This is a genomic window from Flavobacterium sp. HTF, assembly GCF_003105115.1.
Lineage (GTDB): Bacteria > Bacteroidota > Bacteroidia > Flavobacteriales > Flavobacteriaceae > Flavobacterium.
Genome location: NZ_QETH01000001.1, coordinates 57,672 through 115,342, shown reverse-complemented (window position 1 = coordinate 115,342; position 57,671 = coordinate 57,672). Strand labels below are relative to the sequence as shown.

Genomic DNA, 57,671 nt, shown 5'->3' with positions numbered 1-57,671 from the left:
TTCCGTGATTTAGAATGGGAACAGCGGGTACAGAAAATCTGTCAGGAAAGTGAAATTGGTGCTCAATTTGGCGGAAAATATTTTACACATGACGTTCGTGTAATTCGTTTACCACGACATGCCGCTTCCTGTCCGGTTGGATTGGGAGTTTCCTGTTCTGCTGACAGAAACATCAAAGGAAAAATTACTAAAGACGGAATCTTCGTTGAACAGCTGGAAGTAAACCCAAAACAATTTTTACCTGAAACGGCTCCACATTTAGAAGCTCCGGTTGAAATTGACCTGGATCAGCCAATGGCAGATATTTTAGCTAAACTATCCCAGTATCCAATAAAAACACGCTTAAAACTTAACGGAACCGTTATTGTTGCCCGTGATATTGCACATGCAAAAATTAAGGAACTATTAGATGCAGGCCAGCCAATGCCGGAATACTTTAAAAATCACCCTGTATATTATGCAGGCCCTGCAAAAACTCCGGAAGGAATGGCTTCAGGAAGTTTTGGACCTACAACGGCAGGTCGTATGGATGTGTATGTTGATGAGTTCCAGAAACATGGGGGAAGTATGATTATGCTTGCCAAAGGAAACCGTACCAAACAGGTTACAGATGCCTGCAACACATATGGCGGATTCTATCTGGGTTCTATCGGTGGTCCGGCCGCTATTTTGGCTCAGGACAATATTTTAAAAGTAGAAGTGGTTGATTTTGAAGAATTAGGAATGGAAGCTGTTCGTAAAATCACCGTAAAAGACTTCCCTGCTTTTATTATTACTGATGATAAAGGAAATGATTTCTTTGAGAATTTGTAATTTTTAGGTACAAAGGTTCAGAGGTACAAAGGTGCTGAGGTGCTGAGGTGCTGAGGTGCTGAGGTGCTGAGGTGCTGAGGTGCTGAGGTGCTGAGGTGCTGAGGTGCTGAGGTGCTACGATTTAATAAATAAAAACCGCCATTAGGCGGTTTTTATTTTATGTTTTTTTCTGTAAATCTTTCTATTTCTATACTTATTGTACCTTTGTACCTCTGCAGCTTTGTTGCTTTGTTCCTAAAATCAGGCACTTAACTCTTCACTTTCAAAAGCTATAAAATGCGAAAGTTTTCCATTTAATGTAAATACCGGAGATGCGGAGATTTTGCATTTATATGTTTTACCGTTTTTCTTGTAGTTTTGAATTGTCTTTTCAAACGGAACCTGCAAATCAATTGCTTTTCTAATTTCTTTCAAAGCTATTTTGGAGGTTTTTGAACCCTGGAATATTTTTGGCGTTTTTCCCAGGATTTCATTTTCTGTGTAACCGGTCATTTTTTTTATTCCGCTTGACGCGAAAACAATTTTAAGGTCTGCATCTGTAACCATCACAACTTCTTCCTGTATACGATCTTTAATATTCAGGTTTTCTTCATCCCATGAAAATTGGGAAGAAAGTTCTTTTACTCTTTTCAAATCAGCAAAAATATGTTTTAGCTCATTAAGATATTCATAATGAAAATCCCATGCCATAATAGGCACTGAATTATGATTTGAGATTTCATCTGTTTTTGCTTTTTTCATTTTAAAAAATAATATAAACTTACTTTCTATAAATATAGAGAGAAAATTCTTAGGAAAATAATAATTGAATGCATTTAACGCTTGTCTATTTTGCTTAAAAAGCAAACTTTAACTGAACTACAACTGCCTTCTTCTCTTCTGTGTTCAGGTTATTGAGCGATATTCCGAGCAAACGCACAGAATCTTTCATCCGTTCCTGATACAGCAATTCTTCTACTGTTTCGAGTATCAGTCCTTTATCAGAAATAAAATAAGGCAGTGTTTTGCTTCGTGTTTGCTGGGTAAAATCGCTGTATTTTATTTTGAGTGTAACGGTTTTACCCGAAATTTTATGCTTTTTTAATCTTTTTTCCAGAGAAGTGGCAATCCTGTCCAGTTGTTCTAACATGAATATTTCCGAAGATAAATTCACATCAAAAGTATGTTCCGCCGCAACAGATTTGGTGATCCGAAATGGTTTTACTTCACTGTTATGAATACCGCGCACCACTTTGTAATAGAATCCGCCTGATTTCCCAAAGTGTTTTTCGAGAAACTCCAAAGATTTTCCTTTTAGGTCAAGTCCGGTAAAAATTCCCAATTGATACATTTTTTCCGTTGTGACTTTTCCAACTCCATAGAACTTTCGGATTGGTAATTCTTCCAGAAAAGATAAAATCTCATCCGGGTTTACTGTTTTTTGTCCATTTGGTTTATTAATATCACTGGCAATTTTGGCAACAAATTTATTGACAGAAATTCCCGCAGAAGCCGTAAGACCCACTTCGTTCAAAATTCTTAATCTAATTTCCTGGGCCAATAAACTGGCGCTTGGGTTTCCTTTTTTATTTTGGGTAACATCAAGATAAGCTTCGTCAAGCGAAAGAGGTTCAACCAAATCGGTATATTCGTGAAAAATGGAATGAATTTTATTTGAAATCTCTTTGTAACGATCAAAACGTGGTCGCACAAAAATGATTTCAGGACAATATTTTTTGGCCAGAAAACCGCTTATAGCACTTCTGACTCCAAACTTACGGGCTTCATAACTCGCTGCCGAAACCACTCCTCTGTTTTCTGATCCGCCAACAGCAACGGGTTTTCCTCGTAAAGCAGGATTATCCATCTGCTCTACCGATGCATAAAAAGCATCCATATCAATATGGATAATTTTTCGATATGTAGGCGTTTCTGACATGTTACAAATTTAACTAGTTTTGTGCATTGCAGAAACAAAAAAAGCCCCGTAATTACGAGGCTTTCAAATATAGTTGAACTGAACTTATTTTTTAATGAACTTTTTGGTAACTGTTTTTTGAGAACCTTTTAATTCAATTAAATAAATCCCTGTATGCAAATTACTTACGTCAATCGGATTTTCAGATAATTCACCTGAACCAACCTGTTGTCCTAACGTATTAGTGATCGTAAAAGTAGCTCCTGCTTTGTTTGCTAATGATATACTCAATTCATTACCAACAGGATTTGGATATACTGTAATTTCTGAACCTGTATTATCTGTGGCAAAAGCAAAATCGTTACTCGCAACTTCTTCAATTGTTCCGGCAGCAGTAATATTTACAGTATAGTCTTCCACTTGTCCATAAGAAAAACTTTCACAGGCAGTTGGTATTCCGTTATACTTCATAGAAACTCTCAATCGGGTTGTTCCTAAAGCAGCCGTTGCAGGAATTGTAATGGATCCTGAAACAGGGCTGGTTGTCGATGCAGATTTTGTCCAAACAGTTTCTCCTGAATCTAAGAAATCTCCGTCTTGATTGTAATCAATAAATACCGCATATCCTTCACTGTAAACAGAAGATGTCCATGATGGCGTAATGGTAATGGTATAAGAGGAACTTCTGCTGGCATTTGTAGAAATTGAGGTTAAATTTTCATAACCCGTAGTTCCGGAAGAAGTATTGTTTATTGTGCCAAATACCACTTTACCAATTCTTTCGTCTGCAGCGTTGTTTCCTTTTGAGGTACAATAGGTTACTGTTGCAGCTGTTGTGATAACATTCACGGTATTACTTGAAGCAGAAATATTTCCTGCCGCATCTTTTGCTTTTACAGAAAAAGTATAAGCTGTTGAAGCAGTAAGTCCCGTTACGGTGTAACTTGTCGTTGTAGCACTTCCTTTTAGCGTAGAACCCTGATAAATATCGTATCCTGTAACGGCTACATTATCTGTAGATGCTGTCCATGTCAAATTAGTCGTTGTTGCTGTTGTACCGGAAGCAGCCAAAGACGTTGGTGCTGACGGTGGAGTTGTATCACCAGATCCTCCTGAATAGGCTGCACCTACTCCAACTGCGTAAAAAGCATTTGTTGTGGCAATAACCTCGGCAGAACCCGCTCCATATAAATCAATTGCAGACTGAATTCCGTAAGTTCTTGCGATCGCATACGTTGAATTGGCAGACAAATACTCGCTTTCTAAACGATAAGCAATTTTTGCTGCTTTATCAATTGTAATTCCGGTAACGTTATAAGCGTTTCCGATATCGTTTGTACCTGTTTTACCAACTGAAAGGATATAAAACCAGTGATTTAATACTCCGGAATTAGTATGAACACCACATTGGTCATTGTTATTTGTTGGTGTACAATTTACGTTCACCCAATAAGTTCCACCGTAAGTATCCGGCTGGCCTTCTGAATTTGGATCACTCATAGAACGTAAAGCAGCATGTCCTGATCTTCTTTCGATATCTTCTCCAACCAACCATGTTGATTTTGTTGGTGCTGCACGATATTCTATACAAGCTCCCCAAATATCAGAGAAACCTTCATTCATAGCACCCGATTCTTTTTGATAAGCAAGATTTGCGGTATAAGTACAAACTGCATGGCCTATTTCGTGTCCTGCAACGTCCAGCGCTGTTAAGATATCAAATCCTCCTGTTCCCGTTCCGTCACCGTATGTCATAACACTTCCGTTCCAGAAAGCATTATTGTTATTTGGATAACCGGCAGCAACTAAGTTATAATGTACATAACTTTTGATTTTTGCACCGGCATCATCGTAACTGTTTCTGCCATGTACGGCTGACCAGTAATCATATGTCATTTCTGCTCCCCAGTGAGCATCCAGAGCACCGTTGTCTTTATTTGTGTTATTGTATTCAATCCAGTTGTTATCAGCATCTGTAAAATTAGTTGTCGGATATGTCGCCGTTCTTGCAGAGTTATAAGTCTGGATTCCGTTTCCACGCGTTCCGTCAAGCAGGATATAAGAAGATCCGCTTAATGTGGTCTGAATAGTCTGCGTTCCGCTGTAACGAGTTGCAGCATTTGCAGCCACAATTGCCGTTTTTGCATTCAGGCTGTTTTCTTTAGCAACTGGATTTTCAGATTTTGATTTTCCATGACTGTTTTCACCAAGATGTTTTATTGTGGCATTGTAGAATAACGCTTTTCCTGTAACAGCATCAATATACAAATCACCACGACTCAAAGGATTTGTGGCATAAATATCAAATTTATACGCCAGACGAACTTTATCAGTGGTTCTGTCTTTTCCCTGGTTATCCATGTCGGGTAAGAAAACCAATTCGCCCTTTGGTTTTTCATAATCTATTGCAGCGGCATCCTGAGGAGAATCCCATAAATATTGTTTTGCGCCAGTATGGGCAACAGCTCTGTTGAAAGCTTCCTGAGGTGAAAGAGAGGTTTTCAATTTTGCATTTTCAATTTTATAAAACTCCCCATTCATTGATTCCAGTTTTCCATTTTTAGAATGAAGGGTGTAAGTAGCAAATTCTACTTTAATTCCCTGTTCATACAATTGAAATTTTTCATGGGTATAACCCTGGCGGTCTGACTGGGTTTTAATTTTTGAAAAAGACTGATTGTCCTTCAATTCTAATTGTTCTTTAAATACTGTCTGATAATCTGAACCTTTGTAGGTTGATTTTTCATTGAAAGTAATTAAACTCGGTTGTCCGTTTTCAGATAAACTTTTTTGGTTTACTCTTTTATCTGTTTGCTGAGCAAATGCAGAAAGCGAAAATGTAAGTGCAGCAACTGTTGTCCCTACAATTTTGGGTAAAGTACTTTTCATACGCAATTTGAATTTTTAAATTAGTTAAAAGGGGTTAAAAAACTTACAAATAAAATATGTAAGTAAATACTTTATTTGTTGGATAAAAATATACAAATTTTGTTAATTAATCGGATTATTTTACCTTTTATCGATAAAATACAACATTTGGTCGTGAAAAGACATCAAAAAATAACACAAAATCTCAGCAATTGCAATGCCTTACACAATAAACAACTATTGCATTGAAAACTAATATTTTACATAAATTAATCTAGATTTACAGTCATTTTATTGTAAGAAAACCAAAATTGGATACTTTTTCGATCACTAATTTTTAAAAAAAGAGGGAATTATCACTCCGTCGCTGTTTTTTGTAAACTAAAACTTAAAATAAACTTCAAGCCAAAAACGGGATTTATTAAAGATTCGTTACTTAATGATCACATACAAATCATTTTCTTTATTTTTGTCTCATACGAAATAAAATAAAATGCGAACATTTGTTATAGGTGACATACATGGAGGATTACTTGCGCTTGAACAAGTGTTGAAAAAAGCTGAAGTTACTACAAAGGACACCCTTATATTTTTAGGCGATTATGTTGATGGATGGAGCCATTCTACAGAAGTAATTGATTTTTTGATTGATCTTAAAACCAAACAAAACTGTATCTGCATTAGGGGAAATCACGATCAGCTTGCGTTAGACTGGCTGGAAAACCGACATGAGGAATTTGACGAAGAAATGTGGTATAAACATGGCGGACAGGCTACAGTTGAAGGCTATTCTAAACTTTCAGAAGAAAAAAAGAAAATCCATATTGCTTTTTTTGAATCGTTACAGGATTATTATCTTGATGATCAGAACCGTCTATTTGTGCATGCCGGCTTTACCAATTTAAGTGGTGTCAGATATGAATTTTTTTCGAAATTATTCTATTGGGACAGAACCCTTTGGGAATCAGCACTCTCTTTAGACCCTAATTTAAAACCCGACGATTTATACTATCCAAAACGTTTTACCGTTTATAAAGAAGTTTACATCGGGCACACTCCGGTAACCAGAATTGGCCAAACGGTTCCTATAAACAAGGCATGTGTATGGAATATTGATACTGGTGCTGCCTTCAAAGGTCCGTTGACTATTATGAATGTCGACACCAAGGAATACTGGCAAAGTGATCCGCTAAACAAACTGTATTTTAACGAAAAAGGTAGGAATTAAATCATTAAAATTTCTACATTTGCCCTGCAAAATAATTAATATTTAAAATTTATGAAAAAGGTTATTACACTTTTGTTCTTAGTATCATTCGGTTTTATTAATGCACAGCAAGCCTTCAAAGGTAAGGGAGACATTAAAGTAAATGTGGGTGCTAATCTACAAGATGGTGGTTCTGGAATTCAGGGGTCAGTAGATTTTGGTTTGGGAGAAAATTTCTCTTTTGGTTTCGTAGCTAATTATTTATTAGGAGTAGACAATTTTACAGGTTTCTACCATAATGTTCCTTCGGCGTATTATGATACAAAACCGGAATTTCAGGATCGTTTTGACGCAAAAGCCAGAATCAATGCAAATTTATCAAGTGTAATTGGTGTTGAGCAATTAGATGTTTATCCTGGATTAAGTTTAGGTTTACATAACTTTGGAGGTCATGTTGGAGGTCGTTATTTCTTCACTGACGGATTTGGTGTTTTCACAGAAATCGGATTTCCAATTGCGAAATACGGAAGCAATAATGATCCATTTTATCATTTAAACAACCAGGCTACTTTTAGTTTAGGAGCTTCTTTCAATTTGTAATTCAAATCATTAGTATAAAAAAAGCGTTCATTTTGCAATGAACGCTTTTTTATTTTTAATCTGCTAAAGTTTTTATTTACTTAGTAAAATACTCCAGTTTGCTCCACTGTAAATTTTATGTTTTTCTGAAAAACTTCCCTGATTTACTGCCAGAGAAAAATTCAAAAGACTATTAAAATAACAAACATCTGTACCTACAGCTACTTCTCCAAATGTATTTACCAATTTCAATTTTCCATCGTATACCTTCTTTGCTCCGTCAAAAATCTGAATTTTAACCTGGTCACCTGCTTTTAGGTCTAAATTAGCAAAAGTCTTTTTGTCAATATTGGTCCAGACATTTCCGTACTGAATGTCCAGAATCGGAATTCCACCTTTGATCACCCCTTTATCAAAAACAGGTTTTTGGTATTCTATTTTCACTACTTCGTTTGGCAATTTTTGTCCCACTTCTTCAAAAGTGATTGTTTTAGAAGCTAAACGGGCTCCGGTAAAAGCATAGACATCACGACCATGAAAAGTATATGATTCTCCAGAATTCTGACGTCGGTTCTTTACCTCATCTATTTCACGGATTTCCTGAATCCCAAGCTGTTCTGCAATTAAAGTTAAAGTTCCGTTGTCCGGAGTTACAAAATAATGTCCCGATTTAGTAAGCAATACCACAGAATGTCTGGCCGTACCAACTCCGGGATCACAAACTGAAACAAAAACAGTTCCCGAAGGGTAATATTGTGCAGTTTGTGACAAACGATAAGCCGCTTCCCAAATATTGAATGCCGGGATTTCGTGTGTTAAGTCAAATATTTTTAAATCGGTAGAAACACCCATTGCTACACCTTTCATAGCTGAAACCGCTCCATCTTTCAAACCAAAATCTGATTGAAAAACCAATACATTATTTTGCGAAAACCCATTAAAAGTTATTGCACACAAAAAGAGTAATAATCTTAATTTCATTTTTTTTCATTTTAGAATTTAGGCAAAGGTATTTCATTAAGCTCAAAAATGAAGCTTTATGATTCTAAAAAATGAGATTATATCAATCAATTGTGAAATTTTCAAATTACATTTGCATTTAATTCTTTAGCCTATATAAATAATAGACTAAATAAATGCACTTCCAAAACAAACAATACGTTACACAAAATAAATATCTATGAGAAAAAAAATAAAAATTGTATTAACTGCAATTCTCACTTTATCAAGCACTTTGTTTTTTGCACAAAGTCATGAAATTAGTGGAACCGTTATTTCTGAAAACGGCAATCCATTAGAATTTGCAACTATTCTTGTAAAAGGGACACAAATAAGTACAACGAGTGATGCATTAGGAAAATTTAAAATATCATCTTCAGCAAATGCGCCAACTCTTATTGTTTCCTTGTTGGGCTATCACTCCAAAGAAGTAATTGCAAAAGATCATATTGTAGAAATTCAGCTTGTTCAGGAAAACAATAGTCTTGATGAAATTGTAATAGTCGGAAGCAGAAATCCAAAGAAAAGCAAACTGGAAACAGCAGTTCCTGTTGATGTCGTAAATCTTGCCAAAATCAGGAATACAACTCCTCAAACCACTACAAATGATATTCTGACTTATCTGATTCCATCATTTAATTCAAACAGACAACCTTCTGCCGACGGAACCGAACACATCGACCCGGCATCTTTAAGAGGTTTGGGTCCGGATCAGGTTTTAGTTTTAATTAATGGAAAAAGAAGACATACCACTTCATTAGTAAATTATCAAAACACGGTTGGAAACGGTTCTGTGGGAACTGACTTAAGTGCTATTCCGGCCTCAGCAATAAAACGTATCGAAGTACTACGTGATGGTGCAGCCGCGCAATATGGATCTGATGCTATTGCTGGTGTGATCAATTTGGTTTTGAAAGATAATGCCGGTTTTGATGTTAATGCAACATACGGAGGAACTTCACGAAATGATGGTGAGACTACCAATATCAATCTGAACTATGGTACAAAAATCGGTAATAAAGGAGGTTTTATCAATTTAACGGCGGAATTTAATAACCGCCAGAAAACAAATCGTTCTCAAAATCATAACCTGATTATTTTTGATCAGTCGGCTTACAACAATTATTTTGCTTATGACTTTGCAGATGATCCTGCACAATCACGCCAGATTGATGATAACTTGCTTACTCAAAACGGATTGAAACGTGATGATTTTAATTTTCAAATTGGAGATGCAAGAATCAAAAACATTCAGGGATTCTTTAATGCTTCTGTTCCACTAAACGATCAAATCGAATTTTATGCTTCTGGCGGTGTGAGTCATCGTGAAGGAACGGGCTACGGCTTCAGACGTTTACCAAGTGAAACTGAAAATGTTGTGCCTTCAATTTTTCCTTTTGGATTCCAGCCTGAATTAAACTCAGTTGTAACAGATCTTTCTTCTTCAGTTGGTTTTAAATTCAAATTTGGGCAATGGAAATTGGATTTGAGCAATACAATTGGCGAGAATAAATTTGTTTATGATGTTTCAAATACCAACAATGTTTCATTGGGCGCCAATAGCCCCACTGAATTCAAAGCCGGAAACCATTCTTTCCTTCAAAACACTGTAAACGCAGATATTTCGAGATTGTATAAAGATATTTTCAATGGTTTGAACGTTGCTTTTGGTGGTGAATATCGTTTTGAGAAATACCAAATTGTTCCCGGCGAAGAAGCTTCTTACATTGATGGCGGCGCACAATCTTTCCCTGGGTTTTCACCATTAAATGAAGTTGATAAAAACAGAAACAGCAAAGCTGTTTATGCGGATGTTGAAGCTGACATTACAGATAAATTTTTAATCGGAGTTGCGGGACGTTATGAAGATTATACAGATTTTGGAAATACACTAAATGGAAAATTATCTGCCAGGTATAAAATCCTTGATAATCTTTTTGTACGTGGAGCAATTAGTTCCGGATTTAGGGCTCCTTCTTTACATCAGCAATATTTCAATAACATCGCAACAGATGTCGTTGATGGAGAATTATTGAATTCAGGTATTTTCAGAAATGACAGTGATGTTGCCAAAAAACTTGGGATTCCGAAACTAAAAGAAGAAACTTCCAGAAATTACAGCTTTGGGATTGTTTTTTCTCCAACAAAAAAACTAAGTATTACAGCCGATTTCTATCACATAAGAATTGATAACAGAATAATTTTAACCGGAAACTTAGGAAATGATGCTTTTGGTGAACCCGTGCCCGAATTACGTGATATATTTGCAACATATGGCGCGCAAACAGGCCGTTTCTTTACAAATGCAATTAATACCACTACAAACGGACTTGATGTAGTTATTGATTATGATATAAATGCTGGTGAGGGAAAAATAAACCTTTCATTACTTTATAATTACAACAACAACAAAGTTGATAATTCGTTAAACAACATTCCGACTTTATTTGCAGGTCAGGAAGATGTTTACTACGGGCCACAGGAAAGAAGCCTTATAGAAACTAACACACCAAAACACAAAGGAACTTTTGCGGTAAATTACAATTTTGCAAAATGGAATTTCTTATTGAGAAATACTTATTTCGGTGAAGTTATCCGTGATGGATTTCCTTTTGGAGGAATTCAGAAACACAATGGAAAAATCGTTACCGATATGACTATAGCCTACAAAATAACACCTAAGGTTCAGATTGCATTAGGAGCCAATAACTTATTTGATGTTTTCCCGGATGAGCAGATCTATGAGAACAGCTATTATGGAGTATTTAAATATGCTCCCGTACAGATGGGAACAACCGGGGCTTACTATTTCGGAAGAATGAGTTTTAGTTTGTAAGTTGCTTTACCGCAATGAACGCAAAGATATTTAATACAATTCTTTAAAAATAAAAAGCAAAGCCGCCCAATTTGGGCGGCTTTGCTTTTTATAAAACTTTGTGTCCTTTGCGTTCCTGCGCTCCTGGCGGTTAAAATCTAAATTGCCATTTCAGGAATTTCTCCTTCAATTATCAACTCAGCTTCTGTTGATGCTATGATATGCTCCACAGAAACACCTGGCGCCCGTTCTAAGAGCTTAAATCCTTTTTCTGTTACTTCGAGAACGGCAAGTTCTGTTACAACCTTTTTAACGCATCCTACACCTGTTAATGGCAAAGTACATTTTTTAAGTATTTTAGATTCACCTGCTTTATTGACGTGCATCATGGCAACAATGATATTTTCGGCGGAAGCCACCAAATCCATTGCGCCTCCCATTCCTTTTACCATTTTTCCCGGAATTTTCCAGTTGGCAATATCTCCGTTTTCAGAAACCTCCATAGCACCCAAAATAGTTAAATCAACTTTTTGACTGCGAATCATTCCAAAACTAAAAGCCGAATCAAAGAAACTGGCTCCCGGAAGTGTCGTTATGGTTTGTTTTCCTGCATTGATAATATCGGCATCTTCTTCTCCTGCAAAAGGAAAAGGCCCCATGCCTAAAACTCCATTTTCACTTTGGAATTCCACCGCAATATCTTCACGAACGTAATTAGCAACCAAAGTCGGAATCCCGATTCCAAGGTTTACGAAATAACGGTCTTTTACTTCTTTTGCAATTCGTTTTGCTATATCTTCTTTTGTCAACATATTTCTAATGTGTCAATTTGGAAATTAGATAATTAAATAATGCCATACTGCGCCATCTAAATAATTTTCTAATTATCACATTTTCTAATTATCTAATTCTTTTTTTGTAAAATAATCCCAGGTTACTTTTGTTATATCTGCAATTATTTTTTCAGTGTCTTCTTTGGTTTCAGTAATTTCTTTTAAATAAACTGAAAGTATAAAATGTTTTCCATTTGGAAGTTTTACTATTCCAACATCGTTCATCGCAACACGCAAATTATTGTCATTTGTGCCTGAAATTCCTGTTCGATGTGCCAATTCCGTACCTTCAGGAAGTCCTGCTTTCATCCAGGTTAAACCTCTTGATGTTTCTGTCATTATTTGATACAAGTATTTTGTTGATGATTCTTTCAGAATTTCTCCTTTATAGAATTTCTCAAGCAATTCCGTTGTCGCTAATGGAGTTGAAGTATTTATATAAAGGTTTTTCCATGTTTCCATTTGCTGTTCGTTAACCTTAATCACAAAATCCTTAATTCCTTGTTTGGTTATAAATTTCTGAATCTCTTTTGTTCCTCCAACTAATTTAATCAATACATCACACCCATTATTGTCGCTATGGGAAACTGTATATCTCAATAATTTATCCAATGTCAAATCTATATTCCCTTCAGGATAATCATCCCTCATCGGACTCCAGGTATTTTCATGTAAATCTTTCTTCTTAATAAAGATTTTTTGATCTAGTGAAAGCTTTCCTTCGTCAACTTTATTTAAAACAGTTAAAGCAATATGGAATTTAAAAACACTCATTAAAGGCGCTTTCAAATTTCCATTAATGCTTAAAGTATCTTTGTCTTCAATACTTTTAATGGAAATCCCAACTGTCGCATTCTTAGTTGCAATAATCTGATTTAACTCTTTTCGAAGATCAGACGGTGTTTGCGAAAAAGCTTGAAAAGTCAAAAAGGAAATCAGAAGTGTCGAAAATTTGGTCATATTTTTAATGTGTTCATTTTTTAATGTGCCAATTAGTCAATTAGATAATTTTCTTTGCGTAATCTAATTCATTATCAAATTGACTAATTATCTCATTATCTAATTAAACTCTCTGTCTTACCGTACGCTGTTCAATTCTCTTTTCAAATTTTTCTCCCTGAAAGATACGCTGTACCATAATTCCCGGAATATGAATCTGATTTGGATCTAAAGTGCCAGCCGGAACTAATTCTTCGACCTCAGCGATTGTAATTTTTCCTGCACCCGCCATACAGGCGTTAAAGTTTCTGGCAGTTCCTTTGAAAATCAAATTTCCGGCTTCGTCGCCTTTCCATGCTTTCACAATAGAAAAATCAGCTTCAAAAGCTTTTTCCATGATGTGCATTTTACCATTGAATTCCCGTACTTCTTTCCCTTCGGCCACTTCTGTTCCGTAACCCGCAGGAGTAAAAAATGCTGGAATTCCAGCCTGAGCAGCTCTTGAACGTTCCGCCAGGGTTCCTTGCGGAATAAGCTCAACTTCTAATTCACCCGAAAGCATCTGACGCTCAAATTCTGCATTTTCTCCCACATAGGATGAAATCATTTTTTTGATTTGCTTTTTCTGCAAAAGCAATCCAAGTCCAAAATCGTCAACTCCGGCATTATTGGAAATACAGGTTAAATCCGAAATGGTTGTATTGACCAGGGCAGCGATTGTATTTTCAGGAATTCCGCATAATCCAAAACCACCGAACATAATTGTCATACTGCTTTCGATTCCTTTTATAGCATCCTGAACATTGTTTACTTTTTTTGTTATCATAACAAACTGTCTTTATTACCGTATAATTTTGATAAAAATAAGATTTTTAGATTTAATTATAACGATTTCGTAAAAAATAAAATCTATTGACTGTAAAAAAAATATCCTTTTGCAATCTTCTAATTTATAGAAGTACAAAAGGATATTTTATATAAGGAATGAACTTAAATTATAATTCGAATTCGTCTGTATTCTGTTCTGTTTGAGTTGTATCTTTTACCACTGCCGGTCTTTGGTAACAATCTACTTTGATAGAAAGATTAGCCGGACGCTCAAACTCAGCTTTAGAAACCTGAAGATCTTTATCGGCGTAACACAATTTCATAAAATAGGCCCAAACTGGTAATGCTGCTGTTGCACCTTGTCCGTAAGTCAAACTTTTAAAACGTGCTGAACGGTCTTCACAACCTACCCAAACACCTGTTACTAAGTTTGGAACCATTCCCATAAACCAACCGTCTGATTGATTTTGTGTTGTTCCGGTTTTACCCGCAATTGGATTTTTGAACATATACGGATATCCGGTCCAACGGTTATCTCCACTACCACCGCCCTGCGTACGTAAACGCGCTCCGGATCCGGTTTCAGTTACACCCTGAAGTAATTTGATTACTGCAAAGGCAATATCTTTATTTAATACATCATGAGATTCCGGGATTGGCTCATAGATAACCTCACCGCTTTTGTTCTCAATTCTGCTTAAAAATTGTGGTTTTACGTAAACTCCCTGATTGGCAAATGTGCTGTATGCAGCCACCATATCTTCAACTGTAATATCAACAGCTCCTAATGCGATAGAAGGCTGTACGGGAATTTCTGTCTTAACTCCCAGTTTTCTGGTCAATTCAACAACTGCTTCCGGACCTGTTCTGTCAATTAATTTTGCCGAAACGGTATTGATAGAGTTTGCCAAACCTTGTTTTAAAGTTACCATTCCTCTGTATCTGTTGTCAGAGTTTCTTGGCTCCCAGTCTGCAGTTACGTGGTGTCGCCCTTTGTGAATCATAAATGGTCCGTCAAGGATAGAATCACAAGGAGACATATTTAATTGTTCAATAGCGGTTGCATAAACAAATGGTTTAAAAGTAGATCCTACTTGTCTTGCTCCCTGTCCAACGTGATCGTATTGGAAATATTTATAATTAATACCTCCAACCCATGCTTTAATATTTCCGGTTTGCGGTTCCATTGCCATTAAGCCGGATTGCAAAAAGTGTTTGTAATAACGAATAGAATCCATTGGCGTCATAATAGTATCACGCTCCCCTTTCCAGGTAAATATTGTCATCTTAGCTTTTACATCAAAAGATTTAATGATTTCATCCTCGCTTTTATCCATATCTTTCAAAGTCGCCCAACGAACAGAATTTTTCATTGCCTGCATCATGATACGATCTGTTTCCGCTTTGGTGATGTTCACAAAAGGCGCATTTTTATTGTTTTTCATTTCAATAAAAAATTGCTGTTGCAGGTTTTTCATGTGTTCGGATACTGCCTCTTCTGCATATTTCTGCATTCTTGAATCGATAGTAGTATATATTTTCAAACCATCTTTGTAGACATCATAATCTGAACCATCCGGTTTTTTGTTTTCAGCTGTCCATTTCTTCATATAATCACGAAGATACTCTCTGAAATAAGTAGCCATTCCTTCGCGGTGACTTTCCAATTTGAATTTTAAAGCAATTGGCAAGGCTTGCAATCTTTCTTTTTCAGACTCTGAAATCATTTTTGCTTTTGCCATTTGAGAAAGCACGACGTTACGACGGTTCTTTACCCCTTGTGGATTTCTAACGGGATTGTATAATCCTGAGTTTTTGAACATTCCAACTAAAATAGCTGACTCATCCATTGTTAAATCTTTCGGGTCTTTAGAAAAATAGGTCTGTGCAGCTGAACTTACTCCAACCGAATAATTTCCGAAATCATAAACATTGCAATACATTGCCAGAATTTCATTTTTGGTATATTGTCTTTCCAGACGAATGGCAATAATCCATTCTTTTATTTTTTGTACAATCCTAAAAGGAAGGAATTTAGATCCTTCTCCGTGAAATAGTTGTTTTGCCAACTGTTGGGTTAATGTACTCGCCCCTCCGTTTGTTCCTAAAGTAAAAACAGCTCTTAAAGTTCCACGTCCGTCAATTCCTGAATGTTCGTAGAAACGGGCATCTTCGGTAGCGACCAAAGCTTCAACCAGACTTTTTGGAAGATCTGAATATTTCAGCTGAGATCTGTTTGTTTTGAAATACTTACCAATTACAACTCCGTCAGAGGAAATAATTTCGGTAGCCAGGTTAGAGTCCGGGTTTTCTAAATCCTCAAAAGAAGGCATCGATCCGAATAATCCCCATGATGCAAATAAAAAGAAAGCCAAAATCCCTAATAAAGTATAGGCAAAAACCCTCCAGAATTTCTTTTTATAATAGTTAATATCTTTAGTAGTAGCTGTTTGATTGTTTTTTTTAGTAGCCATAAATATTCGTCTAATCTTTTTGTTCTATTCTAAAACCTACGTCTGTAATACCTTCTAAAGCCTGAACACCAGGTATTTTTCCTGATTCCCTAACTGCCTGTTTGATGTGTACTTTGTATTTTCCTCTAAATTTCACACCTTCTTTATAAAACAGTTTACTTTCTTTTATATCTGTAAACCCGTTTCCTAATAACGTTCCATCCGGATTTGCCATTTGGTACTCCAGGGTATCCACTTTTGTGAATCCGCTTGGTGTTTCAATAGCTACAATTAAAAACAAATTATTAAACGGATAATTGTTATTGTCTCTCAAATTTACAAATAAATTGTACTTTTTGGTAGAATCTAAAACTGGCAGATCAAATGTTACAATACTGTCTTTATGCCACGCACTTCCAACAGATTTGTACTGATCAAATACTCTTTTTTTGTCGCATGAAAAAAGAAGTATCGCTGCCAAAATAAGAATCCCGCTATTTTTTATTCTCATTTTTAGTAATAATTATAGGTTTTCTTGGTTCTGCCGGTTTGTTGTCATTCGGATTATTTGGTTTGTTCGAATGATTTTGTTTGTTGTTCGGCTTTTTCTGCTTGTTTGGATTTGCTCCTGCAGGCTTATTATTGTTATTCGCCTGAGGTTTTGCCTGATTTGGGTTTGCAACAATTGCATTTTCAGCATTTGGCTTGCGTTTTCGATTTGGTTTTTTCTTTCTTTTTGGCTGATCAAAACGTGTTAAACTTTCCTGACCCATTGCATTATTGAAATCTTTTTCAGGCTCCGAAGTAACTTCAATAGCGAAATCTTCAAGAGAAGATACTTTATTTTTTTGTTTGTTTTCAGCAATGATTTCTTTAACCTGATCAATTTTTAAAACATGCCAGTTTGCAAAATTATTCGTGTAGGCAAACCACATTAAGCCTTTAAAAATATCTTGTTTCTGACAAATTGCGTCTCCTTTTTCAGTTACTAACTTAGTATCATAATCCGGAAAATCTTTTAACGCATCCATGTACGTATCAAGCTCATAATTAAGACAACACTTTAATTTTCCACATTGCCCTGCTAATTTCTGAGGGTTTAGTGAAAGCTGTTGGTATCTGGCTGCTGAAGTATTTACACTTCTGAAATCTGTAAGCCATGTAGAACAGCAAAGTTCTCTTCCGCAAGAACCAATTCCGCCAAGACGGGCCGCTTCCTGACGAAAACCAACTTGTTTCATTTCTACTCTGGTACTAAATTCTTTAGCAAAATCTTTAATCAGCATTCTAAAATCGACTCTGTCGTTTGCTGTATAATAAAATGTTGCTTTTGAGCCGTCTCCCTGGAATTCAATATCCGAAATTTTCATTTCCAGTTTATGCTGAATCGCCAATTCACGGGCGCGAACCTTCATAGGTTCTTCGCGGTCACGTGCTACTGACCAGATATCAATATCTTTCTGAGATGCTTTTCTGTAGATTTTCGGAACTTCGTTACTATCAGGATTTACTCCTTTTTTCTTCATTTGAATTTTTACCAATTCGCCTGTAAGTGTAACAATTCCAATATCATGTCCCGGTGAAGCAACAGTTGCTACTATATCACCAATACTTAAAGTCAATTTTTCTGAATTTCTAAAAAATTCCTTACGTCCGTTTTTAAAACGAACCTCAACACAATCAAAAATTGCCTCTCCATTTGACGGACTCATGTTGGCAAGCCAGTCAAAAACCGTCAATTTGTTGCAGCTATCGGTGCCGCAAGTCCCATTATTTTTACAACCCTTTGGTGCGCCGCCATCGGAGGTTGAACAACTTGTACATGCCATAATTATATATGTAGTGTCGCAAAAAGACGACTTAAGTTCATAAACGTTTAATCGGTAAAGATAGTATTTTTTTTATTTGGCTTTATATGTATTAAATCTTAAGGGATGTTAAATAAAAAAATGCTTTCTATCAGATTAATTAATCTTATCAAAACCTCTTTAATACTCTTTTTTTATCAAAAACTGACGCAAGATATTTGATAAAAACCCTATTCTGTCAATTTTATAACATAAACAGACGTTTTTAATTTTAATTCTGAAATATATTTATCGTTTTTATGTTTTATCTTACAATCCGGTTTATGGCTTCAAAATTCAAAATTCTGAAGCCACAGAATCTATTATATACCTATCATTTTAATATTTTATACATGCACACACAAAACATTATTGAACAGTACATTTTTCAGGGAAATCTTGACGCTGCAAGAGAAGCAATCAAAAACGGAGAACCTTTTTCTGAGCAATATCTTAAAAATAACTTTTCGCAAATAACAGCAAAAATCATAGATTCAAAAGCGAATGACCTCATAGAAGCTTTAATAAAGGCGGGTTTTATAGAAACCGATATTTACGAACTGGACAACTTTGATAAATCCATATTCAGCTCTCTTTCCAGAAATATAAAAAATGATGAAGAGTCTCTTTCTTTTTTTAAGGAAATAATGTCAAAAGTCGACAATGTTAATGACGAAATCAGCGATCAGACTTTATTGGGTTATTTTATCGAAAAAGAAGCTGTTCCGGAAGCAATTAAAAGTTTAATTGAAGATTTCGGCTGTAACGCTCAATATAAAAACAACGCACAGGAAAACCTGATTCATAAAATTGTAAATAACTATTCCCTAAATGCCGAAAAAGGACAGGAATATATTAAAATACTACTCGAAAACAGTGTTGACATCAATGACAAAAATGTAGTAGGAACCACCCCATTAATGTACGCCGTTAAAAGAAACAAAAAAGAATATATCCCATTGCTGTTAGAAAATGGTGCCGATCCTAACGAAACAGACAATCAGGAAAACAGTGCGTTTTATTATGCTGTTGGTGAGCAATTTTCAATTCCGATGTATGAGCTTTTAGCAGAATCGTCATTAGCCAATTTCAATACTATCAATAAAGATGGCAGAACTCTGCTGACAGAATTTATCCGAATGATGTCTGATTCAGAGAATGATTTGAATTCACTTCAAAGATTATTATCAGATGGCGCTGACTTAAATCACTGTGCTCAATATTATGGAAATCCAAAATCGGGTTTAGATTACATTGCTGAGAAAAAATCGAGTATTCTAAAATCGGTATTAGACATCGGATCAATTGATGTTAACGAACAGGACAACCAGGGAAATACGATATTACATAAAGTCTGTGCTTACAATGTAAATTATGATGCTGAAGCGGCAAAAGAAATTTACAGAAAAGTAAAATTACTTCTTGAAAATGGTGCTGATAAAAATATTACCAACGATAAAGATGAAACTGCTCTCACACTTGCTTCTGCAGACAATTTGAAAATTAAGACTGTTGAACTTTTAATGAAAGCCTAAACTTATATAAAATCTAGATTCTATGTCAATGTCATTTATAATTGCCTGCGAAAACGGCAACAGAAAAATAGCCGAATTACTTCTTCAAAATAAAGAAGTAGATGTAAAATATACGGATGAAAAAGGAAGAACTGCCCTTCATTATGCCGCTCACAGGGGATATCTGGATATTGTAAAAATTTTATCCGAGGATGGTGCCGATCTCAACTATGAAGATCATCAGGGAGAAACACCTTTGTACTTTGCCTGTTTACAAAAACAAAAGCAAACTGCTTTATATCTTTTAGAAAATGGTGCAGAAATCACCAAAAACGATAAGTATGGAAATAGTCTTTTGCATTTAGTCGTCCAAACTGCTCAAATTGAAATTGCAACAAAGTTGCTTGAAGCAGGAATTGATGTTAATCTTCTGAATAACAATGGCGAAACACCTTTGTTATTAGCTTCAGCAAAACTGAACAGAGAAATTATTCAATTGCTTTTAGACAAAGGAGCCGATATTAATGTGACGGATAAACAAGGAAATACACCTCTACTTTATGCCTGTTACACAAAATCGATTCCGATGGTTACTTTGCTTCTCGATAATAGCGCAGACATTAACCATGTAAATCATTCTGGCGAAAATGCTCTTTTGATTGCCTGTTACGAAACCAACCGAATGCTGGCAAAACTTTTAATAGAAAGAGGAGCCGATGTATTTACTTCCAACAATAATGGATATTCTCCAATTTGGTACGCCTGCTCCAACAATCAAAAAGAAATTGTGGCATTGTTTTTAGAAAACGGAGTAGATGTAAACTATAGCAAACCTGTCGCAGGCGATACTTCATCAATGAATGATTATCTGGATTGGATTGTAAGCGCTACTAATATTGCTAACGAATCTACTTTTACACTTAACAGCAATTATACTTATGGTGGTGAAAGTCTTTTACATGTGGCTACCAAAAAAGGTAATTTAAGCATGGTAAAATTGTTAATCGAAGCCGGAGCCAATATCAACATTCAGGACGAATCAGGAAATACGCCTTTGCATTACAGCGCAGCCAACGGAAAGAAAGATGTTGTTAAATATTTATTGGACAATAAAGCCGATGCCGCAATCGTAAACGTAAAAGAACAAAAAGCGATTGATTATTCGAATGTAAAAGGCTTTAATGAAATTACAGAATTAATCCTGAAATATGCACCATCCGGAACAATTGTTAATCCGATACATACAACTCCGCAAACTGAAGCACCAAAAGCCGACACATCAAATTCCATAGAAGCCAAGAAAAAAGCGCTACTGGATTTAAAAGAACTTCTGGATGCCGGAATTCTAACAGCAGAAGAATTTGAAAATGAAAAAAGTAAAGTTTTAAAAGGATAAATAACAAAGTGGAATCTGAACCTTAGGTTTATAATATGTAAGTTCCTGTATTTGGGACAACTTACAACCTTCAAATTACTGTATTATAATTAATTTCAGATTACCTACTTTGAGGCAAATGTTCTGGTAAATAGTTTAGAAAAAGAATGGCAAAGAAAAAGAAAACACTTCCTAAAAATTTTGACGAATTAATTGAGAAGAAAGATATTGAAGCTTTAAAAGCAGTATTTGATACCTGTGAATTGGAAGCAAGGGGTGGTTATGGAAAATCAACAGCATTAAGCTTTTGGAGTATTCCTGATGAACTGGTACGCTGGCTGGTACAAAACGGTGCAGATATAGAAGCGGTTGATATTTATAAGCGTACTGCATTACATCAAAATGCAATGATACACACTGGCAAGATAACAACTTTATTAGAACTCGGTGCAAATGTACATGCAATAGACAATTATGGAGATACGCCTTTACATTTTGCCACTAGCAGTGGCTTTAATGCAGATGCTGTTAAAAAACTGATTGAATATGGAGCAGACATCAATTCATTGAATAACAGCAAACAAACTCCATTAGAACGTGCTCTGATTAGGGCAAATAATACAAACCTTGTAAATTTGGTCAAAATATCAAAACTACTTTTAAAATCTGACAGCAAAATAAGTCAAACCATGAAAGATGCTGTCATCCGTAGAGGGGAAGATTTTGAATTTCACAGAGAAAATTTCAATAAAGATTTTTTAGAAGAAACAGACAATGCACTAAACGAACTTTATGAAATCTATGATGTTTCGCCTGTAAAAAGGCGCATTCTGCACGACGGTGTGTCTCCAATTTTTGTTACAGGTTCAACCTGGAAAGAACAGTACGAAAAACTATGGGAACTCTTAATACCATCAAGAGGTAGTTCGAAAACCGTACAAGGCGAAGTAATACGCATTGCAGGAAAAGTGAGAGATGAAATATATAGAAACGGTGGAGGAAATTGGAATATTGATTTCAAAAAAATGTTAGATGCCTTTTTTATCCATTTATCCTCAAACAATTCACTTCCTGATGACGAACTTGCAAAAGCAGATTTAATTATAAAAGATATTCGCAAAAACGGAGATGGAGAAACTGATGAACTTAATTTTTTATGCGAACTCGCAACTAAATGGGTTCTTGCCAATACGAGCCCTGTTTTACTCAGCAAACCAAATTATAAAAGATAAGTCATAAGCAACTTTAAATGATATAAAAAATGAACTTCCCTAAAAAAAGTTAGATCCTTATTTAGGGAAGTTCAAATTATGATTCTTTTTATGACTAAAATATATTTCTATGTTTCCTTAACCGTAATAATCTTCACCGGACAAGCCTTAGCTGCCAGCTCACAGCTTTCTACAATGGTATGATTAGGGGATTTCAGAGTATAAAATCCTTTTGCGTTTTGTGAATGAATTAAAACAGATTTCCCGTCTTTCCTGGACATTTGAAAATGAACCGGATCCATCTCAACACAGTAGTTACAACCAATGCATTTATCTCTTTGTAAAGTAATAATAACCATTATGCCTCAACAATTTTATATAATTTGTCAGACATTCTGATTCTGAATGGCAATTTGAAACTGCAGTCATCCCCTTTTATTGCTTTTTCTCCGGCAGTATCATTCACAAACATTTCGTCAATAATCATTTCCTGAGCTCCCGTACTTGGTCCGGTTACGAGAATTTTATCTCCAATTTTTATATCGTAAGCTTCAATTTTAAACTGCCCTACTTCAGCTTTTGGGAAATAATGTGTGCCTTTTCCAACGTAAACCTTTTTCTGCGTTGCTGCAGATCCCGGAATATCGCTCCATTCTCCTAATTCCTGACCCAGATAATAACCAGACCAGAATCCACGATTGTAAACGGTGTTTAAAGCTTCCATCCAAATTGCGGTTTTTTCTTTTGAGAATGTTCCATCATAATAGGCATCGATGGCCTCCCGATAGGTTTTGATTACTGTCGCTACATATTCCGGAGCACGCCCACGTCCTTCGATTTTTAGAACCTGAATTCCCGAATCGATAACCTGATCTAAAAAATCGAGTGTACATAAATCTTTGGGAGACATCATATACTCATTATCGAGTTCGATCTCAAAACCTGTTTCCTGATCGATAACGGTATATTTTTTTCGACAGTTTTGTTTGCAGGCCCCACGATTCGCAGATGAATTATGCGAATGTAAACTCAAATAACATTTTCCTGAAACGGCCATGCATAAAGCACCGTGACCAAAAATTTCGATTTCCACTAAATTTCCGTTTGGTCCTTTTATCTGTTCTTTTTCAATTTGAGCTGTAATATTCTTTACCTGACGTAAACTTAATTCCCGGCTCAAAACCATTGTATCAGTAAATAAACTATAGAATTTTATGGTTTCGATATTGGTTACATTCAGCTGTGTAGAAATATGCACTTCCATTCCAATCGACCTTGCCATCGCAATTACAGCCTGGTCAGAAGCTATTACTGCCGTAATATTGGCTTCTTTAGCTTTATTTAATAATGTTTTTACAACCGATAAATCGTGATCGTAAATAATGGTGTTTAACGTAAGATAGCTTCGAACATTTTTGGCTTCACAGCGGGCAGCGATTTCTTTTAAATTTTCAATAGTGAAATTTACCGTTGATCTTGCGCGCATGTTCAGCTGTTCAACTCCAAAATATACAGAATCACAACCATTATCTAAGGCAGCCTGAAGTGACTCAAAGTTCCCGGCGGGAGCCATGAGTTCGATTTTGTTATTCAATGTCATGATAAACTATTCTAAAATCTTATACAATTTATCTGACAAACGAATACGAAAAGGAATTTCGAAAGTAACCTTATCACCAATTTTAGCAGATTGAGTTTCTGCGCCATCAACGATTATTTTGTCCAAAACCAATTCCTGATTACCTGTAGTTGGTCCGGAAATTAAGATTTTATCACCGCTGTTTAGTTCGTGATTTTCTATTGTAAATTGTCCTACTTGCGCTTTTACATAATAGTGTTCTGCTTTTCCAAGTAGTACTTTCTTAACTTTTATCTTCTGGCGGATATCGGCAGGTTTGTTTGCTGCAGCCAAAGCAGCATCTGGCAATTCTCCAGAATGCTTGAACTTTAGATTTTCAGATTTTCCTTTTCTGAAAACCTTATTGCCAACTTGTTGTCCGGTTCTTAACCTTACCTGATCTACTAATGGCATATGAATAATATCCAGACATTCCGTAGAACAGCAGTTTTCCATTGCAGCTTTACAGTCGTCACACTGGATAAACAATAAATGACATCCGTCATTTTCGCAATTGGTATGGTTATCACAAGGTTTTCCGCATTGATGGCATTGCGAAATAATATCATCCGTAATTCTTTCGCCCAGACGATTATCAAAAACGAAATTTTTTCCAATAAATTTACTTTCCAGACCTTCTTCCTGAAGCTGTTTCGCATAGTTGATGATTCCACCTTCCAGTTGATAAACATTTTTAAAGCCCTGGTGTTTGAAATAAGCACTTGCTTTCTCGCAACGGATTCCTCCGGTACAATACATTACCAGATTTTTATCTTCTTTATAATTTTGAAGCTGTTCGTTGATAATTGGTAAACTTTCTCTGAAAGTTTCAACGTCCGGAGTTATAGCACCTTTAAAATGTCCGACTTCACTCTCATAGTGATTTCTAAAATCTACTACAATAGTATTGGGATCATCAAGGATTTCGTTAAATTCTTTGGCTTTCAGGTGAATGCCTATATTGGTTACATCAAAAGTGTCATCATTTAAACCGTCGGCAACAATTTTGTGACGAACTTTAATGGTCAATTTTAAAAATGAGTGATCATCATGTTCAACAGCTTCATTCAAACGAATGCCTTTCATGAAATCATAAACTTCAAGAGTTGTTCTGAAAGCCTCCAGATTTTCGGCAGGAATGCTCATTTGGGCATTAATTCCTTCATTGGCAACATAAATTCGGCCTAATGCATCGAGTGCATTCCAGGCTAAAAATAAATCATCGCGAAATTTTTTGGGATCTTGAATTTTGGCATACGCATAGAAAGACAACGTAAGACGTTGTTGACCTGCATCATCGATCATGATGGCTCTTTCTTCTGCGCTCAAAGTGTTGTACAGTTGCATGCTATAAACAGTTTTAAGTTTAGAAATTATTTTTTGAAGGTGCAAAGCTACGAAAAAGGTTCAAAGTTGCAAAGAATCAAAGAGACAAAGGTTCTGAGATACTGAGTTGCTAAGACTCTAAGCCTTTAACACGGATCTAGTAAAAACAAAAAAGCACTAAATTAATAGTGCTTTTAAAATCTTTGTACCTCTGTACTTTTACTGTTTTGAACCTTTAATTAGCAGAATTCATTGAATGCATCCTGTAAATTCTCAGCGATTAATTCAGCTGGACGACCTTCGATGTGGTGACGCTCTAACATGTGAACTAATTCTCCGTTTTTGAACAAAGCCATAGATGGCGATGATGGAGGAAAAGGGAACATATGTTGTCTTGCTGCATCAACAGCTTCTTTATCAACACCAGCAAAAACAGTAATTAAGTGATCTGGTTTTTTAGCACCTTCTAAACTCATTTTTGCTCCCGGACGTGCATTTCTTGCAGCACAACCGCAAACAGAGTTTACAACAACTAAAGTGGTACCTTCAGCTTTGATAGCATTATCTACAGCTTCAGCACTATGTAAATCTTGAAAACCAGCAGCAGTTAATTCAGCTTCCATTGGTCTTACCATTTCTTGTGGATACATATTGGTATATTTTTAAATTTTACTTTTGAACTGCAAAGTTACAAAGTTTACTCACAACTACTTAATTTGAAGTATAAAGTTTTGTTATAGTTCGATTGATTAATTCTTATCTGCATAAAAAAGTCTTTTATTTAAATTTCAATCTAAACAAAGCCCTAATAAATGGTCCTTTCGGGCACTTTAAAATAACTTTAAAATCCTCAATCAAAGAGGTTTCTTCATCTAGAAATTTGAAAATCAATCCTGGACTTCCTTTTTTGAATAAGGAAGAAAAAATCTGGTTCCCCAGCTCATTATGCCGATACAGGATATCCAAAAGCAGTAAATCATAAAACCAAAATCTGGATTTTTTATGGAAGTCCTTCATTTTGAAGCCTTCTGTCTGAATAAAATTTACCAAATCTGTTGATTTTTTATCTGAATTTTTAAATGTATAACCGGTACTCGCTTTTGTCCATCCGCCGGCAGTCCCTATATTCAGAACCCGTTTGGTATTTCTTTTCCAAAACGGAAAACAAGTCATCGGAATACTACCCTGCTCTTTTTCAACGATTTCATAAGCTGTTGCGCCTAACTTTTTTAAATACTTTTGAATTTCATTTTCATATTCGTCCTGCTGGAGTAATTTATCTGAGAATAAGGTATATTCTACTAAAGCTTCGGTTTTCGAAGTTGGCAAAACATACATAAAACGGGTATTCCCTTTTTGTTCTACTGAAAAATCCATGAAAGTCGCCTGTTCAGGATTGAAGATTTCAATGTTGCTTTTGATAAACCAGCCTATAAAATGCTGCTGCAAAACAGGGTATTTGGTTTGACTTTCGGCAAAAGTTTTGGTGTAAATACTATTAAATAAATAACTGCAGGTGTAGCGATTGTATTCCGTACCAACAAAAACATGGGTTTCCTGTTCGTTGATGTCGGTTACTTTTTCTTTTAAAAAGGTAATATTGGAATGTTTTGAAATTTCTTCCAAAACAAAATTATAGAAGTCTAATCCGCGGATTTGATTGTATTGATAGGGCTTTAAATCTAGATCACGCTTAAATTTTTCATTCGCAAACAAAGCCGAATTCCATTTTTTTGAGATAACCGAATTCCAAATACTTTCACCTTTATCCCAAAAACACCAGGTTCTGTCATTGGTCTTCTTAAAATTTTCATCCAAAAGCAATATAGACTTGTCTTCGAATTTACCAGCCTGAATCATTTTATAAACAGTCATCAAAGCCGATAAACCCGTTCCGGTAAAAATGTAATCGAAATGTTTGATTTGTGAGGAATTCATTCTCAAAAATAAGAAAATTTATTTTTCCAGTTTTTCCAAAAGAAGTTTAAAATCCTTTATCGATAAATAATTCGAATACTGAAAGATGATTTCTTTTTTCTCATTCAAAACACATACAACCGGATATACTATCTGATTGTTATTTGTTCCAAGCTGTAAAGCCAGTTCATGAACTCCGACATTGTTTCCTGAAGGCTGATATTTAAATGTCTGATTATTAAATCTTATCTCACGTCTTTCTTCGGCATTCAAATCAATAAAATAGAAATCTGAATTCAGTTTTTTAATGATTTCATGATTTTTAAAAGTTGTCGTTTTCATTTGCTGACAAAACTGACACCAATCGGTATGAATGAAAACAATTATTTTTTTCTTTTGAATTAGCTGCAGGCTGTCTGCTTCTTCAAAGGTTCTGCTTTTTAACTGGCAGAAACCTGTTGAAGTTATTCCGAAGAGAATAATAAATATAAACAGCTTTTTCATTCTTTTTGTTTTTTATCATAGATTTCACATATTAAAAGGATTTTTCGTCTGTCAGGCTGAGCGAAGTCGAAGCCCGCTCCAGTTGGCGAACCCTTCGACTTCGCTCAGGGTGACAATTAATAAAAATCATTTTAATCTGTACAAAATGAGGCTCATAAATTTTATCTAAACGTATAGCGCAACCCAAAAAATCCACGAATGGTCTGGTTTTGCCCGTAAACATACGTTGTATCAAAAGTCAATCCGTACGGATTATCCGGCGTATCTACAATCTGGCCTTTCGGAACTACATTACCACGAATACCAACAGCGGTTCCATCTGAAATTTGGACATTTTTATCAAAAGGATCGTTCGTTCTTGAAATCAAAAACGGATTATTTTGCTTTGGTGTAAAGTTCAGCAGATTTTTGATTCCACCGTAAACTTCAAAATTCTTCCATCCCGAATACGTAAACTGGATGTTCTGAATACTATACCATGGCGATTTTGGGCTTCGCGGATCCGTCTCGCTCAACAATGGCAAATTCATCGGACTGTAAACATTTCCGGTATAATCCATGGATAAATGCCAGGGTTCTATTTTATACGAAACGCTCCACGTTCCTGTAAAACTCTCCGTTAAGTAAGGGCGTTGCGAAATTCCGTTTTCAACATTTTTATTGTCCAGAACCGTTGCTCCTACTATAAATTTTAACCCTGAAGGAAAATTAAGATCTACGTTCGTACTAATACCCTGACTGATTGCATAACCGTCAATATTATCGTAAATGATTTCATTCGGATTTGTTTCATAGTCGGAAATGATTTTATTGCTGAATCTGGTATAAAATGCCGTTGTTTCAATTCCCATAAAAGTTCCGTTCCCGAAATTAATTTTCTGAATATAATTCAGGTTGACATTTACCGATTGTTCCGGATTCAGATTATTGGCAAGTACAACATCTCTCGAACCTGTTAAGGCAGCATGATCTTCGGTAAATAAATTCACAACCCTAAATCCGGTTCCGGCATTTAAACGGAAAATCGTGTTTTCATTTGCCTTGAAGCGATATGCCAGTCTGGGTGTTAAGATAGATCCGTGAATGGAATTATAATCATAACGCATACCTAATAAAAGCTGGCTTTTTGGAGAAAACGTAATCTCGTCCTGAACAAAAATTCCGGGAAGCCAGGTATTTTCAGCTTCTTTTGTTGCAGTTGTATTGTCGTCGTAATAAGTATAACGGCTGGCAATTCCGGCAAGAAGATCATTTCTTCCTATCTTTTTATCCCACGTCAGCTGCAGGAAACCAATTTTCTGATTGGCGATATAAGAAGTCGTTCCGTAGCGACTGTCCTGATAATGAACATTTCCGGAAAAGGAAAGCATCAGTTTTTCTTCAAAAGGCAATTGATAACTTCCGATTAATTCGGCTCTTTTGGTGTAAATACTTTCACCGTAGATTTCGTCACCTCCCCGATATTTCTTTTCCCAACGAATATCCCCGCCCCATCGATCTTCATACATTCCGCGTGCTGCAATGGTAAACAAACGGTTATCATTTCGCTTAAAACTCCATTTATTAAAAACCGAAATCCTTTCTGAAAGCGTAACATCGGTAAAATTATCCTTGTCTTTGTCTATAACCTGATCGTAGTTGAAATAGTTTATACCCAAAAGAGAAACCGCTTTTTTTCCGGCATTAAACTTCATTCCCAAATCAAGATTACTTTCAAAATAAGAAGTGGTAAAATAATCTGCAGAAAAAACAGGAGCGTTTGTTGGGCTTTTAGTAATAATATTGATTAAGCCCCCAACCGCTTCGCTTCCGTATAGAGACGACGCCGGACCTTTTACGATTTCAATTCTTTCTACAAGAGAATTCGGAATCCCGGACAGGCCATAAACTGTCGACAGACTGCTCACAATTGGCATTCCGTCAATTAAAACCAGAGTATAGGGTCCTTCAAGTCCATTGATATGAATATCACCCGTATTACAAACACCACAATTCAACTGCGGACGAACTCCATTTATGTTTTGAAGTGCATCATAAATACTTGGAGTTGGGTTCTTCTTAAAGAAAGCCGGCGAATAAACCTCAACCGGAACGGCACTTTCTAATCGTCTCACAGGTTTTAAAGTTCCTGAAACAACCACTTCATTCAATTCATTTTTATCTTCTTTGAGTTCAAAATCAAGGTTTAAATCCTGATTTTCCAAAACTGATATTTTTTGAGTAACTGTTCTCAACCCTGCAGCAGCAACAGACAATCTATAAGTACCAATCGGTATATTGCTCAGTTTATAAAATCCTAAACTGTCTGTTTCTGTTTTAAAATCTGTATTAAGAAGTTTTACTTCTACTTTTCCTGCTTCAAAAGCATCGGAAGTTATTTTACCGGAAATAGTTTGTGCATAGCTGGCTTTCGCCGAAATTAAAAATAATATCGAAAATAAATATTTCATTATTGTAAAATTAAATTTAGACAAATCTAAAAATTAAATTTGACAAATAATGTTTCTAAGTTAAAAACTTTAAAATGAATATGTAACATCCATTAAAATAAGAGCAATTAAACCACATACCTATTAGTATTTTAATCCGGGTTGAATAAATTGCGTCAAAACCTAGACGAAATTTTCATCAATCAATGTTTTGTTAATACTGGCACCTGCAAAAGAACCTGATGAAACTGCCATTGCCACAGACCTTGCCTGAATACAGCTGTCTCCGCATGCATATATTCCGTCGATAGTTGTTTTTTGAAACATGTCAACTTTAATCAGTCCCGTTTCTGTCAATTCACAGCCTAATTCTATTGGTAAAAGACAATGCTGTTCAAACGGTGGTCTCGCATAAATTGCTTTTACATCAATTTTGGATCGGTCTTTAAAAATAATCTCCTCAATTTTTCCACTTTCGTGAATGAATGAATCAATTTCTTCCTCTACAACTTCAATGTTTTTCTTTTTAAGGGTCTGCAGTTGGGCGGAAGTTAATATGGATTTTCCGTTGGTTAAAAGTTTTAGATCTTTTGTCCAGTTTGAAATCATTTTTACATATTCAAATCCCAATTCCCCGTTGCCAATTACAGCAGTCTTCTCTGCCTTTACTTCATATCCATGACAATACGGACAATGTATAACAGAGATTCCCCAACATTCAGAAAATCCTGGAATACTGGGTAATAAATCCTTTACTCCGGTTGCAAACAATATTTTCTTTCCGGTAAAAGTAGATCCTGATGCTGTTGTGACTTCAAATCCTGATGCTGTTTTGGTGCAGCTTATTGCCAATGTTGTATGAAACTGTACTGTATCATAAAAGTCGACTTGTACTTTGGCCTTTGCCGAAATAACCGCAGGAACTTCACCATCATGTGTAATGAAGTTATGCGAATGTGGTGTTTGCCGGTTGCAAGGCAATCCGCTGTCTATAACTAAAACTTGTCGCAGTGACCGTCCGAGACTCATAGCAGCTGAAAGTCCGCTGTAACTTCCGCCCACAATTATAACCTCAAAATCTTGTTGTTGTATCATAGTGTTATTTTTTATGTGATTTATAATTTAAAAAATGGCCGATTACCATACCAACTCCACCAATAAACATTAGATCGAGATGAATTTCCAAAAAGATTTCCGTCAAAATACTAATCCAGATTAGTGTTATTGATATTATAAGAATACCCGAGATGATGCTATTTGTTTTTTTAATAATTTTGACAATTGCAAAAAGTCCAATTAGAGCAAAAGCCAAATCGATATACGGATTATGATTTAAGCCCAAAGGCAGGATCGTAAGCATCGGAAAAATTAAGCAATGCACCAGACAAACTGAGGCACTTGAAATTCCTAAAATATCGTAAATGGAGGTGGTAATTTTTTTCATTTTATTATACATTTATTTAATGCAACTATGTTGCAAATATACATTATTTTTTAAATTTGCAACATAGTTGCATTAAATATATTCAGCACCCTTATATGAAAACTACGAGGAACACCACAGCAAAGACGGCGGTTACAGAGATTCTTAAGGAATCTAAAACAGCCTTGTCTCATTCAGAGATTCATAAATTAACAAAGGATTTGTGTGATCGTGTTACTATTTACAGAATACTAGACCGATTGGTAAATGATGATATTGTACATAAAATTGTTGATTTGGACGGAACTGTAAAATATGCCAAATGCAATCATGCGAGCCGTGTTCATATTCATAATCATGCTCACTTTAGCTGTGAGAATTGTCACGAGATAACTTGCCTCGAAAGTGTAAAACCGAGTTATATTATTCCACACAATTATAAAGTGAATGACATCAATTTTACCTTGTCGGGTCTATGCCCAAATTGTTTAAATTCTAACATTTAAGTTTTAGGCGAGTCTAAAAATATTGTTGTGCGCATATAATTTTTCTATATATTTGGTAAATCAATACTTTAGCAATGACCAAATCTTTAGAAGAAGTAAATCAATCGGTACCTACCGAGCATAAAAAAAAGGGTTTCAGAAAAATTTTAGCCTTTTTGGGTCCGGCATATTTAGTAAGCGTCGGTTATATGGACCCTGGTAACTGGGCAACCGATATTGCCGGCGGAAGTCAGTTTGGGTATACTTTGGTATGGGTTTTATTAATGAGTAACTTAATGGCGCTTTTGCTTCAGAGTCTCAGCGCCCGTCTCGGGATCGTAACACAACGCGACCTTGCGCAGGCGTCCAGAGAAACGTATTCAAAATACATCAACTACATTTTATATTTTCTGGCAGAAATTGCAATTGCGGCCTGCGATCTTGCCGAAGTTCTGGGAATGGCTATCGGTATCAATCTATTATTTGGAATTCCGCTTCTCGAAGCAGTGCTGATTACCGTTTTAGATACCTTTTTACTTCTTTTCCTGATTAATAAAGGAATTCGCAAAATGGAAGCTTTTATAATTGCTTTGGTCGCTATTATTGGCTTTTCTTTTATTTTCGAAATGATTTTTGCAGAACCAGAAATGCACAAGGTTTTGGAAGGACTTATTCCATCTATCCCAAATTCAGCGGCTTTGTATATTGCCATCGGAATTATAGGTGCGACCGTTATGCCGCATAATTTGTACTTACACTCCTCTCTGGTACAAACGCGAAAATTCGACAGGACTCCTGCCGGAATCAAACAGGCTTTAAAATATAATTTTATCGATTCTACCATTGCGTTAAACCTTGCGTTTTTTGTAAATGCCGCGATTTTAATTCTTGCCGCCGCCACTTTCCACAAAAACGGAATGTTTGAGGTTGCCGAAATTCAGGATGCACATCAGTTTTTAGAACCGTTGTTAGGAACGAAGTGGGCTCCAATCCTTTTTGCTGTTGCCTTAATTGCAGCCGGGCAAAGTTCTACCGTGACGGGAACTCTTGCGGGACAAATTGTAATGGAAGGCTATCTCCACTTTAGAATCCAACCTTGGGTAAGACGAATCGTTACCCGTTTGATTGCGATCATTCCTGCTGTAATTGTAATTTTGATTTATGGTGAAAGTGTCACAGGAAAACTATTAATCTTAAGTCAGGTAATTTTAAGTTTACAATTGGGTTTTGCGATTATTCCGCTTATTCACTTTGTAAGCGATAAATCAAAAATGAATGGCTTTCATATTTCAAAAACCACACAAGTTGCTTCCTGGATTATTGCTGCGATCATCGTTTCGTTAAATGCAAAATTGGTTTATGACGAAATTACTTCCTGGCTCGAAAGCTCCAGTCACCCTGTAATACTTTGGCTGACCGTTGTTCCTTTGGCTTTTGGCTTTTTAGGTTTACTGCTTTATATCGTTGTGAACCCTTTTATAACAAAAGCTAAACCTATGGTAAATCATTCTCCGCATAATCTACAACTTAAGTTTACTCCAAGAGAAAGTCAGATTGTTCAAAACATTGCCATTTCAGTTGATTTTTCAAATGCTGATGAGGCGGCTTTAAACAAGGCTTTTGAACTGGGCGGCATTGAAGCACAATATACTTTGATTCACATAGTGGAAACCGTTGGCGCATTAATGTATGGTGTCCATGTGCATGATCATGAAACTACGATTGATGAAAAACTTCTGCTCGAATACAAGCAAATGCTTTCTGAGAAAGGATTTAAAATCAAAACCGAACTCGGATTTGGAAAACCAAACAAGATAATTCCGAAAATAATCAATGAAGGCAGTTTTGACATTCTTGTTATGGGAACCCACGGTCACACTGGTTTAAAAGATATCCTTTTTGGTACAACAGTAGATAAATTGAGACATAAAATTTCAATACCTTTGTTGATTGTGAAATAAAGATGCTGAGATGCTAAGGCTCTAAGATTCTAAGGTTTTTTATAAAAACCCTTAAAAGAAAACTTAGAACCTCAGCATCTTAGACCCTTAGAATCTTAAAAAAAATGACCTTCTCAGAAGAAAATTACTTAAAAGCAATCTATCATCTAACTGCTTCCCTGGAAACGGAAGTAAGCACTAATTCTATTGCTGAAATGATGGAAACCAAGGCTTCGTCTGTTACAGATATGCTTAAAAAGCTATCAGAAAAGGATTTAGTAAATTATAAAAAATACCAGGGTGTTTCTTTGACCGAAAACGGAAAACTGGCCGCAAAGATGATTGTCAGGAAACATCGTTTGTGGGAAGTGTTTTTGGTAGAAAAGTTAAACTTCAGTTGGGATGAGGTACATGATATTGCAGAACAACTGGAACATATTAAATCGGAACAACTGATTAACCGCCTGGATGATTTTCTTGGAAATCCGACAGAAGACCCACATGGCGATCCGATTCCGGATGCAAACGGAAGAATCGTAAAGATTGAAAAACAATTGCTTTCTGAATTAAATGAAAACCAAACGGGTATTTGTGTAGGTGTAAAAGATACTTCTTCTGAATTTCTGAAATATCTGGATAAGCAGGAAATTGCTTTGGGTTCTAAAATCGAATTTCTGTCTAAAGAATCTTTTGATTTATCGGTAAAAATAAAAGTGAATGGAAAGGAGATGTCTATTTCGAATAAAATAGCTTCTAATTTGTTTGTGAAGCTGGTTTAAATATGTGCTATTTAATCAGGCGAAATCTCTATCTATTTATCAAAATTTGTAATTTTTGAATTTAGAAAAGATTTTAGTTCATTTCTGTTTTCTATAAAATTACTAATATCTATATATTTTTTACCAGATCCAGAAAAAATCCGAATGTATTCTAACACATTTAGTTTGTAAGGAAATCTTAATGTATCAAAACCTTTTATTTCACTGAATTTTAATTCTGTCTTAGTCATTAGACCTATTGAAATTATGGATTCGCCTGTGACAATGATTCTGTTTTTTTTTGTAGCCCTCATTGAGATTATCACTATTGGTATCATAGATAGAAATAATGCGATTATACCTTTTTGTGGCATACGCCCATGTATTTCTTCTAATATCAATAATACGTACATAAGTATTGCTATTAAACTCAATGTATAAACTAATCGTCTTACACTTGTTTTTACTCTATATTCTTTCATTTTTGACATTATATTTTTTTAAAATATTGTTGGTTTTTCATACACACAACATCTAAGGCAATCTGGATTAATCTACATTAAAATCTAAATTCGTAAATCTAAATTCTAAATTCTGCATCAGGTTATCTGTTCTGTTCAGACTAAAAAGGTGTATTGAGATTTGTTTTTTTCTATTTGAATTTGGTACTATATCAACTCCAAAGTGACTTACTTTAAAACCTTTAACCTCATTAAAGCTTAACTTACGGGTATTAAAAAAGTCTTTTGAAATTATTGCACTATCGGTAATAACTACTTTTTTCTTAAAAGTGCTTACAATCAAAACAACAAATATGACAATGGCAGTAAAAAACACTAAAGGCATTAAATAAGAAAGAAAAATGGATGAAGAACAAGAATAGTAAATCTTTGCTGCAAGCGATTTGGTTGGTAGTGTAATAAACGGAATCAGCAATAATCCAGTGAAAAATGCTATTTGCAATACTGAAAAAAGGAGAATAAAAACTTTTAATCTTTCTGAAACACTGTAAACATTCATTTTAAAATTCTTTTTTAATGATTCGACAAAAATAAGGCGTTTTTCTTACAAATATTAATGTTTTCTTCTTTTAACAGTTAGAAAAGAAGATTTGCAATATTAAACCAATCTTTTCTCAACCTTTCTTTTAATCCTTTACATCAACCCAAGGGATATTAAATACCCCTGTAAACACATAAGTCTTTACATTTCCTCCTACTTGCAATTGATGGTAGGTATTTCCATCTATTGATAATTTCATTCTTTCTGATTTTTTTTCTCGTGATACTTCTATTTCATATGATTTAATTCCTATGCTTTGAATGCGCTTATAAATAACTGTTGAAGCAAAAACTTTAGGTGCTGATTTGTCAAAAACACAATTAAAACCTATAACAACACCAAAAGCATATATAAATGAAAAAAGGACAATTCGAAGTATCACTTTATACCAGTTATCAATTTCCAGATAACTGCGATCGCCAACTAAAAAAAATGCGGAGAAAACAATTGTTATAATCCCAACAGGAAAGCACATTTTAGAATAATCCTGAATATTAAAATCAGAATAAATTCTAAATGCTAAAAATAAAGAAGGAAGGAAAACAGGAAGAGCATTCGGATTTGAACTATTTCTTTTTGCTTCTATTTTGATTATTCCGTTTGACAATCTAACAAATAGTATCCCGATAATTGGCATTAATAGACAGGCAATTAACATATAATTGTAACACTCTGGAAATTTTAAAATCCAAATTACAATTCCTATACTTACATAATTGATAGTTTTGGTTATCAGGCTTGCTTGTTTAAAAATTTTCTCTTTTAAAATAACTGAATTCATTGTGAAAATTCTTTACAAACTACTATTTATCTCCATAACCAACAACAACCCAAGGAATATCAAACCTTCCTTTAAATTGATAAACAGATACTTTATCCCCGTTATTCAGGTTATTGTACATATCGCTATCAATTGAGATTTTTTCAATTTCAGTTTTCTTGCCCCACGGAGACAGGTATAAATCGTAACTTGTGTATTTACTACCACTAACTTGCTTGTTTACAATAGTCGTTGAAAACACTTTAGGAACAGAATTATCAAATACGCAATTTGTCGCCACAACAGCACTATACCCATAAATGAACCCAAAGACCGCAAAACCTATTATTGAAAAATAGTATATAGCTTTTTTTAAAGGCTTTTTCTTTTCTACTGCTATCATAAAACCCGCAAAAATTACAGAAATCAATATTGCAGGCATCCAGATATTGGAGTAGTCATCTATAGAAAAATCTAACAGCACTCTTAAAAACAGTATAATACCTGGAAAAATTACAGGAAAAGCTACCGTTGGATGCACACTTCCTTTTTCAGCATCAATTCGAATTAAGCCTTTCCAGAATTTCACTGCTAAAAAACCGATAAAAGGCAGAGAAACACAAGCTATTAGTGCGTATTTATATGGCCTCGGGTAAAAAAACAGCCAAACCATAACAACAGCTGTTATACCATTTAGGATATTGGCAAATAAGCGGGTTTTTTTTAATTTACCTTCTCGTTCTTCAACTGTAAAGCCAAAATCGTTATTTGCTAAAATTTCCTGATGCTCCTTCTCTATCTTTTCTAATAATGCTTTTTTCTTTTCGGCATCCAAATCAACTGCTTTAGAACTCAAAATAGCCTTTATCTCTTCTGAGTTTTCAAATAAATTGCTAATATTAATCATCTTTTTGGATGAATTTAGAGGAGAAATGCCAATGTGTTCTACCGGAGCTTTTGGGTTTTTAAAAACATTGAAATTTTTAATCTCATTAAATTTCAATTCTCTCCTGCTCAATAAGCTGATTGAAATTATAGATTCATCTGTAATAATTACTTTTCTTTTCTTTATAGAAATTATTACTAATATCATCAAAACAATCATTGTAATAAGCAAGACAGGCACCCACCACCCCGGCATGGATTGTTGCATTTCCTCAGTAAATGTATTAAAAGGAGGAACTATTATGGCAATTGTCAATCCTCCGTAAAACAGTATAACAAGTGATGCCAAAATATTAACTAATAATCTTAAGCCCTTTTTTACTCTGTACTCTTTCATTTTAAACACCTTATAATTTTTTGCAAAATTATTATTACCTGTTGTATCAAAATACCCGAAAAAGACTTAGTTATATTAAAAAAAAACAAAAAACCCGTAAAACTATTTACGTTTTACGGGTTACTATTTTTATTCAACTGAACAAAATATTCTTTAAACAATCCCTTTTTCAATCATTTCCAACATAACAGGCGATGCATTTTTAAAAGTTGGCGGCTGTTCGATAATACTTCCCGCATTCTTCTTATTTACTTTGAAAGTAACGTCGTTGTCTGTTGTAAACAAAAGTGCGGTTAGAAATGGTTTTTTGATGTAAGAACCTAAAACCAATAAAGCTTCATCTAAAGTATGAATACTTTCAATTTCTTCTGTTTTATAACGGGTAGTTAATGAAATTGAAAACGTATTATCTTCATTTAAAACTAATCTGAAATAGATGTTTTTGATTTCGGTGTCGCCCATGGTTTTTGCCAACGTTAATTTTGCGAAAGTTCCGGCCTGGATACTTTCTTTAACTCGTTCACAAAAAAGGGCAAATATTGGTTCGTACATTTTTTTAAGTTGCTAAGGTTCTGAGATGCTGAGGTTCTAAGTTTCTAAAACCTTTGTCTATTATTTTAACCGCAAAGTTCGCAAAGATTTACGCAAGGTTCGCTAAGTTTTTAAATTTTCTAACGTGCTTTGTGTAATCCCTTGCGAACTTTGCGTTTAAGAAAAATTATTTTCCTGTAAATTCAGCTTTACGTTTTTCCAGAAATGCAGTAGTTCCTTCTTTAAAATCCTGGGTTCCAAAACATTTTCCAAATGATTTGATTTCGGTATCAAAACCATTTTTGCCATCTGTATAATTCGCATTGATTGCTTTTATTGCTTTTCCGATAGCAAAGGGAGCATTTTTGATGATTTTTTGGGCAATCCCTTTCGTAAAATCAAGTAACTCTGCCTGAGAAACTACATGATTTACCAAACCGTATTGTTTTGCTTCTTCAGCAGAAATCATAGTGGCAGTCATAATCATTTCCATTGCACGGCCTTTTCCAACTAACTGAGGTAAACGCTGTGTTCCTCCGTAACCCGGAATTAATCCCAGAGTAACTTCGGGCAAGCCCATTTTTGCATTATCAGATGCTATTCTAAAATGACACGCCATTGCTAATTCTAATCCTCCGCCAAGGGCAAAACCATTTACTGCTGCAATTACGGGTTTCTTTAAATTTTCTATATAATCAAATAAAGACTCCTGTCCTTCGGCGGCAAGTTGTGCTCCTTCAACGACTGTATAATTTGCAAATTCTGAAATGTCGGCTCCGGCAACAAATGCTTTTTCACCACTTCCTGTCAGAACAATAACACGAACCTCATCATTTTTGCCTAATAATTTTATGGCTTTATTCAGATCACTAATAGTCGCTTTATTTAATGCGTTTAGTTTTGTAGGTCTGTTAATGGTTACGGTTGCAATGCTTTCTTCAATAGAAATTAAAATGTTTTCGTAGTTCATGACGGTTAGTTTAAGAGTTTGTGATAGGTAATGAAACTCTGAATGTGGTTCCTTTACCATATGTAGATTCAAAGGTAATTGTTCCTTTGTAATTTTCGATTATGTTTTTTATAATTCCGAGACCAAGTCCCATACCGCTGGTTTTGGTGGTAAATTTCGGTTCGAAAATACGCCCTGTATCCTGTTTTTGAATTCCGATTCCGTTATCCTTTACGGCAATTTCAACATTATTGTTTCTTCGCTTAACCGTTACAAGAATTGATTTCTGAAACTGGCTTTCAGGAATTGCCTGCGTTGCATTTTTAACCAGGTTCGTAATAACACGTATGAGCTGTGTTCGGTCCATTTTGGAAATAATTTCTTCTTCCTGGCTTTCAAAAACAATATAATCTTCATTAAAAATATCCAGTGCGAGTTCTACCACTTCAACTACATTTAAAGTCTCGTTTTGCTGTGCCGGCATCGAAGCAAAATTCGAAAATGCCGAAGCCACCGCAGTCATGGTATCAATCTGCTGGATTAGGGTTTCTGAGTAATCATTCATTTTCTGTTTGACATCAGGATCATTCGGATCAAATTTTCGCTGAAAACTCTGTACCGTCAGTCGCATTGGCGTTAGCGGATTCTTTATTTCATGTGCAACCTGTTTTGCCATTTCGCGCCATGCTTCTTCCCTTTCGCTTTGCGCTAATTTTATGGCACTGGTTTCGAGTTTGTCAACCATTCCGTTATAAGCCTTAATCAGGAAGTTGACTTCTTTACTGTTGGCTTCAAGTACAATTTTCTCGTTTTTCTGATCCAGATTGGTTTCTTCTAAACGGTCTGAAATTGTTTTTAAGGATTTTGTGATATATGTTGACAGAAAGTAAGCCAGTGCAAAGGCAACCAAAAGCATAAAAGAATACACCTGGCTTAAACGGATTAAAAAAGTGTTTAATTCATTGTCATAATAACCGTCATCTTCTAAATATGGAAGATTTAAAATCCCAAGCGGTTTGAATTTTTCATCTTTGATCAAACTATAGGAAGACCGGTTTTTGACACCATCAATAGTTTTAATATCTACAAAACGCTTTTCTATTGACGACCGGACCAGTTTTAGAATATATTCCGGGATTGGCGGTGGTGCTTTATCTACCGCAAAAGATTCTTTTGACGACTTTAGTAATTTGCCGTCAAGACTAAAAATATTGATTTCGATTTTATGAATCTGTGCTAATTCGTGGATTTTATCTTTAAATATTAAATCTAAATTTCCCGTCTTAAGTGGATAGGTTGTAGTCGCTAAAACATAATTGATATGTTCTTTTACCGCATTTTCTTTACGTTCTAATCTTTCCTGATGATATTCTTTGGCTTCGTTTTTAAACTGAATAATAGAAATCGATGCCAATAAAAAAGATGCCACAACAATCAATACAATCATCGACAGGAAAATCCTGGTACGAAGGGACAGCATTGACATTTTGAAGTTTAACATCTTTTTTTGTTTTGTCTGTTTCAGGTTTCCGGTTTCAGGTTACGCTGCGTTTGGCAACTTGAAACTTGAAACCTGAAACTAAAAAACTATTTTCTTTCTCTAATTCTTTTATAAAAACGAAATCCAAGCATAATTAACACTGAGAATAAAATAATTCCGATTACACCGAAAATCCAGTTGATGGCGCTTTTTAAAACTACTAAAAAAACAACGGCAAACAAAATAATCGTTGCGCCTTCGTTCCATAAACGCATAAAATTATTGGAATATTTTACCTCATCATTTTGTAATTGTTTGAAAATCTGATGGCATTTTCCGTGATATAGATATAACAGAAAAACGAAACACAATTTTACGTGCATCCACGGCATTTTGAGCCAGGCATTTCCTAAATCGGTAAAAAGCAGCATCCAAAAAGCAAAAATACTTGCCAATACTGCAGATGGCCATGTAATAATATACCACAAACGGTACGCCATGATTTTATATTGTGCCTGCAGGATTTCCTTTTCAGGAGATGGTTTTTCGTTGGCTTCTATTTGGTATACAAACAAACGCACAATATAAAACAAACCTGCAAACCAGGTTATTACAAATATAAGATGCAGCGATTTTAGATAGTTATAATATTCCATTGTTATTTGTTTCAGGTTTCAGGTTTCAGGTTTCAGGTTTTTCTTAAAGTTGATTCTAACTTGAAACCTGAAACTAAATTTTATTTCGCCCAATCATTAATCCAGTTACCAACAGTTTCACACCATTCGTCATCATCATTCAGACATGGAACAGCCAAAAACTCTTCTCCTCCATTTTTCTCAAAATCTTCTTTGGCACGCATGGCAATTTCTTCAAGAGTTTCAAGACAATCTGAAACGAAAGCAGGTGTTACAACCGCCAGTTTTTTAATTCCTTTTGCAGGCATGTTATCAATTTCTACATCCGTATAAGGTTCTAACCATTTATCCCCAGCTAAACGGGATTGAAAAGTTAAGCTGTATTTGTCTTCCGGAAGGCCTAATAATTTTACGACTTGTTTTGTGGTTTCATAACATTGGTGACGATAACAAAAATCATGTGCCGGCGAAGGTGTGTTACAACAAGACCCGTCAATTTTGCAATGTGATTTGGTTACATCGGTTTTGCGGATGTGACGCTCCGGAATTCCATGATAGGAAAACAGCAAGTGATCGTATTCAAATCCAACTAAATGTTTTTGAATTGAATCTGCCAGGTTTTTGATATAATCCGGTTTGTTGTAAAATGCCGGAACATCTGTAAAAGTCATATGAGGGAATTTCTTCTTGCGAATTTCTTCCGCTTTTACCAAAATAGTCAAAGTCGAAGCCATGGCATATTGTGGGTATAAAGGAAAAAGCAATACTTCTGTAACTCCTTTATCATTTAATTCCTGAAGTCCTTTTTCTATGGTCATGCTTCCGTAACGCATTGCCAGCGAAACCGGAACATTTACCAAAGGCTGTACTTTTTTCTGCATTCTTTCAGAAAGAACTACTAATGGAGAACCTTCTTCCCACCAAATTTTTGCGTAAGCATGTGCTGATTCTTCCGGTCTTTTTCTTAAAATAATACCGCGAACCAATAATGCTCTTAATAAATACGGAACGTCGATCACGTATTTATCCATTAAAAATTCGTCTAAATAGGGTTTTACATCTTTTGGTGTTGGACTATCCGGAGATCCTAAGTTTACTAATAATACGCCTTTCATTATGTGTTTTTGCTTTAAGCTTTATTTGTTTTTAAAAATTTCGTCAAAAGTAGAACTTGCTTCTTTTTAGAAATATGATAATTATTACTTTTTAATTATTGTGGAATATCGAAAATCAATATTGTTAAAAATTTTCACGCAGATTTCGCAGATCTTGCAGATTTTTTAATTCGTGCTAATTAGTGGCAAAATCTAAACATTCGTATTAATCGACATCAAATACTTTTTAGGAGTTGTAGCAAACTTTTTCTTGAATGCTGCTATAAAGTGACTTCCGGTACTGTAGCCAATTTTAAGTCCTACTTCGTTTACATTATAAGAACCGCTGTCAAGAAGTTTTCGGGCGAAATCCATTTTGTAATCAAAAAGGAAACCGTAAACCGTATCTCCATAAATTTGCTTAAAGCCCATTTTGAGTTTCTTCAGATTCAGACCAATTTCATCTGCGAGTTCTTGTAATCCCGGCGGCTCGGCCATATTGGCGATGATGATTTCTTTAGCCTTTCTGATTTTTAAAACATTATCTTCATCAATCAAAAACGGACATTGTTCTGCATTTGGGTCTTCTGTTCTGTTAAAATATAAACTCAGCAATTCGTACCCTTTTCCTTTATAATAAAGATTTTTTATGGATGGATGAAGGTTATAATGAAACAGCTGACTTAACACAATAGCCATTGAGGGACTGATATTTCCTTCGTTATAATACTTTTTGTCCTTATTATCAGGACTTAAAAAAGTAATATAATCTGCTTCTGCAGAAAACAACGCGTGAAATTTCTTGATGGAAACAATGACAGAAATCACCCATGAATTTGGAGCGAGTTCTAAATTTAGCGGTAATTCTTTCTGCGGATTGTATAAAAGAAGCGATTTTTCTTCCTTCAGTTCCAAAGCATAATTGCCCTGATTAAACAGGAATTTTGCATTTCCTTTTATACCAAAGTGAAACTGTATCAGTCCAGTACCTATTTCATGTTGGGCAAAAAATGGTTCTAAACTGTCGTTTTGAAAACGGATAAGCGTAAAGTCGTCTTCAATTTTTATAATTTCCTGAGAACTCATAGCGATATTTTTTTAAAACTAAAATCGAATCAAAAGCAGAATCTTATTTAGAATCACTCTAAACAAACCCTTTCAAACCAATTGATTTTGCTACAAAAATACTTCTTTTTACTCAAAAACACCTATTTAGGTTCAAAAAAACATATAGCGACATAAAAAGTACTTTGAGCGTTATTTTTATCAATGCTATAGTAATAATTTTGTTGCACTTTTATGAAAGTGAATTTATGGAAAACAATAACGTACCGAAACACCTTTATTTTTACTCCGTTGGTCTGAGTTATAAAAAAGCTGATGCTGAGGTAAGAGGTCAATTTAGCCTGGATGCTGCTGCGAAAACACGTTTGCTGGAACAAGCTAAAACTGAAGGAATAGAAAGTTTACTTGTCACTTCGACATGCAACAGAACCGAGATCTACGGTTTTGCAGAACACCCTTTTCAATTAATAAAACTTATCTGTGATAACAGCAACGGTTCTGTTGATGCTTTTCAAAAAGTAGGTTTCGTTTATAAAAATCAGGAAGCAATTAATCATCTTTTTCGTGTAGGAACTGGTTTAGACAGTCAGATTCTGGGCGATTTTGAAATTATATCTCAAATCAAAACCAGTTTTATCCATTCCAAATCAATGGGATTGGCCAATACTTTTATGGAAAGACTGGTCAATGCGGTAATTCAGGCAAGCAAAAGAATTAAAAACGAAACAGAAATTAGTTCTGGTGCGACTTCGGTTTCTTTTGCTTCGGTTCAATACATTCTTAAAAATGTTGAAGATATCAGCAATAAAAATATTTTGCTTTTCGGAACCGGGAAAATCGGAAGAAACACCTGCGAAAATCTGGTAAAACATACCAAAAATGAACACATCACTTTAATAAACAGAACAAAAGACAAGGCAGAGAAACTGGCCGGAAAACTAAATCTGATTGTTAAAGATTATTCTGAATTGCATCTTGAACTTCAAAAAGCGGATGTGGTAGTGGTAGCAACGGGAGCACAAAATCCAACGGTTGACAAAGCTATTTTAAATCTTAAAAAACCTTTGCTGATCTTAGATTTATCCATTCCTAAAAATGTACATGAAAATGTAGAGGAATTAGAAGGTGTTACTTTAATCCATATGGATTATTTGTCTCAGCTTACAGACGAAACTTTAGAAAACAGAAAGTTACATATTCCTGCTGCAGAAGCTATTATCGAAGAAATTAAAGAGGAATTTGTAACCTGGATGAAAGGACGCAAATTTGCTCCAACCATAAATGCCTTAAAAGAAAAACTGAATGCCATTAAAAATTCGGAATTAGATTTTCAAAGCAGAAAAATCACCGATTTTAATGAAGAACAGGCTGAAATCATCAGCAACAGAATCATTCAGAAAATCACTACTCACTTTGCCAATCATTTAAAAGATGACGATACTATGGTTGACGAAAGCATCGAATGGATCGAAAAAGTCTTCAAAATAAAAGCATCTTAAGTTTTTATTTTTACCATTAAGGTATTAAGGTAATTAAGATTAAATGCAGAAATAGAAACCATTAAATTTTTAAGAAAGTTAAGCTTTGCGTATGTACAAAGCAAAACTTAACTTTCTTAATATCTTAATGGTAAAAAATAAAAAAGTTCTATGACAAAAAAAGAGGTTACACAATTGGCTTATGAAATAACAGGTTTTGCTATAAAAGTGCATAAACCTTTAGGCCCTGGACTTTTAGAAAGTATTTATGAACAATGCCTCAAATACGAATTAGAACAAAATGGATACGATGTTAAACAACAATTAGTTGTTAAAATAGATTATTACGATCTTGAATTAGAATCTGATTTAAGAATTGATTTACTTGTAAACGATTGTGTTGTAGTTGAATTAAAAGCAATAGAAAATTTGTTGCCAATTCACGAAGCACAATTATTAACTTACATGAAATTATTACAAAGACCTCAGGGTTTATTAATCAATTTTAATACTCTAAATATAACAAAATCAATGAAACCACTTGTAAATGATCATTTTGCAAGATTAATAGATTAAATAAAAGCTTGAACCATTACGATATTAAGAAAGTTAAGTTTATGCCCTTTGACAAAGAAAAGCTTAATTACCTTAATATCTTAATGGTAAAAAAATAAAAAATGGCCGAAAAAACAATCAGAATTGGAACGCGTGACAGCGAATTAGCACTTTGGCAGGCACATACTGTCGAGAAACAACTAAACGACTTAGGTTATAAAACCTCAATTGTTGCTGTAAAATCGCAGGGCGACATTATTCTGGATAAACCTCTTTACGAATTAGGAATTACCGGAATTTTTACTAAAACCCTGGACATCGCAATGATTAACGGTGATATTGATATTGCTGTGCATTCGATGAAAGATGTTCCAACCGCTTTACCAAAAGGAATTGTTCAGGCGGCTGTTCTGGAAAGAGCCAATGTTTTGGATATTTTAGTTCATAAAGGAAATCCGGATTTTACTAATCCAAGTACTATTGCGACCGGAAGTTTGCGTCGTCAGGCACAATGGTTCAATAAATACCCAAATCATACTGTAGTTGATTTACGCGGAAATGTAAATACGCGTATGCAGAAATTACAAGATAATAACTGGGACGGAGCTGTTTTTGCTGCTGCTGGTTTAGAACGAATCAACTTAAAACCAGAAAATTACATCAACCTCGACTGGATGATTCCGGCGCCGGCACAAGGAGCAATGCTTGTTGTCGCAATGGAAAATGACAATTATACACTGGATGCATTATCACAATTAAATCATATTGAAACTGAAATTTGTACATACATTGAACGTCAGTTTTTGAGAACGCTTGAAGGTGGCTGTACTGCACCAATCGGAGCTTTGGTAAATTATAATGAAGATGAGGATACACTGCACTTTCAGGGTGTTTTACTTTCTGTTGACGGAAAACAAAAACTTGAAATTGACAAAACCGTTGATATTTCAGAATGGAAAAAATTAGGTTTTCATTCGGCTCAGGAAATTTTAAATAATGGCGGAACCGAACTGATGCAGAAAATCAAAGAATCCCTCAAAAAATAATGGCAAAATCAATTCAAATAGTATCTACTAAAATATTATCTCCTCTTCAAAAACAGGAGTTGATAAAATACGGCTTAGAAGTTATTGAAGCTGATTTTATCAAAACCGAAAACAAACCTTTTGAATTACAGCAGCTCAATGAAAGTCTGATTTTTACAAGTCAGAATGCGGTTCATAGTGTTTTGTCAAATCCAAAATCAGAAGAACTAAAGAAAAAGAATGTGTACTGCGTTGGTCTTAAAACCAAAGCTTTACTAGCTGACAATGGTTTCAATGTCGTTGCTTATACAGGTTATGCTTCAGATTTGGCCGAAATCATTACGTTGATTTACTCTAATGAAAGCTACACTTTTTTCAGTGGAAATTTAAGAAGGGATACTTTACCGGATGCTTTAAAAGAAGCGGGAATAAAATTCAACGAAATTCAGGTTTACAATACATCACTGCACTCTCAAAAAGTAAAAACCACACCAGATGCCATTTTATTTTTTAGTCCGTCGGGAGTTAAGAGTTACCTGAAAGAGAATACAATCAAAAAAGAAATCTGTTTCTGTATCGGAGAAACGACCGCAGAAGCTTTACATAAAATTACAAAAAATATCATCATCGCAGATCAGCCAACCATTGAAGATGTGATTGAAGATGTTTTACAAGAATATAAATAGCAATAAGCTTTAGGCTATAAGCCGTAAGCTAAATTAAAAACAAACGCTTAAAGCCTAAAGCTTAAAGCCTAAAGCAAGAAAAAAATGTTAAAAAACGACCTATTTTTAAAAGCATTAAAAGGAGAAATAGTACAGCGCCCGCCGGTATGGATGATGCGTCAGGCCGGAAGATATTTACCAGAATTTATCGCTTTGCGTGATAAATACGATTTCTTCACACGTTGTCAGACTCCGGAATTAGCAGCAGAAATCACTGTTCAGCCAATTCGCAGAATCGCTCCGGATGCTGCTATTTTATTCTCGGATATCTTAGTTGTACCGCAGGCAATGGGAATTGAAGTTTTAATGAAAGAGAATTTTGGTCCGTTTTTACCGAATCCGATTCGTTCTATGGCTGATGTTCACAGAGTTTACGTTCCGGATATTCAGGAAAGTTTAGGCTATGTAATGGATGCCATTAAACTGACAAAAGAAATGCTGAACGACGAAGTGCCTTTAATAGGTTTCGCTGGTTCGCCATGGACTATTTTCTGCTATGCGGTCGAAGGAAAAGGTTCTAAAAGTTTTGATACGGCAAAAGGATTCTGTTTTTCTAATCCGGCTGCTGCACATACTTTATTGCAAAAAATTACCGATACCACTATTTTATACTTAAAAGAAAAAGTAAAAGCGGGAGTTGATGCCGTGCAGATTTTTGATTCCTGGGGAGGAATGCTTTCTCCTGTTGATTATCAGGAATTTTCATGGAAATATATCAACCAGATTGTTGAAGCTTTGGCTGATCATGCTCCGGTTATTGTTTTCGGAAAAGGATGCTGGTTTGCTCTTGGTGAAATGGGAAAAAGCCGTGCTTCTGCATTAGGAGTTGACTGGACTTGTTCTGCAAGAAATGCCCGTTATTTGTCTGGTGGAAATATTACTTTACAAGGAAATTTTGACCCTTCAAGATTGCTTTCCCCAATTCCGACTATCAAAAAAATGGTTCACGAAATGATCGACGAATTTGGAAAAGATAAGTATATCGTAAATTTAGGACACGGAATTTTACCAAATATTCCTGTAGATCATGCAAAAGCGTTTATCGACGCGGTTAAGGAATACGGGAATTAATTTTCGTTTGACATCCTGCAAGGTTTTTAAAACCTTGTAGGTTTAAAAGTTGTTTTTATATTTACAGTAAAAACTTACAATAAATATAAAGGCAAATTAAAAATGAAACTTGAAGTGTTGCAAAAAGATTGTTACTATCATGTTTATAACCGAGGAATTAATGGAGCAAACATTTTTGAAAATGACGCTAATAAACTTTATTTCTTAAAGCAATTAGCAAAATATTTGGAGAATAAAATTTCCATTTTTGCTTATTGTTTGATGAATAATCATTTTCATTTAGTGGTTAGGCTGAATGCTGAAGAGAGAGAAGTTATTCAGGCGTTTTCAAACTTGTTTAATTCATATGCAAAAGCATTCAATAAGCAGTTCAACAGAACTGGAAGTTTATTTGAAAAACATTTTAAAAGAATAAAATTAAAAGACGAAACCTATTTAAAGCAATTGATCGTTTATGTTCATTTAAATCCTAAACATCATTTTGATTTAGATTTTAAAAATTTTAGATTCTCATCTTACAGAGCATTTTTATCTGACAAAGAGAGTAAGATAGAACGAGATGAAGTTTTGACCTTATTTGGAGATTTTAAAAACTTTATCTTTTATCACAATCAAAAAAATCATCTTTTAAATGAAACTTATACTTTTGAATAATTCAGATCTGTCCTGCAAGGTTTTCAAAACCTTGTAGGTTTAATAATGTCGACATTTAATATCTAACAGAATACCTACAAGGTTTTGAAAACCTTGCAGGAGAACTAAAAAACATGTTAAACAAAGGTTTACGAGACGAAGAGAAAATCAGAATTGACAATGTCCTGAAAACATTGCGGACTCTTATTTTTGTACCTTATCCTTTGAATGACTCTGACAAAACAGCTCTTGAAAATCAATTAAAGGAATTCGCACTAAACCTTGAAACTTTAATTGATTATTCTAATGAAGATTTAATCAAATTGCTGATGCGTCTTCATTTTGACTGGGAGCAATTAGAACAGTTTGGAGATTTTCTAATAGAATTTTCTAAAACTGAAAACTATAATTTTGAAAGTAAGGCTTTGGCTGTCTACCAATATATTCAGACAGAAAGCAAAGTTTTTTCCTTTGGAATAAATGCTAAAATTGCTTCTCTAAAAAATAAATAAACATGGGTTTTACCGATTGGAAAACAGACCGAATTGAAAATATTCTTCCCGAAGAGTTTTATAAACTAATTGACAAGAATAAAAATCACATTGGAAAAACTTTTCCTGTAACACTGGCCAATTCAGATTCTTTAGAAAAAGCTAAAAATTTTATAGCTGTCAGTCTCCTAAAAGAAAACAACAAAGAAGGATTTCACTTTTATGCACGGGATATCAAAACCAACAATCTGATTGGTTATTTATGTGTGAAAACAATAGATTACCGTATCTCTAAATGTGAGTTTGGCTATTTTTCTGATGAAGATTATCAGGGAAAAGGAATTACTTCTAAAATGGTTTCTGACGCACTTGATTTCTGTTTCAATGAATTGATGCTGAATAAAATATTCATCTGCACCTCAGAAATTAATGTCGCAAGCCAGCGAATCGCATTAAAACACAATTTTAAACAAGAAGGAATTTTAAGGGACGAGTTCAGAAATGGTGACGGAACATTGCAAAACACTGTTTACTTCGGACTCCTTAAATCAGAATACACTAAATCATGAAAGATAAATTTTACGCCTATATACAACAATTACAGGATCAAATCTGTGCGGGATTAGAAGCTGTTGACGGAACTTCAAAATTTCGTGAAGATCTCTGGAAACGCCCTGAAGGCGGAGGCGGAAGAACACGCGTAATTGAAAACGGTCCCGAAGGCCCGGGGGTATTCGAAAAAGGCGGCGTAAACATTTCGGCCGTTCATGGAAAATTGCCGGAAGCGATGCAAAAAATGTTTGGCGTTGGTGAAGCTGATTTCTTTGCCTGCGGACTGAGTTTGGTTATCCATCCAAAAAATCCAATGGTTCCGACGGTTCATGCGAACTGGCGTTATTTTGAAATGTATGATGAAAAAGGGAATGTTATTGAACAATGGTTTGGCGGCGGACAGGATTTAACGCCTTATTATTTGTTTGAAGAAGATGGAAAACACTTTCATCAGACTTGTAAAACGGCCTGCGATAAACACAATCCGGAGTTTTATCCAAAATATAAAAAACAATGCGATTCTTATTTCTGGAACGCACACCGAAATGAAGCCCGTGGCCTAGGGGGTTTATTCTTTGATTATTGCAAAGCAAATGAATCAATGTCAATGGAAAACTGGTACAACTTTGTAACCGAAGTTGGTAACAGTTTCCTTGAAGCGTATGTCCCGATTGTAGAAAGAAGAAAAAATCTTCCTTACACTCCGGAACAAAGAACCTGGCAGGAAATCCGTCGTGGCCGTTATGTTGAATTCAATTTGGTTCATGACAAAGGCACATTATTCGGTTTAAAAACCAACGGAAGAATTGAGAGTATTCTGATGAGCCTTCCACCACATGTTCAATGGGTTTACGATCATCATCCGGAAGCGGGAAGCGAAGAAGAAAAACTACTAAAAGTCCTTGAAACTCCAATTGAGTGGATTTAAATAAAAACAATAACACGATTTAAGGAATAAGATTACGACTTATCATTTCATAAGTTAAAATCAAAAGTCTGAAATCTAAAATCTATACTTATTATGTTCCCATTACACAGAGGCAGAAGATTAAGAGTAAATGAATCTATTCGTTCTTTAGTACGTGAAACCAGCTTAAGTCCATCGGACTTTATGTTTCCGATGTTTATTGCTGAAGGCGAAAATGTAAAAGTTGAAATCCCTTCAATGCCGGGGATTTTCCGCAGATCAATAGATTTAACCGTTGAAGAAGTAAAAGAACTTTTTGCTTTGGGAATTCGTGCGGTTAACATTTATGTGAAAGTAGGCGAAAAACTAAAAGACAACACAGGAAAAGAAGCCTGGAATAAAGACGGACTAATGCAGCAGGCCATTCGTGCCATCAAAGCCGCTTGTCCGGAAATGATTGTGATGCCCGACGTAGCTTTGGATCCTTATTCTATCTATGGCCATGACGGAATTATTGCAAACGGTGATGTGGAAAACGACAGCACGGTTGCAGCATTAGTAAAAATGGCGGTTTCACATGCAGAAGCAGGTGCCGATTTTGTTGCACCAAGTGATATGATGGACGGAAGGGTTTTACGCCTTCGCGAAGGTCTTGATGCTGCTGGTTTTCAAAATGTCGGAATTATGAGTTATTCGGCAAAATATGCTTCGGCATTTTATGGTCCTTTCAGAGATGCTTTAGATTCTGCTCCTGTTGACAATACCGATATTCCAAAAGATAAAAAAACCTATCAGATGGATTATGCAAATCGTATTGAAGCAATAAAAGAAGCTTTGTCTGATGTAGAAGAAGGTGCTGATATGGTGATGGTAAAACCCGGAATTGCCTATCTGGATATTGTCCGTGAAGTAAAAAATGCTGTAAACGTTCCGGTAACGGTTTATCATGTTTCGGGAGAATATGCCATGATCAAAGCCGCAGCAGAAAGAGGCTGGCTCGATAATGACAAAATCATGATGGAACAATTGATGTGTATCAAACGCGCCGGTGCCAGTCTGATCTCGACTTATTTTGCTAAGGAAGCAGCAATTCTTTTAAATAAATAATAATGAAAAAAATACTATTCTTATCAGCCGTTTTGGCTTTGGCTTCCTGTAAAAAAGAAACTTCAGAAACTCCTGTTCAAAATACAACCGAAACCTATTCAGAAGGAGAATCGGCAAAAGCCGCTACACCTGAAGCTTTAGGAAAAGAAATTTTTGAAGGAAGAGGAAATTGTACTTCCTGCCATCAGGTGGATCAAAAAGTGATTGGACCAAGTATTCAGGAAATTGCAAAAACGTATAAAGACAAAAAAGGCGATATTGTTACTTTCTTAAAAGGAAATGCAGAACCGATTGTAGACCCGAGTCAGTTTGCCGTTATGAAAACTAACTTTCCCGTAACTCAGGCAATGTCTGATGAAGAACTGAAGGCAATTGAAACTTATATTTACAGCAATTTGAAGTAATTCAAAAATATATAAAAACAAAAACGGCGCTTATTCAGCGCCGTTTTTTATACTTAGAGATTACCAGATTTTAACTCTTTTTTCCGGTTCAACATACATTTTGTCTCCTTTTTTAATATCAAAAGCTTTGTAAAAAGCATCCACATTCTGAATTGGCACATACGCTCTGTACATTCCTGGTGAGTGCGGATCTGTTTTTACCTGATTCTTAATTGCTTCGTCTCTTGTTTTGGTTCTCCAGACAGTTGCCCAGGAAATAAAGAAACGCTGCTCCGGAGTAAAACCATCAATTAGGCCCGGATTTCCGTTTTTCTTTAAATATAATTGCAATCCGTCATAAGCGGCATTTATTCCGCCAAGATCACCAATATTTTCACCAAGGGTAAATTTACCATCTACGTGAATTCCCGGTAAAGGTTCTAAAGCACTGTACTGGTCTGCCAAAGCAGTTCCTAATTCTGTAAATTGTTTCAGATCATCTGCAGTCCACCAATCTACAAGATTTCCTTCTGCATTGTAACGTGCCCCCGAATCATCAAATCCATGAGAGATTTCATGCCCGATAACGGCGCCAATTCCGCCATAATTTACAGCTTCATCTGCCTGATAATTGTAAAACGGCGGTTGTAAAATCGCTGCAGGGAAAACAATTTCATTGTACGATGGGTTGTAATAAGCGTTTACAGTTTGAGGAGACATTCCCCATTCTGTTTTATCAACTGGTTTCTGCAGTTTTTCTAAACCTTTCTTAAAATTCCATTTTGATAAATTACGTACATTCTCAAAATAGCTTCCGCCTTCTGCTACACTTTTAATTTTGAGGGCAGAGTAATCTTTCCATTTATCAGGATAACCAACTTTTATGGTAATTTTATTTAATTTTTCAATTGCTTTTGCTTTTGTAGGATCAGACATCCAGGTCAGATTGTTGATTCGGTTTTGATAGGCCAGAATCACATTATGAATCATATCTACAGCTTTTGTTTTAGCCTCAGCAGGAAATACTTTTTCAACATATAATTTTCCAAGAGCTTCACCAATACTTCTGTTTACAACTTGCAAAGCTGTTTCTTCACGAGGCAATTGCTTGATTGCTCCTCTTAGCGTCTTGCTGTAAAAGTCAAAATTGGCCGTTTCAATATCGGTTGTCAGTTGTGATGTAGAACGGTTTAATACTGTCCATTTTAAATATTCTTTCCATTCTGCAATTTTATTCTCTGCTAAAATTGTCTGTAAAGCTTTCATGTATCGAGGCTGTATCACTACAACCGTATCAAGTTTAGGCAGACCAAGTCCTGTAAAATAGGCATCCCATTTTATGGCCGGAGTTATCTTTTGAAGTTCAGCCACAGTCATCGGATTGTACTGAAGGCGGCTGTCCCTGCTCTCAACACGATCCAATCTTGGAGCAGAAAGAGCCGTTTCGATAGCTAAGATTTCTTTTGCACTCTGTTTTGCTTTCTCTGGAGATTCTCCAATAAACTGCATCATCCTTGCGATATGCAGTTCATATTTAGCACGTTTTTCTTTAGGATCTTTATCTTCAGAAGTATAATAATCTTTATCAGATAATCCCAGTCGGCTTACATTAAGACTTACTGAGTTTTTGTTGCTGTTTTTTTCATCAGCTCCAATGTAAATCCCAAAAAAGTCATTACCGCCTTCCGGCTCCATTTCAACCAGGTAATTTTGAAGATCCGTTATGTTTTTAATTGCATCAATCTTTTTCAGATACGGCTTAAGAGGTTCTATTCCTCTTTTGTTTCTGCCTACAGTATCCAGCACAGTTGTAAATAAGTTTACAGCTTTTCCCTGATCTGTGTCCGATTTGTATTTTGGATTTTTTGAAGCTTCCTTCAAAATTGCCATCGCATCCTTATCGGTTTTTTTAATCAGTTCATTAAAACTACCCCAGGTTGTACGGTCGTTTGGAATCTCAGTTTTGTCAAGCCATGTTCCGTTTACATAACGGAAAAAATCTTCACTTGGACTAATTTTGGTGTTCATATAAGAAACATTAACCCCTGGTTCCTTTGCAGTTGTATTTTGTGCTTTTGCTGCTGTTAATGACAACATTACAGAAAAAGCACAAAATACAGGTTTGGTAAACTGTTTTTTCATATTTATATATTCTTTTAGTGGTTATACAAACATATTGTTATTATTTTAAACATTATGTTAAAATTATTTAATTGTGAATAGTAGGTTTTTTAATGCAATAATTGATTGCTTCCAAACAAAAAAACAGGTTGCAATCCTGAACATAGTAGAAGTTTATTGGCAAAATTTAATTTATGAATTCTTAGCTGCCAAAAACCTGACTTTTTCAGAGTTAAAAAAATCTTTATTTAGAATTTTAAAACGTGCATTTCGTATTTTTGCGCCAAATTATTTTTATGAAATCGCTTCTATATAAATACCGCAAATTCTTTATTGGTCTAATTTTATTTTCGGTTGTTACAATATCTTTGTTTTATTCGGCATTAAAACCACAAAAAACATTACCTATTTACAATCCCGCAGATGTTAATCCCGAATTGGTTGACAGTACTATACAATACAAAAGTAAATACCACACCATTGCAGACTTTTCGTTTGTAAACCAAAACGGTGAAACCATTACACAAAAAAATTACGAAGGCAAAATTTATGTAGCTGACTTTTTCTTTACAACTTGTGGTTCGATCTGTCCAAAAATGTCAACCAATCTTGTTGAAGTTCAGAAAGCAGTTTTAAACAATCCGAAAGTAATGCTGCTTTCACATACTGTTTTTCCTGAAGTGGACAGTGTATCTGTTTTAAAAGCGTACGCTATAAAATATGGAGTCGTTGACAGCAAATGGAATCTGGTAACCGGTGACAAAAAAGAAATCTATACTATGGCCAGAAAATCTTACCTGGCAGTAAAACTAGGAAAACCGGATCAGCTCTATGATATGGTCCATACAGAAAATTTTGTACTGGTAGATCAAAAGCGTCGTGTTCGTGGCTTCTATGACGGAACCGACAAAGAAGATATTAAACGTTTGCTGGAAGACATCGATTTTCTTTGTAAAGAATAAAATATCTGATTTTTAGAAACATTTAGCATTTGTATAAGGCATTAATGGTTTTATATATAGAATAAATGCCTATTTTTGCAATCTAAATTCAATCTAAATAAGCTTTGCAAAATACAATTCATTCCCTAAAAAAAGGCGAGAAAGCCATTATCAAAGATTTTGATATCGAACTTATTCCTCTCAAATTATTAGAAATGGGTTGCTTGCCGGGCAGCGAGGTAGAATTACTGCAAATTGCTCCTTTTGGAGATCCTTTGTATTTAGACATTAATGGTTCTCATGTTGCTATTCGAATAGAAACCGCTCGTGAAATTGAAGTTGAACTTATCAAAACCAATTTGTAATGAGTGTTCAGAATATTAATGTTGCCCTTATCGGGAATCCAAACACTGGAAAAACTTCCGTATTTAATCAGCTTACAGGACTTAATCAACAAGTTGGGAATTATCCCGGAATTACGGTTGAGAAAAAAATCGGATTTTGCAAATTACCTCATAATGTTAAAGCAAATATCCTCGATTTACCGGGAACATATAGTCTGAACGCCAGTTCGATGGACGAAAGCGTGGTTATCGAGCTTTTACTAAATAAAAACGACAAATTATATCCGGATGTTGCAGTAGTGGTTACCGATGTAGAAAACCTGAAAAGAAACCTGCTGATTTACACTCAGATAAAAGACCTTGAAATTCCGACTATTTTGGTTATCAATATGTCAGACCGAATGGAACGAAAAGGGATTACACTGGATATCCCGTATTTGGAAGAAAAGCTAAAAACAAAAATTGCTTTAGTAAGTTCACGTAAAGGTTTAGGAATAGAAGAATTAAAAGAACTGATTGTTTCTTATAAAACCATTACGAATGAACCTTGTCTGAATGCATCTGTTATAGATCCTGAATATTTTGAAAAGCTAGAAAAGACATTTCCAAATCAATTAATGTATAAGCTATGGCTTGTGATTACTCAGGATGTGAATTTTTCGAATCTGGACCGAAATGAAGTTCGAAGCACTTTTACCAAATCACATTCAGAATTAAAACGCTTACAACAAAAAGAAACCATCAAAAGGTATCAGTTTATAAATGATGTTTTAAAAGAAGGTTTAAAAGTTGATGCCTCAATGGCAAAAGACGTTCGCGCAAAACTTGACCGTATTTTGACACACAAAGTTTGGGGTTACTTCATTTTCTTTGCGATTTTATTCTTAATATTTCAGTCGATTTTTAGCTGGTCAACAATTCCTATGGATTTCATTGACAGCACTTTTGCTTCCTTAAGCAGTTGGGTTGCAGAAGAGCTACCGAGCGGTATTTTGACCGATTTGCTTTCGCAGGGAATTATTCCGGGTATTGGCGGTGTTATTATTTTTATCCCGCAAATTGCTTTTCTGTTCTTATTTATTTCCATTTTGGAAGAAAGTGGTTATATGAGCCGGGTAGTATTTTTAATGGACAAAATTATGCGCAGATTCGGGCTTTCCGGAAAAAGCGTTGTGCCTTTGATTTCAGGAACAGCTTGTGCTATTCCGGCAATTATGGCGACAAGAAATATAGAAAACTGGAAAGAACGTTTAATCACTATTCTGGTAACGCCTTTTACAACCTGTTCTGCAAGATTACCGGTTTATGCAATTATTATTTCGCTTGTCATTCCGAGCAAACGTGTTTTAGGTTTTCTTAATATTCAGGGACTAACTTTAATGCTGCTCTATGTTTTAGGTTTTTTTGCTGCTATTTTATCTGCTTATATTTTAAATAAGGTTTTAAAACTAGAATCAAAAACGTATTTCGTAGTTGAAATGCCAAGTTATAAAATGCCTCTTTTGAAAAATGTTGGAATTAATGTTGTTGAAAAAACAAAAGCATTTATAGTTGGAGCCGGAAAAATCATCCTGGCTATTTCAATTATTTTATGGTTTTTGGCTTCTTATGGCCCCGGAAAAGAATTTAATGATGCTGAAAATATTGTAAAAGAAAGATTTGCAGCCTCCACTTTAGACGAAACTCAGTTTGAAAATGAAGTGGCTTCCCAAAAATTAGAAAATTCATATATCGGATTAATGGGAAGAGCAATCGAACCTGCTATTCAGCCTCTAGGTTACGACTGGAAAATCGGAATTGCTTTAATCAGCTCATTTGCAGCCCGTGAAGTTTTCGTTGGAACATTAGCAACCATTTACAGCGTTGGCGACACCGACAATGAATCGACCATAAAAACCAAAA

General features: G+C 35.2%; 54 protein-coding genes (2 of these 54 cut by a window edge). 24 read left to right on the top strand and 30 right to left on the bottom strand.

What is annotated here, in order from left to right; genetic code table 11:
• A protein-coding gene (locus tag DCO46_RS00450; protein ID WP_116750624.1) for a fumarate hydratase crosses the window boundary here: on the top strand, positions 1–813 show its 3' portion. It extends 792 nt beyond the left edge of the window; the window shows 813 of its 1,605 coding nt (coding positions 793–1,605); its start codon lies off the left edge, out of view; it ends in the stop codon at positions 811–813.
• A gap of 240 nt (positions 814–1,053) precedes the next feature.
• On the opposite strand, the gene DCO46_RS00445 is transcribed toward DCO46_RS00450, so the two are convergent.
• The 3 genes from DCO46_RS00445 to DCO46_RS00435 all read right to left on the bottom strand — a co-directional run bounded on the left by DCO46_RS00445 (position 1,054) and on the right by DCO46_RS00435 (position 5,599).
• Positions 1,054–1,554 (bottom strand): PAS domain-containing protein, encoded by a 501-nt coding sequence (locus DCO46_RS00445; protein ID WP_116750623.1) that lies wholly within the window; start codon positions 1,552–1,554, stop codon positions 1,054–1,056.
• 94 nt (positions 1,555–1,648) lie between these two features.
• On the bottom strand, positions 1,649–2,731 hold the full coding sequence (gene dinB / locus DCO46_RS00440) for a DNA polymerase IV (protein WP_116750622.1): 1,083 nt from the start codon (positions 2,729–2,731) through the stop codon (positions 1,649–1,651).
• A gap of 84 nt (positions 2,732–2,815) precedes the next feature.
• Positions 2,816–5,599, bottom strand: a complete 2,784-nt coding sequence (locus DCO46_RS00435) for a M4 family metallopeptidase (protein ID WP_116750621.1) — start codon at positions 5,597–5,599, stop codon at positions 2,816–2,818.
• A 472-nt stretch (positions 5,600–6,071) separates the two neighbouring features.
• On the opposite strand from DCO46_RS00435, the gene DCO46_RS00430 reads away from it, so the two are divergent.
• Both DCO46_RS00430 and DCO46_RS00425 read left to right on the top strand, forming a co-directional pair.
• Positions 6,072–6,806: a metallophosphoesterase family protein gene (locus DCO46_RS00430; RefSeq protein WP_116750620.1), complete on the top strand. Its 735-nt coding sequence runs from the start codon at positions 6,072–6,074 to the stop codon at positions 6,804–6,806.
• Between the two features lie 51 nt (positions 6,807–6,857).
• Positions 6,858–7,385 carry a DUF6646 family protein gene (locus tag DCO46_RS00425; protein ID WP_116750619.1) on the top strand — a complete coding sequence of 176 codons (528 nt, stop codon included), beginning with the start codon at positions 6,858–6,860 and terminating at the stop codon, positions 7,383–7,385.
• A 72-nt stretch (positions 7,386–7,457) separates the two neighbouring features.
• Here the strand turns inward: DCO46_RS00425 and DCO46_RS00420 are convergent, their stop codons facing one another.
• Positions 7,458–8,345, bottom strand: coding sequence for an S-adenosyl-l-methionine hydroxide adenosyltransferase family protein (locus DCO46_RS00420; protein ID WP_116750618.1), 888 nt, complete (start codon positions 8,343–8,345; stop codon positions 7,458–7,460).
• A gap of 199 nt (positions 8,346–8,544) precedes the next feature.
• Here DCO46_RS00420 and DCO46_RS00415 point away from each other — a divergent pair, with 199 nt between their 5' ends.
• Complete coding sequence (locus tag DCO46_RS00415) at positions 8,545–11,199, top strand: TonB-dependent receptor (RefSeq protein WP_207784935.1); 2,655 nt, start codon at positions 8,545–8,547, stop codon at positions 11,197–11,199.
• Between the two features lie 137 nt (positions 11,200–11,336).
• Here the strand turns inward: DCO46_RS00415 and DCO46_RS00410 are convergent, their stop codons facing one another.
• The 6 genes from DCO46_RS00410 to DCO46_RS00385 form a co-directional block, all read right to left on the bottom strand.
• Positions 11,337–11,990 (bottom strand): 3-oxoacid CoA-transferase subunit B, encoded by a 654-nt coding sequence (locus DCO46_RS00410; RefSeq protein WP_116750617.1) that lies wholly within the window; start codon positions 11,988–11,990, stop codon positions 11,337–11,339.
• 84 nt (positions 11,991–12,074) lie between these two features.
• Positions 12,075–12,971: a class A beta-lactamase, subclass A2 gene (gene bla / locus DCO46_RS00405; protein WP_116750616.1), complete on the bottom strand. Its 897-nt coding sequence runs from the start codon at positions 12,969–12,971 to the stop codon at positions 12,075–12,077.
• 103 nt (positions 12,972–13,074) lie between these two features.
• Positions 13,075–13,776 (bottom strand): CoA transferase subunit A, encoded by a 702-nt coding sequence (locus DCO46_RS00400; RefSeq protein WP_116750615.1) that lies wholly within the window; start codon positions 13,774–13,776, stop codon positions 13,075–13,077.
• 169 nt (positions 13,777–13,945) lie between these two features.
• Complete coding sequence (locus tag DCO46_RS00395; protein ID WP_116750614.1) at positions 13,946–16,252, bottom strand: penicillin-binding protein 1A; 2,307 nt, start codon at positions 16,250–16,252, stop codon at positions 13,946–13,948.
• Positions 16,253–16,262: 10 nt separating this feature from the next.
• A complete protein-coding gene (locus tag DCO46_RS00390; protein ID WP_116750613.1) occupies positions 16,263–16,742 on the bottom strand; it encodes a gliding motility lipoprotein GldH in 480 nt (159 codons plus the stop codon).
• The gene (locus tag DCO46_RS00385; protein WP_116750612.1) at positions 16,726–18,060 is read right to left on the bottom strand and encodes a stage 0 sporulation family protein; all 1,335 of its coding nucleotides are present in this window, start codon (positions 18,058–18,060) and stop codon (positions 16,726–16,728) included. The genes DCO46_RS00390 and DCO46_RS00385 overlap by 17 nt, the downstream gene beginning before the upstream one ends.
• 371 nt (positions 18,061–18,431) lie before the next feature.
• Between DCO46_RS00385 and DCO46_RS00380 the strand changes: the two genes are divergently transcribed.
• The 3 genes from DCO46_RS00380 to DCO46_RS00370 all read left to right on the top strand — a co-directional run bounded on the left by DCO46_RS00380 (position 18,432) and on the right by DCO46_RS00370 (position 22,199).
• On the top strand, positions 18,432–19,613 hold the full coding sequence (locus DCO46_RS00380; RefSeq protein ID WP_116750692.1) for an ankyrin repeat domain-containing protein: 1,182 nt from the start codon (positions 18,432–18,434) through the stop codon (positions 19,611–19,613).
• Positions 19,614–19,641: 28 nt separating this feature from the next.
• The gene (locus DCO46_RS00375; RefSeq protein WP_243416224.1) at positions 19,642–20,988 is read left to right on the top strand and encodes an ankyrin repeat domain-containing protein; all 1,347 of its coding nucleotides are present in this window, start codon (positions 19,642–19,644) and stop codon (positions 20,986–20,988) included.
• A gap of 146 nt (positions 20,989–21,134) precedes the next feature.
• Positions 21,135–22,199 carry an ankyrin repeat domain-containing protein gene (locus DCO46_RS00370; RefSeq protein ID WP_116750610.1) on the top strand — a complete coding sequence of 355 codons (1,065 nt, stop codon included), beginning with the start codon at positions 21,135–21,137 and terminating at the stop codon, positions 22,197–22,199.
• 107 nt (positions 22,200–22,306) lie between these two features.
• On the opposite strand, the gene DCO46_RS00365 is transcribed toward DCO46_RS00370, so the two are convergent.
• From DCO46_RS00365 to DCO46_RS00325, 9 genes are all read right to left on the bottom strand, one after another.
• Positions 22,307–22,537 carry a ferredoxin gene (locus DCO46_RS00365; RefSeq protein WP_116750609.1) on the bottom strand — a complete coding sequence of 77 codons (231 nt, stop codon included), beginning with the start codon at positions 22,535–22,537 and terminating at the stop codon, positions 22,307–22,309.
• Positions 22,537–23,778 carry a peptidase U32 family protein gene (locus DCO46_RS00360; RefSeq protein ID WP_116750608.1) on the bottom strand — a complete coding sequence of 414 codons (1,242 nt, stop codon included), beginning with the start codon at positions 23,776–23,778 and terminating at the stop codon, positions 22,537–22,539. Before DCO46_RS00360 ends, DCO46_RS00365 begins: the two co-directional genes overlap by 1 nt.
• Before the next feature lie 6 nt (positions 23,779–23,784).
• Complete coding sequence (locus DCO46_RS00355; protein ID WP_116750607.1) at positions 23,785–25,143, bottom strand: rhodanese-related sulfurtransferase; 1,359 nt, start codon at positions 25,141–25,143, stop codon at positions 23,785–23,787.
• Positions 25,144–25,361: 218 nt separating this feature from the next.
• Positions 25,362–25,772, bottom strand: coding sequence for a BrxA/BrxB family bacilliredoxin (locus DCO46_RS00350; protein ID WP_116750606.1), 411 nt, complete (start codon positions 25,770–25,772; stop codon positions 25,362–25,364).
• A 127-nt stretch (positions 25,773–25,899) separates the two neighbouring features.
• Positions 25,900–27,060 carry a lycopene cyclase family protein gene (locus DCO46_RS00345; protein WP_116750605.1) on the bottom strand — a complete coding sequence of 387 codons (1,161 nt, stop codon included), beginning with the start codon at positions 27,058–27,060 and terminating at the stop codon, positions 25,900–25,902.
• Between the two features lie 18 nt (positions 27,061–27,078).
• On the bottom strand, positions 27,079–27,543 hold the full coding sequence (locus DCO46_RS00340) for a thioredoxin family protein (RefSeq protein WP_116750604.1): 465 nt from the start codon (positions 27,541–27,543) through the stop codon (positions 27,079–27,081).
• 161 nt (positions 27,544–27,704) lie between these two features.
• A complete protein-coding gene (locus DCO46_RS00335) occupies positions 27,705–29,993 on the bottom strand; it encodes a TonB-dependent receptor (protein ID WP_116750603.1) in 2,289 nt (762 codons plus the stop codon).
• A gap of 162 nt (positions 29,994–30,155) precedes the next feature.
• Positions 30,156–31,067, bottom strand: coding sequence for an NAD(P)/FAD-dependent oxidoreductase (locus DCO46_RS00330; RefSeq protein WP_116750602.1), 912 nt, complete (start codon positions 31,065–31,067; stop codon positions 30,156–30,158).
• Between the two features lie 4 nt (positions 31,068–31,071).
• Positions 31,072–31,416: a MerC domain-containing protein gene (locus DCO46_RS00325; RefSeq protein ID WP_116750691.1), complete on the bottom strand. Its 345-nt coding sequence runs from the start codon at positions 31,414–31,416 to the stop codon at positions 31,072–31,074.
• A 95-nt stretch (positions 31,417–31,511) separates the two neighbouring features.
• On the opposite strand from DCO46_RS00325, the gene DCO46_RS00320 reads away from it, so the two are divergent.
• The 3 genes from DCO46_RS00320 (at position 31,512) to DCO46_RS00310 (ending at position 34,599) form a co-directional block, all read left to right on the top strand.
• Entirely contained in the window at positions 31,512–31,901 is a 390-nt protein-coding gene (locus DCO46_RS00320) for a Fur family transcriptional regulator (protein ID WP_116750601.1), read from the top strand.
• Positions 31,902–31,975: 74 nt separating this feature from the next.
• Positions 31,976–33,841 carry an Nramp family divalent metal transporter gene (locus tag DCO46_RS00315; RefSeq protein ID WP_116750600.1) on the top strand — a complete coding sequence of 622 codons (1,866 nt, stop codon included), beginning with the start codon at positions 31,976–31,978 and terminating at the stop codon, positions 33,839–33,841.
• 104 nt (positions 33,842–33,945) lie between these two features.
• Positions 33,946–34,599: a metal-dependent transcriptional regulator gene (locus DCO46_RS00310; RefSeq protein ID WP_116750599.1), complete on the top strand. Its 654-nt coding sequence runs from the start codon at positions 33,946–33,948 to the stop codon at positions 34,597–34,599.
• Between the two features lie 32 nt (positions 34,600–34,631).
• On the opposite strand, the gene DCO46_RS00305 is transcribed toward DCO46_RS00310, so the two are convergent.
• From DCO46_RS00305 to DCO46_RS00260, 10 genes are all read right to left on the bottom strand, one after another.
• On the bottom strand, positions 34,632–35,060 hold the full coding sequence (locus DCO46_RS00305) for a hypothetical protein (RefSeq protein ID WP_116750598.1): 429 nt from the start codon (positions 35,058–35,060) through the stop codon (positions 34,632–34,634).
• 67 nt (positions 35,061–35,127) lie between these two features.
• A complete protein-coding gene (locus DCO46_RS00300; RefSeq protein ID WP_116750597.1) occupies positions 35,128–35,598 on the bottom strand; it encodes a hypothetical protein in 471 nt (156 codons plus the stop codon).
• A gap of 127 nt (positions 35,599–35,725) precedes the next feature.
• The gene (locus DCO46_RS00295; protein WP_116750596.1) at positions 35,726–36,421 is read right to left on the bottom strand and encodes a hypothetical protein; all 696 of its coding nucleotides are present in this window, start codon (positions 36,419–36,421) and stop codon (positions 35,726–35,728) included.
• 22 nt (positions 36,422–36,443) lie between these two features.
• Entirely contained in the window at positions 36,444–37,682 is a 1,239-nt protein-coding gene (locus DCO46_RS00290) for a hypothetical protein (protein ID WP_116750595.1), read from the bottom strand.
• Positions 37,683–37,835: 153 nt separating this feature from the next.
• Positions 37,836–38,234 carry a hypothetical protein gene (locus DCO46_RS00285; RefSeq protein ID WP_116750594.1) on the bottom strand — a complete coding sequence of 133 codons (399 nt, stop codon included), beginning with the start codon at positions 38,232–38,234 and terminating at the stop codon, positions 37,836–37,838.
• A gap of 166 nt (positions 38,235–38,400) precedes the next feature.
• Positions 38,401–39,183, bottom strand: coding sequence for an enoyl-CoA hydratase/isomerase family protein (locus DCO46_RS00280; protein WP_116750593.1), 783 nt, complete (start codon positions 39,181–39,183; stop codon positions 38,401–38,403).
• A 10-nt stretch (positions 39,184–39,193) separates the two neighbouring features.
• Positions 39,194–40,609 (bottom strand): sensor histidine kinase, encoded by a 1,416-nt coding sequence (locus DCO46_RS00275; RefSeq protein ID WP_116750592.1) that lies wholly within the window; start codon positions 40,607–40,609, stop codon positions 39,194–39,196.
• A 140-nt stretch (positions 40,610–40,749) separates the two neighbouring features.
• The gene (locus DCO46_RS00270) at positions 40,750–41,298 is read right to left on the bottom strand and encodes a CopD family protein (RefSeq protein WP_116750591.1); all 549 of its coding nucleotides are present in this window, start codon (positions 41,296–41,298) and stop codon (positions 40,750–40,752) included.
• 80 nt (positions 41,299–41,378) lie between these two features.
• Positions 41,379–42,392, bottom strand: coding sequence for a ferrochelatase (gene hemH, locus DCO46_RS00265; protein WP_116750590.1), 1,014 nt, complete (start codon positions 42,390–42,392; stop codon positions 41,379–41,381).
• A 192-nt stretch (positions 42,393–42,584) separates the two neighbouring features.
• Positions 42,585–43,457, bottom strand: a complete 873-nt coding sequence (locus DCO46_RS00260; RefSeq protein WP_116750589.1) for a helix-turn-helix domain-containing protein — start codon at positions 43,455–43,457, stop codon at positions 42,585–42,587.
• 227 nt (positions 43,458–43,684) lie between these two features.
• Between DCO46_RS00260 and hemA the strand changes: the two genes are divergently transcribed.
• The 11 genes from hemA to DCO46_RS00205 all read left to right on the top strand — a co-directional run bounded on the left by hemA (position 43,685) and on the right by DCO46_RS00205 (position 52,384).
• A complete protein-coding gene (gene hemA / locus DCO46_RS00255) occupies positions 43,685–44,935 on the top strand; it encodes a glutamyl-tRNA reductase (protein WP_116750588.1) in 1,251 nt (416 codons plus the stop codon).
• A gap of 150 nt (positions 44,936–45,085) precedes the next feature.
• Positions 45,086–45,490, top strand: a complete 405-nt coding sequence (locus DCO46_RS00250; protein ID WP_116750587.1) for a GxxExxY protein — start codon at positions 45,086–45,088, stop codon at positions 45,488–45,490.
• Positions 45,491–45,591: 101 nt separating this feature from the next.
• Positions 45,592–46,515, top strand: a complete 924-nt coding sequence (gene hemC / locus DCO46_RS00245; RefSeq protein ID WP_116750586.1) for a hydroxymethylbilane synthase — start codon at positions 45,592–45,594, stop codon at positions 46,513–46,515.
• Positions 46,515–47,180, top strand: coding sequence for a uroporphyrinogen-III synthase (locus DCO46_RS00240; protein WP_116750585.1), 666 nt, complete (start codon positions 46,515–46,517; stop codon positions 47,178–47,180). Before hemC ends, DCO46_RS00240 begins: the two co-directional genes overlap by 1 nt.
• 84 nt (positions 47,181–47,264) lie before the next feature.
• Complete coding sequence (hemE, locus tag DCO46_RS00235; RefSeq protein WP_116750584.1) at positions 47,265–48,290, top strand: uroporphyrinogen decarboxylase; 1,026 nt, start codon at positions 47,265–47,267, stop codon at positions 48,288–48,290.
• A 102-nt stretch (positions 48,291–48,392) separates the two neighbouring features.
• Entirely contained in the window at positions 48,393–48,944 is a 552-nt protein-coding gene (locus DCO46_RS00230) for a transposase (protein WP_116750583.1), read from the top strand.
• Positions 48,945–49,057: 113 nt separating this feature from the next.
• Positions 49,058–49,435, top strand: coding sequence for a hypothetical protein (locus DCO46_RS00225; protein ID WP_116750582.1), 378 nt, complete (start codon positions 49,058–49,060; stop codon positions 49,433–49,435).
• A 2-nt stretch (positions 49,436–49,437) separates the two neighbouring features.
• On the top strand, positions 49,438–49,983 hold the full coding sequence (locus DCO46_RS00220) for a GNAT family N-acetyltransferase (protein WP_116750581.1): 546 nt from the start codon (positions 49,438–49,440) through the stop codon (positions 49,981–49,983).
• Entirely contained in the window at positions 49,980–50,894 is a 915-nt protein-coding gene (gene hemF / locus DCO46_RS00215) for an oxygen-dependent coproporphyrinogen oxidase (RefSeq protein ID WP_116750580.1), read from the top strand. The genes DCO46_RS00220 and hemF overlap by 4 nt, the downstream gene beginning before the upstream one ends.
• Positions 50,895–50,987: 93 nt before the next feature.
• On the top strand, positions 50,988–51,980 hold the full coding sequence (hemB, locus tag DCO46_RS00210) for a porphobilinogen synthase (RefSeq protein WP_116750579.1): 993 nt from the start codon (positions 50,988–50,990) through the stop codon (positions 51,978–51,980).
• A gap of 2 nt (positions 51,981–51,982) precedes the next feature.
• Positions 51,983–52,384: a c-type cytochrome gene (locus tag DCO46_RS00205; RefSeq protein WP_116750578.1), complete on the top strand. Its 402-nt coding sequence runs from the start codon at positions 51,983–51,985 to the stop codon at positions 52,382–52,384.
• Positions 52,385–52,444: 60 nt separating this feature from the next.
• Here the strand turns inward: DCO46_RS00205 and DCO46_RS00200 are convergent, their stop codons facing one another.
• Positions 52,445–54,505 (bottom strand): M13 family metallopeptidase, encoded by a 2,061-nt coding sequence (locus DCO46_RS00200; RefSeq protein ID WP_116750577.1) that lies wholly within the window; start codon positions 54,503–54,505, stop codon positions 52,445–52,447.
• 275 nt (positions 54,506–54,780) lie between these two features.
• Between DCO46_RS00200 and DCO46_RS00190 the strand changes: the two genes are divergently transcribed.
• The 3 genes from DCO46_RS00190 to feoB all read left to right on the top strand — a co-directional run.
• Positions 54,781–55,446 (top strand): SCO family protein, encoded by a 666-nt coding sequence (locus tag DCO46_RS00190; protein ID WP_116750575.1) that lies wholly within the window; start codon positions 54,781–54,783, stop codon positions 55,444–55,446.
• A gap of 104 nt (positions 55,447–55,550) precedes the next feature.
• Positions 55,551–55,790: a ferrous iron transport protein A gene (locus tag DCO46_RS00185; RefSeq protein WP_116750574.1), complete on the top strand. Its 240-nt coding sequence runs from the start codon at positions 55,551–55,553 to the stop codon at positions 55,788–55,790.
• Positions 55,790–57,671, top strand: the 5' portion of a protein-coding gene (feoB, locus tag DCO46_RS00180; RefSeq protein ID WP_116750573.1) for a ferrous iron transport protein B. 218 nt of this gene lie beyond the right edge of the window; 1,882 of the gene's 2,100 nt are visible here — the first part of the coding sequence; the start codon lies at positions 55,790–55,792; the stop codon falls past the right edge of the window. The genes DCO46_RS00185 and feoB overlap by 1 nt, the downstream gene beginning before the upstream one ends.

Excerpts from the sequence above, each read along its gene's own strand:
- DCO46_RS00190 (WP_116750575.1), top strand. The coding sequence starts at position 54,781 with ATGAAATCGCTTCTATATAAATACCGCAAATTCTTTATTGGTCTAATT.
- DCO46_RS00445 (WP_116750623.1), bottom strand. The coding sequence starts at position 1,554 with ATGAAAAAAGCAAAAACAGATGAAATCTCAAATCATAATTCAGTGCCT.
- hemC (WP_116750586.1), top strand. The coding sequence starts at position 45,592 with ATGGCCGAAAAAACAATCAGAATTGGAACGCGTGACAGCGAATTAGCA.
- DCO46_RS00325 (WP_116750691.1), bottom strand. The coding sequence starts at position 31,416 with ATGAAAAAAATTACCACCTCCATTTACGATATTTTAGGAATTTCAAGT.
- hemH (WP_116750590.1), bottom strand. The coding sequence starts at position 42,392 with ATGAAAGGCGTATTATTAGTAAACTTAGGATCTCCGGATAGTCCAACA.
- DCO46_RS00225 (WP_116750582.1), top strand. The coding sequence starts at position 49,058 with ATGTTAAACAAAGGTTTACGAGACGAAGAGAAAATCAGAATTGACAAT.
- DCO46_RS00200 (WP_116750577.1), bottom strand. The coding sequence starts at position 54,505 with ATGAAAAAACAGTTTACCAAACCTGTATTTTGTGCTTTTTCTGTAATG.
- DCO46_RS00360 (WP_116750608.1), bottom strand. The coding sequence starts at position 23,778 with ATGACATTGAATAACAAAATCGAACTCATGGCTCCCGCCGGGAACTTT.
- DCO46_RS00270 (WP_116750591.1), bottom strand. The coding sequence starts at position 41,298 with ATGGAATATTATAACTATCTAAAATCGCTGCATCTTATATTTGTAATA.
- DCO46_RS00250 (WP_116750587.1), top strand. The coding sequence starts at position 45,086 with ATGACAAAAAAAGAGGTTACACAATTGGCTTATGAAATAACAGGTTTT.
- DCO46_RS00435 (WP_116750621.1), bottom strand. The coding sequence starts at position 5,599 with ATGAAAAGTACTTTACCCAAAATTGTAGGGACAACAGTTGCTGCACTT.
- DCO46_RS00240 (WP_116750585.1), top strand. The coding sequence starts at position 46,515 with ATGGCAAAATCAATTCAAATAGTATCTACTAAAATATTATCTCCTCTT.
- DCO46_RS00345 (WP_116750605.1), bottom strand. The coding sequence starts at position 27,060 with ATGAATTCCTCACAAATCAAACATTTCGATTACATTTTTACCGGAACG.
- DCO46_RS00280 (WP_116750593.1), bottom strand. The coding sequence starts at position 39,183 with ATGAACTACGAAAACATTTTAATTTCTATTGAAGAAAGCATTGCAACC.
- hemE (WP_116750584.1), top strand. The coding sequence starts at position 47,265 with ATGTTAAAAAACGACCTATTTTTAAAAGCATTAAAAGGAGAAATAGTA.
- hemF (WP_116750580.1), top strand. The coding sequence starts at position 49,980 with ATGAAAGATAAATTTTACGCCTATATACAACAATTACAGGATCAAATC.
- DCO46_RS00230 (WP_116750583.1), top strand. The coding sequence starts at position 48,393 with ATGAAACTTGAAGTGTTGCAAAAAGATTGTTACTATCATGTTTATAAC.
- DCO46_RS00205 (WP_116750578.1), top strand. The coding sequence starts at position 51,983 with ATGAAAAAAATACTATTCTTATCAGCCGTTTTGGCTTTGGCTTCCTGT.
- DCO46_RS00390 (WP_116750613.1), bottom strand. The coding sequence starts at position 16,742 with ATGAGAATAAAAAATAGCGGGATTCTTATTTTGGCAGCGATACTTCTT.
- DCO46_RS00395 (WP_116750614.1), bottom strand. The coding sequence starts at position 16,252 with ATGGCTACTAAAAAAAACAATCAAACAGCTACTACTAAAGATATTAAC.
- hemB (WP_116750579.1), top strand. The coding sequence starts at position 50,988 with ATGTTCCCATTACACAGAGGCAGAAGATTAAGAGTAAATGAATCTATT.
- DCO46_RS00350 (WP_116750606.1), bottom strand. The coding sequence starts at position 25,772 with ATGTATCCACAAGAAATGGTAAGACCAATGGAAGCTGAATTAACTGCT.
- DCO46_RS00330 (WP_116750602.1), bottom strand. The coding sequence starts at position 31,067 with ATGATACAACAACAAGATTTTGAGGTTATAATTGTGGGCGGAAGTTAC.
- DCO46_RS00410 (WP_116750617.1), bottom strand. The coding sequence starts at position 11,990 with ATGTTGACAAAAGAAGATATAGCAAAACGAATTGCAAAAGAAGTAAAA.
- DCO46_RS00315 (WP_116750600.1), top strand. The coding sequence starts at position 31,976 with ATGACCAAATCTTTAGAAGAAGTAAATCAATCGGTACCTACCGAGCAT.
- DCO46_RS00290 (WP_116750595.1), bottom strand. The coding sequence starts at position 37,682 with ATGAAAGAGTACAGAGTAAAAAAGGGCTTAAGATTATTAGTTAATATT.
- DCO46_RS00295 (WP_116750596.1), bottom strand. The coding sequence starts at position 36,421 with ATGAATTCAGTTATTTTAAAAGAGAAAATTTTTAAACAAGCAAGCCTG.
- DCO46_RS00355 (WP_116750607.1), bottom strand. The coding sequence starts at position 25,143 with ATGCAACTGTACAACACTTTGAGCGCAGAAGAAAGAGCCATCATGATC.
- DCO46_RS00340 (WP_116750604.1), bottom strand. The coding sequence starts at position 27,543 with ATGAAAAAGCTGTTTATATTTATTATTCTCTTCGGAATAACTTCAACA.
- dinB (WP_116750622.1), bottom strand. The coding sequence starts at position 2,731 with ATGTCAGAAACGCCTACATATCGAAAAATTATCCATATTGATATGGAT.
- DCO46_RS00220 (WP_116750581.1), top strand. The coding sequence starts at position 49,438 with ATGGGTTTTACCGATTGGAAAACAGACCGAATTGAAAATATTCTTCCC.
- DCO46_RS00275 (WP_116750592.1), bottom strand. The coding sequence starts at position 40,609 with ATGATTGTATTGATTGTTGTGGCATCTTTTTTATTGGCATCGATTTCT.
- hemA (WP_116750588.1), top strand. The coding sequence starts at position 43,685 with ATGGAAAACAATAACGTACCGAAACACCTTTATTTTTACTCCGTTGGT.
- DCO46_RS00335 (WP_116750603.1), bottom strand. The coding sequence starts at position 29,993 with ATGAAATATTTATTTTCGATATTATTTTTAATTTCGGCGAAAGCCAGC.
- DCO46_RS00320 (WP_116750601.1), top strand. The coding sequence starts at position 31,512 with ATGAAAACTACGAGGAACACCACAGCAAAGACGGCGGTTACAGAGATT.
- DCO46_RS00305 (WP_116750598.1), bottom strand. The coding sequence starts at position 35,060 with ATGAAAGAATATAGAGTAAAAACAAGTGTAAGACGATTAGTTTATACA.
- DCO46_RS00385 (WP_116750612.1), bottom strand. The coding sequence starts at position 18,060 with ATGGCATGTACAAGTTGTTCAACCTCCGATGGCGGCGCACCAAAGGGT.
- bla (WP_116750616.1), bottom strand. The coding sequence starts at position 12,971 with ATGACCAAATTTTCGACACTTCTGATTTCCTTTTTGACTTTTCAAGCT.
- DCO46_RS00310 (WP_116750599.1), top strand. The coding sequence starts at position 33,946 with ATGACCTTCTCAGAAGAAAATTACTTAAAAGCAATCTATCATCTAACT.
- DCO46_RS00425 (WP_116750619.1), top strand. The coding sequence starts at position 6,858 with ATGAAAAAGGTTATTACACTTTTGTTCTTAGTATCATTCGGTTTTATT.
- DCO46_RS00420 (WP_116750618.1), bottom strand. The coding sequence starts at position 8,345 with ATGAAATTAAGATTATTACTCTTTTTGTGTGCAATAACTTTTAATGGG.
- DCO46_RS00365 (WP_116750609.1), bottom strand. The coding sequence starts at position 22,537 with ATGGTTATTATTACTTTACAAAGAGATAAATGCATTGGTTGTAACTAC.
- DCO46_RS00370 (WP_116750610.1), top strand. The coding sequence starts at position 21,135 with ATGGCAAAGAAAAAGAAAACACTTCCTAAAAATTTTGACGAATTAATT.
- DCO46_RS00400 (WP_116750615.1), bottom strand. The coding sequence starts at position 13,776 with ATGATAACAAAAAAAGTAAACAATGTTCAGGATGCTATAAAAGGAATC.
- DCO46_RS00260 (WP_116750589.1), bottom strand. The coding sequence starts at position 43,457 with ATGAGTTCTCAGGAAATTATAAAAATTGAAGACGACTTTACGCTTATC.
- DCO46_RS00375 (WP_243416224.1), top strand. The coding sequence starts at position 19,642 with ATGTCATTTATAATTGCCTGCGAAAACGGCAACAGAAAAATAGCCGAA.
- DCO46_RS00430 (WP_116750620.1), top strand. The coding sequence starts at position 6,072 with ATGCGAACATTTGTTATAGGTGACATACATGGAGGATTACTTGCGCTT.
- DCO46_RS00285 (WP_116750594.1), bottom strand. The coding sequence starts at position 38,234 with ATGTACGAACCAATATTTGCCCTTTTTTGTGAACGAGTTAAAGAAAGT.
- DCO46_RS00415 (WP_207784935.1), top strand. The coding sequence starts at position 8,545 with ATGAGAAAAAAAATAAAAATTGTATTAACTGCAATTCTCACTTTATCA.
- DCO46_RS00300 (WP_116750597.1), bottom strand. The coding sequence starts at position 35,598 with ATGAATGTTTACAGTGTTTCAGAAAGATTAAAAGTTTTTATTCTCCTT.
- DCO46_RS00380 (WP_116750692.1), top strand. The coding sequence starts at position 18,432 with ATGCACACACAAAACATTATTGAACAGTACATTTTTCAGGGAAATCTT.